General features: G+C 35.9%; 40 protein-coding genes and 4 pseudogenes (1 of these 44 running past the window's edge). 22 read left to right on the forward strand and 22 right to left on the reverse strand.

Annotated elements, in window-relative coordinates; genetic code table 11:
- Positions 1-285 precede the first annotated feature (285 nt).
- The 4 genes from D5R40_RS00005 (at position 286) to D5R40_RS00015 (ending at position 2,464) form a co-directional block, all read left to right on the forward strand.
- A complete protein-coding gene (locus D5R40_RS00005; protein ID WP_161564890.1) occupies positions 286-876 on the forward strand; it encodes a class I SAM-dependent methyltransferase in 591 nt (196 codons plus the stop codon).
- Positions 877-882: 6 nt separating this feature from the next.
- The gene (locus D5R40_RS34240) at positions 883-1,041 is read left to right on the forward strand and encodes a hypothetical protein (protein WP_161564891.1); all 159 of its coding nucleotides are present in this window, start codon (positions 883-885) and stop codon (positions 1,039-1,041) included.
- 61 nt (positions 1,042-1,102) lie between these two features.
- The gene (locus D5R40_RS00010) at positions 1,103-1,864 is read left to right on the forward strand and encodes a phenylacetate--CoA ligase family protein (protein WP_124154097.1); all 762 of its coding nucleotides are present in this window, start codon (positions 1,103-1,105) and stop codon (positions 1,862-1,864) included.
- A gap of 114 nt (positions 1,865-1,978) precedes the next feature.
- Positions 1,979-2,464 (forward strand): phenylacetate--CoA ligase family protein, encoded by a 486-nt coding sequence (locus D5R40_RS00015; protein WP_124154098.1) that lies wholly within the window; start codon positions 1,979-1,981, stop codon positions 2,462-2,464.
- Positions 2,465-3,358: 894 nt separating this feature from the next.
- Here the strand turns inward: D5R40_RS00015 and D5R40_RS00020 are convergent.
- On the reverse strand, positions 3,359-5,368 hold the full coding sequence (locus tag D5R40_RS00020; protein ID WP_124154099.1) for an FAD-dependent oxidoreductase: 2,010 nt from the start codon (positions 5,366-5,368) through the stop codon (positions 3,359-3,361).
- A gap of 553 nt (positions 5,369-5,921) precedes the next feature.
- On the opposite strand from D5R40_RS00020, the gene D5R40_RS00025 reads away from it, so the two are divergent.
- On the forward strand, positions 5,922-7,724 hold the full coding sequence (locus D5R40_RS00025; protein WP_124154100.1) for an ammonium transporter: 1,803 nt from the start codon (positions 5,922-5,924) through the stop codon (positions 7,722-7,724).
- Between the two features lie 10 nt (positions 7,725-7,734).
- Entirely contained in the window at positions 7,735-8,622 is an 888-nt protein-coding gene (locus D5R40_RS00030) for a GTPase family protein (RefSeq protein ID WP_124143233.1), read from the forward strand.
- A gap of 181 nt (positions 8,623-8,803) precedes the next feature.
- Here D5R40_RS00030 and D5R40_RS41780 read toward each other — a convergent pair whose 3' ends face one another.
- From D5R40_RS41780 to D5R40_RS00055, 5 genes and pseudogenes are all read right to left on the reverse strand, one after another.
- Positions 8,804-9,907, reverse strand: coding sequence for a DM13 domain-containing protein (locus D5R40_RS41780; RefSeq protein WP_124143234.1), 1,104 nt, complete (start codon positions 9,905-9,907; stop codon positions 8,804-8,806).
- A gap of 920 nt (positions 9,908-10,827) precedes the next feature.
- The gene (locus tag D5R40_RS00040; protein WP_124143235.1) at positions 10,828-11,358 is read right to left on the reverse strand and encodes a hypothetical protein; all 531 of its coding nucleotides are present in this window, start codon (positions 11,356-11,358) and stop codon (positions 10,828-10,830) included.
- 387 nt (positions 11,359-11,745) lie between these two features.
- Positions 11,746-11,964 (reverse strand): PEP-CTERM sorting domain-containing protein, encoded by a 219-nt coding sequence (locus tag D5R40_RS00045; RefSeq protein ID WP_205127578.1) that lies wholly within the window; start codon positions 11,962-11,964, stop codon positions 11,746-11,748.
- 336 nt (positions 11,965-12,300) lie between these two features.
- A pseudogene (locus tag D5R40_RS00050) lies at positions 12,301-13,280 on the reverse strand (IS5 family transposase).
- 146 nt (positions 13,281-13,426) lie between these two features.
- On the reverse strand, positions 13,427-16,105 hold the full coding sequence (locus D5R40_RS00055) for a bifunctional serine/threonine-protein kinase/ABC transporter substrate-binding protein (protein ID WP_124154101.1): 2,679 nt from the start codon (positions 16,103-16,105) through the stop codon (positions 13,427-13,429).
- A gap of 117 nt (positions 16,106-16,222) precedes the next feature.
- On the opposite strand from D5R40_RS00055, the pseudogene D5R40_RS00060 reads away from it, so the two are divergent.
- A pseudogene (locus tag D5R40_RS00060) lies at positions 16,223-16,357 on the forward strand (IS1/IS1595 family N-terminal zinc-binding domain-containing protein); the annotation flags it as partial.
- 265 nt (positions 16,358-16,622) lie between these two features.
- Here D5R40_RS00060 and D5R40_RS00065 read toward each other — a convergent pair.
- The 10 genes from D5R40_RS00065 to D5R40_RS00105 form a co-directional block, all read right to left on the reverse strand.
- Positions 16,623-17,765: a DegT/DnrJ/EryC1/StrS family aminotransferase gene (locus D5R40_RS00065; RefSeq protein ID WP_124143238.1), complete on the reverse strand. Its 1,143-nt coding sequence runs from the start codon at positions 17,763-17,765 to the stop codon at positions 16,623-16,625.
- 685 nt (positions 17,766-18,450) lie between these two features.
- Positions 18,451-18,558: a hypothetical protein gene (locus tag D5R40_RS42290; RefSeq protein ID WP_353735127.1), complete on the reverse strand. Its 108-nt coding sequence runs from the start codon at positions 18,556-18,558 to the stop codon at positions 18,451-18,453.
- Positions 18,559-18,568: 10 nt separating this feature from the next.
- Positions 18,569-19,048 carry an L-histidine N(alpha)-methyltransferase gene (locus D5R40_RS00070; RefSeq protein WP_124143239.1) on the reverse strand — a complete coding sequence of 160 codons (480 nt, stop codon included), beginning with the start codon at positions 19,046-19,048 and terminating at the stop codon, positions 18,569-18,571.
- Positions 19,049-19,275: 227 nt separating this feature from the next.
- Entirely contained in the window at positions 19,276-20,442 is a 1,167-nt protein-coding gene (locus D5R40_RS00075) for a glycosyltransferase (protein WP_124143240.1), read from the reverse strand.
- A 260-nt stretch (positions 20,443-20,702) separates the two neighbouring features.
- Positions 20,703-21,233, reverse strand: a complete 531-nt coding sequence (locus D5R40_RS40590; protein ID WP_124143298.1) for a class I SAM-dependent methyltransferase — start codon at positions 21,231-21,233, stop codon at positions 20,703-20,705.
- A gap of 83 nt (positions 21,234-21,316) precedes the next feature.
- Positions 21,317-21,982, reverse strand: coding sequence for a glycosyltransferase family 61 protein (locus tag D5R40_RS00085; protein WP_124143241.1), 666 nt, complete (start codon positions 21,980-21,982; stop codon positions 21,317-21,319).
- Between the two features lie 40 nt (positions 21,983-22,022).
- Positions 22,023-22,883 (reverse strand): coiled-coil domain-containing protein, encoded by an 861-nt coding sequence (locus D5R40_RS00090; RefSeq protein WP_124143242.1) that lies wholly within the window; start codon positions 22,881-22,883, stop codon positions 22,023-22,025.
- A gap of 215 nt (positions 22,884-23,098) precedes the next feature.
- On the reverse strand, positions 23,099-25,669 hold the full coding sequence (locus D5R40_RS00095; protein ID WP_124154102.1) for a chromosome partitioning protein ParA: 2,571 nt from the start codon (positions 25,667-25,669) through the stop codon (positions 23,099-23,101).
- Between the two features lie 18 nt (positions 25,670-25,687).
- Positions 25,688-25,933 (reverse strand): transposase, encoded by a 246-nt coding sequence (locus D5R40_RS42295; RefSeq protein WP_124143299.1) that lies wholly within the window; start codon positions 25,931-25,933, stop codon positions 25,688-25,690.
- Between the two features lie 9 nt (positions 25,934-25,942).
- Complete coding sequence (locus D5R40_RS00105; RefSeq protein ID WP_124143244.1) at positions 25,943-26,296, reverse strand: hypothetical protein; 354 nt, start codon at positions 26,294-26,296, stop codon at positions 25,943-25,945.
- Between the two features lie 1,124 nt (positions 26,297-27,420).
- Here D5R40_RS00105 and D5R40_RS00110 point away from each other — a divergent pair.
- Positions 27,421-28,902 carry a tetratricopeptide repeat protein gene (locus D5R40_RS00110; protein WP_124154103.1) on the forward strand — a complete coding sequence of 494 codons (1,482 nt, stop codon included), beginning with the start codon at positions 27,421-27,423 and terminating at the stop codon, positions 28,900-28,902.
- 1,083 nt (positions 28,903-29,985) lie between these two features.
- Here D5R40_RS00110 and D5R40_RS00115 read toward each other — a convergent pair.
- Together D5R40_RS00115 and D5R40_RS00120 are read right to left on the reverse strand one after the other, a co-directional pair.
- Entirely contained in the window at positions 29,986-31,365 is a 1,380-nt protein-coding gene (locus tag D5R40_RS00115) for an aldehyde dehydrogenase (RefSeq protein WP_124154104.1), read from the reverse strand.
- Between the two features lie 1,030 nt (positions 31,366-32,395).
- Positions 32,396-34,663 (reverse strand): RelA/SpoT family protein, encoded by a 2,268-nt coding sequence (locus D5R40_RS00120; protein WP_124143247.1) that lies wholly within the window; start codon positions 34,661-34,663, stop codon positions 32,396-32,398.
- Positions 34,664-35,435: 772 nt separating this feature from the next.
- Here D5R40_RS00120 and patD point away from each other — a divergent pair.
- From patD to D5R40_RS00135, 3 genes are all read left to right on the forward strand, one after another.
- On the forward strand, positions 35,436-35,813 hold the full coding sequence (gene patD / locus D5R40_RS00125; protein WP_124143248.1) for a heterocyst frequency control protein PatD: 378 nt from the start codon (positions 35,436-35,438) through the stop codon (positions 35,811-35,813).
- Between the two features lie 8 nt (positions 35,814-35,821).
- Positions 35,822-36,430, forward strand: a complete 609-nt coding sequence (locus tag D5R40_RS00130) for a TFIIB-type zinc ribbon-containing protein (RefSeq protein ID WP_240038768.1) — start codon at positions 35,822-35,824, stop codon at positions 36,428-36,430.
- A gap of 942 nt (positions 36,431-37,372) precedes the next feature.
- Entirely contained in the window at positions 37,373-39,031 is a 1,659-nt protein-coding gene (locus D5R40_RS00135; protein ID WP_124143249.1) for a dipeptide ABC transporter ATP-binding protein, read from the forward strand.
- Positions 39,032-39,178: 147 nt separating this feature from the next.
- On the opposite strand, the gene D5R40_RS00140 is transcribed toward D5R40_RS00135, so the two are convergent.
- Positions 39,179-40,417: an RNA-guided endonuclease InsQ/TnpB family protein gene (locus tag D5R40_RS00140; RefSeq protein ID WP_240038769.1), complete on the reverse strand. Its 1,239-nt coding sequence runs from the start codon at positions 40,415-40,417 to the stop codon at positions 39,179-39,181.
- Positions 40,418-40,574: 157 nt separating this feature from the next.
- Here D5R40_RS00140 and D5R40_RS00145 point away from each other — a divergent pair, with 157 nt between their 5' ends.
- The 8 genes from D5R40_RS00145 (at position 40,575) to D5R40_RS00175 (ending at position 51,116) form a co-directional block, all read left to right on the forward strand.
- Positions 40,575-40,772 (forward strand): nitroreductase family protein, encoded by a 198-nt coding sequence (locus D5R40_RS00145; RefSeq protein WP_240038770.1) that lies wholly within the window; start codon positions 40,575-40,577, stop codon positions 40,770-40,772.
- 113 nt (positions 40,773-40,885) lie between these two features.
- Entirely contained in the window at positions 40,886-42,163 is a 1,278-nt protein-coding gene (glyA, locus tag D5R40_RS00150; RefSeq protein ID WP_124143250.1) for a serine hydroxymethyltransferase, read from the forward strand.
- Positions 42,164-42,977: 814 nt separating this feature from the next.
- On the forward strand, positions 42,978-44,036 hold the full coding sequence (locus tag D5R40_RS00155; RefSeq protein ID WP_124143302.1) for a glycosyltransferase family 4 protein: 1,059 nt from the start codon (positions 42,978-42,980) through the stop codon (positions 44,034-44,036).
- Positions 44,037-44,374: 338 nt separating this feature from the next.
- The gene (locus tag D5R40_RS00160; protein ID WP_124143303.1) at positions 44,375-45,640 is read left to right on the forward strand and encodes a competence/damage-inducible protein A; all 1,266 of its coding nucleotides are present in this window, start codon (positions 44,375-44,377) and stop codon (positions 45,638-45,640) included.
- A 289-nt stretch (positions 45,641-45,929) separates the two neighbouring features.
- Positions 45,930-46,067 carry a hypothetical protein gene (locus D5R40_RS37235; RefSeq protein ID WP_205127581.1) on the forward strand — a complete coding sequence of 46 codons (138 nt, stop codon included), beginning with the start codon at positions 45,930-45,932 and terminating at the stop codon, positions 46,065-46,067.
- Positions 46,068-46,095: 28 nt separating this feature from the next.
- The gene (aroQ, locus tag D5R40_RS00165; protein WP_124143251.1) at positions 46,096-46,542 is read left to right on the forward strand and encodes a type II 3-dehydroquinate dehydratase; all 447 of its coding nucleotides are present in this window, start codon (positions 46,096-46,098) and stop codon (positions 46,540-46,542) included.
- Positions 46,543-47,426: 884 nt separating this feature from the next.
- Positions 47,427-48,566: an ADP-ribosylglycohydrolase family protein gene (locus D5R40_RS00170; RefSeq protein WP_124154105.1), complete on the forward strand. Its 1,140-nt coding sequence runs from the start codon at positions 47,427-47,429 to the stop codon at positions 48,564-48,566.
- A gap of 30 nt (positions 48,567-48,596) precedes the next feature.
- Positions 48,597-51,116, forward strand: a complete 2,520-nt coding sequence (locus tag D5R40_RS00175; protein ID WP_124143253.1) for an HD family phosphohydrolase — start codon at positions 48,597-48,599, stop codon at positions 51,114-51,116.
- Between the two features lie 659 nt (positions 51,117-51,775).
- Here D5R40_RS00175 and radC read toward each other — a convergent pair.
- From radC to D5R40_RS38885, 3 genes and pseudogenes are all read right to left on the reverse strand, one after another.
- On the reverse strand, positions 51,776-52,507 hold the full coding sequence (gene radC, locus D5R40_RS00180; RefSeq protein WP_124143254.1) for a RadC family protein: 732 nt from the start codon (positions 52,505-52,507) through the stop codon (positions 51,776-51,778).
- 849 nt (positions 52,508-53,356) lie between these two features.
- The gene (locus D5R40_RS40595) at positions 53,357-53,488 is read right to left on the reverse strand and encodes a DUF6653 family protein (protein WP_275670274.1); all 132 of its coding nucleotides are present in this window, start codon (positions 53,486-53,488) and stop codon (positions 53,357-53,359) included.
- 333 nt (positions 53,489-53,821) lie between these two features.
- A pseudogene (locus D5R40_RS38885) lies at positions 53,822-55,329 on the reverse strand (IS701 family transposase); the annotation flags it as partial.
- A 521-nt stretch (positions 55,330-55,850) separates the two neighbouring features.
- On the opposite strand from D5R40_RS38885, the gene D5R40_RS38890 reads away from it, so the two are divergent.
- The 3 genes and pseudogenes from D5R40_RS38890 to D5R40_RS41790 all read left to right on the forward strand — a co-directional run.
- On the forward strand, positions 55,851-56,072 hold the full coding sequence (locus D5R40_RS38890) for a leucine-rich repeat domain-containing protein (RefSeq protein WP_124143255.1): 222 nt from the start codon (positions 55,851-55,853) through the stop codon (positions 56,070-56,072).
- 93 nt (positions 56,073-56,165) lie between these two features.
- Positions 56,166-56,663, forward strand: a pseudogene (locus tag D5R40_RS41785) (leucine-rich repeat domain-containing protein); the annotation flags it as partial.
- Positions 56,646-57,671 carry the 5' portion of a COR domain-containing protein gene (locus tag D5R40_RS41790; protein WP_339379393.1) on the forward strand. 66 nt of this gene lie beyond the right edge of the window, so the window shows 1,026 of its 1,092 coding nt (coding positions 1-1,026); it begins with the start codon at positions 56,646-56,648; the stop codon falls past the right edge of the window. The pseudogene D5R40_RS41785 and the gene D5R40_RS41790, both read left to right, overlap by 18 nt.

Consider the following 57,671-nt stretch of genomic DNA (forward strand, 5'->3'; position numbering starts at 1 on the left):
AATTTTGAACACCGTGTAGACGGTGGGGTATTAAACCCACAAAGAAAATGATAAAGATATAAAAATGAGGCCAAAATAAAGTTTTATATCTTATTTTTAACTTATTAAATTTTCATCACTATTTTACGGATAATAAAACCAACTTATCTATATAGCATAATAATTAGTAATGCATAGGTTGTACTTAAGAATGCTTTTATTATAAAAAATCACTAAAATAAGTGGGGTATAATCAGGATTTAATATTAGTAAATACTAGAGCATAATTCTTGGAGTTTGCTAACGATGTTTGATAGTTATAAAGATATTTTCAATCAAAGAGGACTTTCGTATCATCAAGCCATGATGACCTATCCTTTGGCTAGAGCTGAAGAATTTAATCAAGTGTTAAAGCTAGCTAAAATTAAAGATGACAACGTAATTTGTGATGTGCCTTCAGGGGGTTGCTATCTGAGTAATTTTATACCTCGATGTGCCAAGTTAATTTCAATAGAAACTTCAGAAAAATTTATTGAATGTTCTCAAAAGAAAGACCACAACATTGCTCTAGTTTGTGAAAATATTAGTCACATTCCTTTGCTTTCAGAAAGTATCGATCGGGTGATTAGTTTAGCTGCTTTACATCATGTAGATGATAAGTTTGGTTTTTATCAAGAGGCTTACCGTTTACTTGCTCAAGGAGGAATTTGTTGTCTGGCAGATGTCAGGAAAGGATCGAAAGTAGCTGACTTTTTAAATATCTTTGTTGATCGATACAACTCTATGGGGCATCAGGGTGCATTTTGGGACAAAAATACTGCCAATCAGTTAGAAACAGTAGGTTTTCAAGTGCTTGTTCATCAAGCAATTTCCTTTGATTGGCAGTTTGATAGCTGAGAAGATATGGTGAACTTCTGTAAGTTACTGTTTGGTATTGACAAAACTGACAACTCCAAAATTTTAGAGGGAATTGAACAATATCTGAGCTATCGCATTGAAGAGAATCACTATTATCTGTGTTGGGAATTAGAATTTTTCCAAGCTCTCAAATCAGGAATTTAATGCTCTCCCTGCTAGATTAATAAAAACTAATAAAACAAAACCAACAATTCTTTAATTAAATATGCCAATTCCTATTTCTGCGATCAAAGGAGTTATTTGGCCAGCCTTACCAAACCCTAACAATTCCTTGCTTTTGGCCTTGCAATATCAGTTAGAACAAACTCAATGGTGGTCTCCTGAAGAAATCCAAAAGTGGCAGATGTTCCAACTCACAGCACTCCTTGCCCATGCTGATCACACTGTTCCCTTCTATCGTCAACGACTGGGTGTTTTACTCGAAGTACGCGATCGCTTCCTCAACTATAGTGACCTACAGCAGATTCCGATTCTGACTCGTCAGGATATTCAACAGCAAAGCAAGGAGATGATTAGCACTGCCTTACCCAAAGAACATTTGCCTACTTCAGAAAGTCAAACTTCTGGCTCTACAGGGCGACCAATTACTTTTCAAACAACCAAAACAAAAGGAATTTTTTACCGAGCATTAAATCTTCGCAGTCATCTATGGCATCAGCGTAACTTTTCGGCAAAAGTGGCAGCTATTCGAGTGCCTCGCTCTAAATTACGACAGTCCAAGCAAAAACAAGAGGGTAAGAAAATTTGGGCTGATGCTTTTCCCAGTGGTGCGCTCGTAGAATTGGATAGTGGTAAAACAATTGCAGAACAGTTAGCTTGGTTAGAAAAGGAAAATCCCGAGCATATACTAACTTACCCTTCTAATATTCTCGCTTTAGCAAAACAAGCCAAGAAGAAAGGAATAAAAATACCAAATCTTCAAGCTCTCAGCACATTTGGAGAAGTTGTGACCCCGGAAATACGTTAGGTTTGTCAAGCTGTCTGGAACATCTGCGTTGTTGATATCTATAGCTGTCAGGAAATTGGTCTGATTGCTCTGCAGTGTCCCAAACACGAACACTATCATATTCAGTCTGAAAGCGTGATCGTAGAAATTTTAGACGAAAATGACCAACCTTGTGCTCCTGGTCAAATTGGGCGGGTAGTACTAACAGATCTTCATAACTATGCCATGCCCTTTATTCGCTACGAAATTGGAGATTATGCAGAAGTGGGTGAATATTGTTCCTGTGGCCGAAAACTACCAGTGTTGCGACGAATATTAGGACGAAGCCGTAATCTACTGGTTTTGCCATCGGGGGATCTTATTTGGCCTTCATATATACTCAGTAATTGGGCTAAATTAGGTCCTATTCTCCAGATTCAGGTTATACAGAGAAGTGTGGAAGTTATTGAAGTTCGGATGGTGCTTTCCAGAGCAATAACTGAGAATGAGGAAGCAATTCTCCATCAACACATTTGCGCAGATTTAAAAAATCAATTCCAAGTCAAGCTTTTGTATGTTGATGAAATTCCTAGAGCTGCTAACGGTAAATATGAAGATTTTATTTCAGAAGTAGTGGTTTGATTTTAGGTGATGATCGAGGCTTTGTTGCATACAGGATGATTAGACATCAGGCAACAGCTCATCTGGCAACAGGCAACAGAGAATTAATAAGCTGTACTTCACGCTTCCTAAAAAGTGCTGTAACCATTCTATAACTGTTTAACCGGACTTAATATCATGGGTAAGTCCTAAAATTGCCAAAGAAAAACTACCTGCACTTTATTCATCTGGCGTTGGTGATTTGAGGTATGATATCATGTCCTGATGAAAGTTCTATAGAACTCCGTGACCTTTACGCGACCAAAAAACTTTCTCCTTCTACATCCTGTTTCTGATTCTTTATTCCCTCCTGAGGAGGTCCTCCTGACTTCCCCTCCTGGGAGGGGAAGTCAGGAGTCAGGAGGAGAAAGAATTACAAAGATGAGGGTAGTTATGACGATTGAAGATTTTTTTTATGCCCAATTAAACGGATTTGATATAATTAAAATTATAGCAATGTGCGCTGGCATATTTACAAATTACAGTAACTGTCCAATAGCTAAAAGCCTGATATTATCGGTTTTTTATTCCCCCAGATGAGCTGTTGCCAGATGAGCTGTTGCCTGCGCACAGCGCTTTGAAGAAGGAGACAGGAGACAGGAGACAGGAGACAGGAGGAAAATTACTTATGGATTCGCTCCCCCAAGTAATTTTGAACACCCTGTAGACGGTGGGGTATTAAACCCACAAAGAAAATGATAATGGTAGTCCTGTATGGGTTTTGGTGAAGATATATATTTTTTAATTTCTCCCATACTCCCCATCTCCCCATCCCCCCATCTCCCCACACTCTCTCTACCATTACTATGCACCACCACCAAATTAATATCATACACGCGCTTCACCAACGCCATTCATCTCAACTAAGCAACAATACTATTTCCATTCATCCCAAGTATTATTAAAAATAGAAGTTTCAGGAAAAGCTGTGGGATTACCATTTTCTTGTAAGCGACCTTGTAAAACCTCCAATTCCCATTCCTTAGAAGGCATATCATCAATCAATTCATCAGGAAAAATACCTCGCTCCAAAGCAAAATCAATTGTTGTACCAGCAGCAGCACCAGCAGACCATTCAAAAGAATGAACCCGATAAGCAGCAGCAGCAATATAACTTGTAGCAATAGTCTTCCCCGCTACCAACAAATTATCAATTTGCTGAGGGATCATTGCCCGTAAAGGAATTTGAAAAGGATAAGCAGAACCTTGACCCCTCCTAATACCTGCTCGTTCAGAATTACCAGGTGCTTCTGCCGGACTTTTTGTCATGCAGGGATGAAAATCTATGGCATAATGACCAATTCCTACACTATCAGGAAAAACAGTTGCTCTTGCTCGTTGAGGCATTTCTTTCATTGAATTAATTTGTGAATTTTCAGGTACAAAAGCAGCAACACTTCCCCACAAATAATGCAACATATCTGACGGTAAATTTTGTAGATAAAAATTATCCCGAAAATTCTTTTTAGCAATATCAACCTCTGCTACTGTAAAACCCCTGGGGCGAGTTTTCCCAACACGACCAATAATGCGTCGCCCCTCCCGCATATAAGGATATTTTGACAACCCATGAGCTGTTCCCATCGGCGCGTCAAATCCAGTCAATAAACGATGGTTTGGATATTTTTGCTTCACCCCTTCCCCTAACTGAGAGTCAGTAGTACCCTCAACTAACCAATAAAAATAACCGAGAGCATTTTCCTCACCTCGACGGAGGGTTTCGGCACGCAAACCACCCATCCAACCCCCCGGTTGCAGTTGACCTGTAGCTTGTAGTTGCCCTCGACTGTAAATCAAATTGTCGTCGCGGTTGCCAGGACGGTAGTCATTACCCCAAGTCCAATTTTGCATGGAAATATCGCCGGGAAAAATTGTTCGTTTTTTGTAATCTCCTGGTTGCGGTGCGTCTGGTTTCACTGACCAAATTTGACGATAGGTGAAAACTAGGGGGAAACTAGCTAATCTTGATAATTCATAACTATAGTAGGGTGCATACTGAGAATAAAAGGGTGGTTCCACATGGGTTTGAGGTGTTTCGGTTGCTTCCATGGCGAAGGTGTAGGTAAAACCTTGGGTGCAGTAGGAGTCTCTAGTGTCAACGGGGGATGAGGGGTCAAGATAGGTTTGTGGATCAATACCGAGACGATAGGGAACATCTGCTAGAGCAATAATTTCTCCGGTTTCCGTAGCTTCGACAACGTACCAGTCTGCACCGCCTGTTTTTTCTGGGGAAGGTTGGGGTATAAATTGAATTATGGTTTTGTCGAAACGCACTGAGTTTTCGTAACGGTAAGCATCTTCGATAACTTGAGACAGGGGTTCGGTGTTGATGGGTGGGGTGCCTGCTGCTGGTTGATGTTGGATAGCGATCGCTCTATTGATTTGATTATTGGAAATGTCTAACTCTTTCACAACAGTATTGGGAAACCATTTGAATGTTCCTCCACCTTTTTTGGCAGCATCTTGCAACATCTGAAATAGAATACCGTGACCATCGTAGGGCATAAAACAGGAGACGCTGACCCAACAACGACCGGGATTTAATCTACCGTATTTTTCCTCAATGCGTTCCCGTAATTCTAAGTAACCACGGGGATAAAATAGGAGACTGCGTTGAGTACCGCGTTCGTCGAGAGCGGATGTACCTTGGGAGGAAATTTGACCACCTACCCAGTCGGTAATTTCGGTGACACAAACGGTGCGTCCTGCTAATAATGATTCGTAGGCAGTTGCTGCTCCTGACAAACCGCCACCGATGATGAGTATTTCGCAGGTTTCTTCTTGGTCTGGGGTGCGGGGTGGCGCTGCTAACGCGGGGGCAATAGTTGGAGTTAGGGAAAATAAGCTGAGAATTAGACTAATTATTGGTTTGGTTTTTTTGAGCATAATTTAGGTGAACTGTTAGTAATCAAATACTCAAATTTTAGATTAATTTGAACAAACTTGATTTCGAGTCCAATAGATTTATATGACCACCAGTTGAGTAATTAGTCTATGGTTGACGATTTTTATTTTTGGAGGCTATCATAAATACTATACATTTAAAAAATAAAAAATAATAGAGTAAGAGACTGTTTGTCAAAAAAAGGTAAATATGGCCATAAATAAAGTATCTAACGTAGGGAATTGAAGAAGGAGACAGGAGACAGGAGACAGGAGACAGGAGGAAAATTACATGGGGATTCTAACCCCAAGTAATTTTGAACACCGTGTAGACGGTGGGGTATTAAACCCACAAAGAAAATGATAAAAAAATCAATGTCCCGAAAATCTTATGCTAGGGGTCTAAGCAATTCCCTATAGGATGCTACGCGATCGCGAGTGGGAACTACTCAAATCTTTCCTACTAGATTCAATATAACAGTGGTGCATTAACTCACTACCAAATAAGTAAAAATAGTGATTTTTCGTCTATATCTACATAATCACACAGAATTTTATGCAAACTGCTCCAATAGATATTGTCTTTACTATATTTTGTGCAATCCTAGTCATTTTAATGCAGCTAGGTTTTGCTCTTTTAGAAGCAGGGTTGCTTCCTTCCAAGCACACAGTCTCAATCATATTCAAAAATTTTGCTGACTTTGGCGTTAGCTTTATCGCTTTTTTCTTTTTTGGTTACTGGATATTGAAGGGTTTTGATAATTCCTTACATCCCTTCAATATTATAGTATCAGAACCAGGAAATATTGAGAATGCAAAGCACTTAGTAGATTTTATTTACCAGGGAGCTTTTGCTGCAACCGCTGCAACTATATGTTCAGGAGCGATCGCTGGTAGGATGAAGTTGTCTGATTACTTAATAATGAGTAGCTTCATTTCTGGCATTATATATCCCCTCTCAGGTTTCCTATTGTGGGAAGTTTTCGATGAAGTATTTAAAGATTACGCTGGTTCAGTCGTAGTACATGCAACTGGTGGAGCTACAGCCTTAGCAGCTACTTTACTTATAGGGTCTCGACCTGTAAGAGAAAGACGACTACCAGCTCATAATATTCCTCTAGCGACAACAGGTGTATTTTTACTGCTCATCGGATGGTATGGGTTTAATATGGGCAGTGTAGAATCTGTTGGGACGCCAGAAGGTTTAAATGAAATTGCTCTGGTTGCCATTAATACAACCTTGGCAGCGACTGTCAGTATGATGGTGACGATCTTTCTGAGTTGGTTCAACAATATTCCGAGGCTAACGATCGCAATAAATGGCTTACTGGGTGGATTAGTCGGAATTACAGCTGCACCAGATGTAGCAATGATTTGGTATCCATTTTTTGTGGGCGGTGTTTGTGGTTGGCTAGTTTTCTTATATTCAAAATTTATTATTGAGGATGAATTTTCATGGGAGGTAATGGATGATCCGGTTGGTGCCGTGATTGTTCACTTGGTTTGTGGTGTAGTAGGAGGTTCCGCGGTAGGAATAATTAGGCTTTTTGAGAATGAGCCACATGGAAGAACTCAAATTGGAATTTCTGTGCTAGCTCCCATCTTGGTTTTCCTTTGTTTCATAATGTTTTTGTTGGCTTTGCACGGGATGGTTGCATCTAATCGGAAATCAAGATTACCAAAAAATCAAGATGAAGGTCTTTTCGCAATGCTTGGTATTCTTAATCGTCTTCGCAGTGAAAACTCTGAAATAGATAGGGGTTTAGATTTAGCAAATCATCAGGAGACAGCTTATGATATTCCTGGTCCTCTAGAAACTCCTCGGCTATTTCAAGAAAGGATTGATGCCTTATTCATTCAGTATATTCAGAAAGAGAAAGAGAATGAATTTATTGAAGGGGAAATCTATCCTTCCAGAGAATATGGGAGGAGCCATTTTACATATAAAAATGCTGCTAAGGCAAGAAATCTTCCAGACGAAGCGAGTACCAGAATAAGAGCTAATCGTCAACCTTTTGATGTAGCTTTAGAGTCATGGCTTGGGGAAGCTTCATCACTTGTTGAAAGGTATTTTAAGCTTTATGGTGATGTTATCAAGATTAATGATGAAAATTTAGTTGAAAACTTTAAGAATGCAATTCAAGAGGTTGAGCAATATCGTTTCCAACTTAGAAGAAATAGAGAAAATTTCTTTAATCAAAAAATGAACGAAGTTATTAAGCAGTTATGGCATATTAGAACGATAGCTAATACACATAATGAGCTTACTCAAGAATCAGTAGAAAAGTTGACATATATGTCAAATGAAATATCTAAATTAAAACAAGAAATTAGGGCTTTGAAGGGTAGAAATAGATAGGAGTTTAGACATGAACAACGAAATAGATCGAGAACTGAAGAAAATAGAAGAAAGACTCAAACCACCAAGTATTGCTCTAATTGGTAGAACTGGTGCAGGAAAGAGTAGTCTAATTAAAGCTATTTTTGGGCTAGATGATAATGAAATCAGAGTAGATGTTGGGTTGCCAGTAACAAAACGTTATAACAAATATCCAAACCCATATAATCCAGATATTCCAATCATACTCTATGATTCTGCTGGTTATGAAGTTAGCAAAACAGATGATTTTTTACAAGAGACTTTAGGATTCCTTGGGGAAAAATCTCTTTCCAATACCCAATCTGTAGATGACAGTATTCACCTTGTTTGGTACCTCATTCATGCAGGATTAACTAGGATTGAACATTTCGATCTAAAAGTGATTGAAACAGCACTTAGCTTAAAAATTCCTGTAATCATAGTGTTAAGTCAGTGTGATATTGCTAAACCAAAAGAGCTTTCTGAACTAAAAAAAAGGCTGAGTGACTCCTTAGCTGAAATTGAACAGAGAGCAAATACTCAACTCAAAATTATGGAAGTTTCTGCCGATCCTATTGCAGGCAAGACAGTTTCAGGTCTAAAAGAATTAACAGAAGCGTCTATAAAAGCCATTCCTGAATCATATTCGCAAGCATTTATAACAGCTCAGGCAGTTAATGTCAAACTAAAAAGGACAGTAGCATACTCTCTTGTTGCTACAGCAGCTGGGGTATGTTTTGGTTCAGCTTTTATTCCTATTCCAGGTTCTACTCCACTGAGTATTATTGCAACTCAGCCAACTTTACTAGCATCTATTGCCAAAGTTTATAATCTCGATCGTTTTCTTAATAGTTGTCGCATAAGTGCAACGGTAAATAGTAACTCATATTCAGTATAACAGTTATAATTGCTCGTAGTTTTGCTCTATAGTCCTAAAGGGTTTAGCATCCTTTTATGGTTGTTAATGATAGTTGTGCGCCAGCAAACGGCCGTTTCCTCCGCGACATATTTGCGTAGCATTCCGCAGGAAAATACCCCTACTACTAAATTGAAGTGAGGTTGTTCAACCAGATTTAATATCACTTAAGTTTTGCTGATCCAAAAGTGACATCAAATTTTTCACACCAGACCACAACATTTGGATAATCTTGCCAATTTATTCCTTCTGGAATGTCATAAACTTGTTCTCCTGTAAAACTTTTTAAATCTCCCAAACGCACATAATTTTCTGTGGTATAACTTTCCGGACGATTTTCTTTATGTAATAACAATTTTACTGCCGGACCTTCAATGGCAGAAAAGTTTTCCGCTAACCGAACTTGAGTTTTATTACCTGCTTGAATAATTTCTGCTGTACCTTCGGTATCTTCCCCCGGAGTAATAGTTACAAATTCTCCAGAAGCTAAAACAGTATTTGTCTGAGCTAAAGTTGGATAATTAGAAATAGAAGCAACAATTATTTCTGGTGATAAAATTTGTGATTGTGCATCTGGACAAACTTGTTTTTCCCAATCACATTTATATAAATATTTTTCTTGCCAACTTAGAGAAATTTCTAACAAATCCCGACTTCCTGTTATTCCTTGCCCTAAAAATACTAGAATCGCCAAACAGTTTAAAGCAGTATGAATTTTGCGCCATTTGTGAGTCCTATCTTTATATATTTCCGGCACAATAGTCAAAGAAAAAATCATCAATATTGAAGCTATTATACCATAATAAAAATGAGAAACTGCCCACTCATAGTCGCGTCGGAAAACACCATCTTGAAAACCTAAAATTACGATACCTGCTCCGGTTAAGGTCGCAAATACTCCTCGCCATAATTTAGTTTTAGCTTGATAAAGAAATATTAGAGAAGCAACCGTAGTCATAAAGATGGTTACTATTAATATTGCTAGGGTCATATTTTCACTTTTAAAATCTTTAAAAATACCCTTAAAATATATTGAGTAAGCAATAGCGACTAAAGTTATTCCCACAACGGAACCCGTCAACAAATTACCTATTTTTCTATGTTCCGGTCCTACCACTGGAGGAATTTTACTTTTACTTTTATCCGCAGTTTGTAGCCTTCGTTGACGAGTCTGCCAAGCCAAGTTGAGAACTATACCAATGATTGGGAAAACCACCACAACTGCCAATGCTGGATGTATCAATCCCGCAATATCCTTTGCATTCATAATTTACCTCTCAGATATAACTTTACATATTATATTTAAGCAGGTTGAGTGTCGGTTAAATTATTTTTTGCTGAAAATTTTCTAAAAATTAGGTGTTAGGGGAATTTGGCAAGATTGAGAATAGTTGAAAGGTCTTAAAATCTATATCCTGGTATTAAAACTCTATTGTTACTGAAGCATTCTCATAACTGATAATTAGAGATGATCATTTCTATAAAAAGAGTAAATTATGTGGTCAATAAAAATGCAAAATATTGCTTTAATTTCAGCAAGAATGAAACAAATAATTCTCTGAATAGAGCTTTTCAATTTACTGTAATAGATCGAGTTCTTTAGATTAATCTATTAAAAAAGATAGTTGGTGTAATTCATTAGCTCACTATTGCAAAATGAGGGTAATGAAAGTGCTATTCAGTTTGAGAAAGCCATCAACCAGGAGATAATTAAAACTGTAGACTTTGAGATCAAATACGCCCGGGTTCGGTATAAAAAAATGTTTCATTGTCAGCCAGATCGCAAATATTTCTACATTTTATTCCCTCCTGACTCCTAATTAACTAATCTAGTTATACCAATGCTACCGGATTTGATATAAACGGACGATATTCACCTCCAAAAAGTCATTCTCTGAAAAGTTGGTGGGAAAATACTTCTGAGGACTCACTCATATCATGTCCGTTGGTATCGTTTGTGTAAAAGTTAGCGTGGATATCTACAGGAAATTTAAGTTTTTTTCTTGCTCAATTGCCTTCCTGTCTGTTGCCTGTTGCCTTCCGGAGCTGTTGCCTACCTTTGCTATACAATGCCGATGCTACCGGACATAATATCACGCATAACAACCAAATATAGTAGGGGTTAACGGCCGTTAACCCCCTACAAATAGTGTATAATTCGTATGCGTGCGTAAGTCCTGATAAAAATCAACTAAACCAAACTAACCCACTAACAGTCAGAATTATTAGTACTAACGCCACCCAAACAAATTGATTATCTTTTGTGTTAACTTGACTAGGATCGACAACTTCTAACTTCAGAGTTTTTGGCTTCGGTGGCCGTGATTTCACTTGGGAAACCATAGTGCTACCTCGACGATCTTTAGCATCACTTTCACATATTGCCCCCAAGTCAGGAATTTTAGTCATCCATTCTTGCCTGGTTCTCAGTACAGGTGCTTCGAGAATGGCTAATATACGTTTTGCTTGTTGGCGGGTTTCTAAACGAGGATGACGAGTTAGTTGTTTACAAAGGGCAGTTGCTTCTTGAATTTGGCCAGCCGCTTGATATGCTGTCACTAACCAGATTTGTACCTCTCCCCCAAATCTTGAATTAAGCTCAATATTGTCTTTAGCAGTTTCTAAATGTTGCACTGAATTACGGTATTGACCTCGCTCAAAGGCATATTTGCCAGCTTTATATTCAGTTTCAAATAATGTTAGGTTTTCTGAAGTCACAATCCCTGTTAATTAGTTTTTGATATATTTAAAATTAATCTTGGTTATTATATCAATTTTTTGATCGAAGAATTTTCAACCCACTGTGATTGTAGCAATTTACAAAAGTAATGCTAAACTTATCCTCCTGATATTTTAGCCTGATGGGGAAATAGAAAACTAAGTATAGCAAAGTTTTTGCTCATTGGTACTATAGGAAATAGTGCTGCAATTCCGCATTGGTCAGATGCAAGTGGCCTTTGTTCCCTATTCCCTACTATATATCTTGATAACAAAAAAAATCTGAGATTCTCCTGTTTCGTTTTTAGGAGAAACCCAGTTATAGAATTTTTATTTATTTGTATCCAATATTAAAATTTATAGTAGATGCAATTATAATTTAATTTCTTAGCGAGACTGGCGACGACGGGAAAGGAACATTCCACCACCAATGAATGCTAAAGCTGCAATGCTATTAGGATCTGGTACACGCACTTTTGGATCTGAAAGGAAATCACTGTACATTTTTTTGTATGTTAGTTCAGAGATGGCACCATTTATACCAATTCTTTGTAAAGCTGCGCTTAATAATTGTCGATCGGACCTTATTGCACTGACTATTCTCATCTTTAATATTACAGCGGTTTTCATTTGGGTAGACCACAGTAGGAACTTTCCATGGAATGTCCCTACAAAGTTTTGTTTGTGAAGATGTGGTTCATCAATTTGAAAAGCGCTGTAAGTGCAACTTCATGGAGAAATGGTATTATACCGTTAAAGTTAACTTCTAAACTCCTAACTTGTCCTAGTTCTTCTCCGAAGTAAAAATCCCAGACAGAGTTTTCGTATTTTTCACCAGCATGCAAACCGTTATCAGCTTTCAAGGAGAGGTAATAATTAATTATTAATGGCTTTGTTGCATGAAAGTTGCATTCGCGACGGCTCCCCCGAAAATTCCATCAACTAAATTTCTACTTTGTAGCTTTCAGGTAACCCAAGTTGAATCATGTGGTTAAGGATAGCGCACTGTATAAATAACTCCACTGCTTGAGTCTCAAATTTTCGTCGTCGCAACTTGCCTCCGAATATCACTTTGAGCCTCAACATTGTTGTTTTCCTACGGAATGCTACGCAAACGGATCAGGAGCGCCGATGGTATCCACTCTCTCGTTTCCATTTTTGACGTCCCACTCTACGAGTCTCTCTGAGATTTGAGTTCCTGGGATCAGCCGGAGCTTTACATTTGCCATGCTGCCAGATGACTGCATTTTGACGCGGTGGTATGGTTGGTTTAGCTCCCCTTTTACTGGCTGCCTCGTAGCACTTGCGTTGATCATAGGCTCCATCACCAGATACTTGCCCAATCTCACCCTCTACTCCCTCCAATCAGTAGCAAAACACTTGATCGTCACTAACATTGTTAGTTGTTACCACAGCACTAACAATTTCCCCAGTTGCTTCATTGACACCTAGATGTAACTTACGCAATTGTACAGGTTTACTTACACCATGAACTCTTGTTTTCCATTCCCCTTCTCCATACACTTTCACCCCTGTAGAGTCTACGACTAGATGCATGGCCTCTTGGGCGACGGGCTGGGACTACTGGTATCTCAATATTCAATTTACTCAGGCGACGGGACAAGGTACTGTGATCTGGTACTGGTAGCTCTAACCCCATTCAGGTAAATATAGATTCCAAAAATCCCTCGGTTTGTCGTCCTACCAAGCTCAACAGAGTAGCAAGAGTTGCCATTAATTCCATAGCAACCTGACTATAGGTATGAGATGCCCCCCGACGTCCAGTTTTCTCTGTTGTCAGCCACTGCTCTATCATTTGATTACTCAGCCAAAATGTTAGACTCCCCCTTTGTTTCAAGGAAGCATCGTATTGCTGACCAGTTACTTACTCTGTATTGGGATTTGGACTTGGACTTACTCATATCTAGTCGGTGCAGATTTTTTGTACCATAACCATAACCATATCTATACTCTATGTTCATCTTTTGTGCAACAAAGCCATTATTAATTATTAATTATTAATTGTTGAATAGTCACTACCTAACCCTTATCTCCTCTAAATAACGAATCAATCACATTCCAAAATACTAAACTTGCTGACAGGATAATCTAGGGGCAGAAATGTATAGCCTAATGGCGAACAACTAGATTTCACGACTCTAGTAAAAATAATTCTTGATTCCTGGCGATCGCCACTTGGTAAAAAAGTTATTTCTCCTGTAGCACCCTCAGAACTAAAATTTTCACTTGCTAAAATTTGTTGCAGGGCGATGCGATTTAACTCTTGACGTTCTGGAAGTGATTCTAATGCTGTAATCAAGGCTCTAGCTGCATCATAAGCAAAAGCCGTACGCCAACTAACAGTTCCTCCCCAAATGTTTTTTGCTTGCAGTGGAAAATCTGGATCGGGGCTATTCAAGCTGTGCCACGGTGTAGCTACTACAACATTTTTCTCTGCTTCTTGAGCACCAAACTTGAGAGTATAGTTACTATAGAGGTTTTCTCCAGTAATTATCGGTAAATTGAGCTGCCAATTTGCTTTGATTACCTCTATTGCCTTCGCTAAAGTGGAAATATCTGGCAGTAATACAATTGCAGTAGCTTTTTGTTTTTCTACTCTATTGTTCGCAGCACTGGCATTAAAAGAAGTCCTTGATAAATCAAAACTGTCATTCATATCTTTAACTATTTTGCCACCACCAGCACTCAAACTAACCATAAATTTATTTTTGAGAGATTCACTGTAAATATCATTAGGATTATCAAACAGAGCTACTATTTGCTGTTGATCAGTAGATTTATTAATTAAGTAACTTGCCATTGCTTGAGCCATTGTGGCATCAGATGGTATCATCCTAAAGAAAAAATCATTGCGATTTGATAATTTAGAAGCACTAGCAGTGGGAGAAATTAAAACCAGTTTATTCTTTTCATAAATTGGAGCTACTTCCATCGTGATTTCACTAAAAGTATGACCAATTACTGCCAAAACTTGACCTGTTAAAACCAGATTATTTGCTATTTTTACTGCTTGCTCTGGAGAGTTGCCATCATCAACAATAATTACAGTTAAACCCTTGCCTCCAATCAAATTATCGCTCAGGTTTATGGCATTCTGAGCTTGAGCAACTCCCCGTAATTTTTCTAAACTATAGTTGAGAGCTTGTGACTCACCTGTCATTGGTGCTACTATGGCTATAGTATAAGCGTCAGTATTGCTAGCAGCTAGTCTGGCATTATTCAGATAAATCAGGATTTCTAGATCGTTAAAGTATTTTTTTCTAGCTGTTTCTAAAAGTTTGACTGCTTGCAAATAATCACCATCAGCAAAAGCTTTAACTCCCTCTTCTTTTTCTTTGGGTGCGGAACCTGGAATCAGAATTTCTTCCCCACAACTCAAATTATCATCCAGTTTTAAAGGACAAGTTGTTGGTGCTTCTGGTAAAATAGCAATTAAGACAGCGATCGCTCCTAGTGTGAAAAGGGAAATATTGCCTAACCATTTATTGACTTTGGGTGTGGTTTCTTGATATTTACTCTTGAAGTTCTGTATTTTTTGCTGCAATGGAAAGTCAGATAAATAGTTTTTCTTTGCGGGAGCGGGTTGTTTGCTCTGGGTAGGTTCAATTTCTGCTTGTACTTGCTGGTTGTAGTTAGCAAGACGTTCCAAAATGTCTTCGGTTGTTTGGGGGCGACACTGAGGTAAATTTGCCATCATCTCATCAATTAAGTCTGCTAATGTTTTTGAGATTTGAGTAGCATGGTGTCGCCACATTAATCTACCACTCTGAGGATCGGTAGGCAAATTAGTAGGATCTTGTGCTGTGACTAAATAAACTATAGTTCGAGCAATGGCAAATACATCCGACTGTCGTGTGATTTTCCCTTCATACTGTTCTGGGGATGTGTAACCTTGAGAAATCATCCCAGTCACATCTTTGCCTTCAAATTGCCTTAAATATGTTTCTGTAACTTGCCTAGTCGCACCAAAGTCAATTAATGCTAGTTGACCCCATTTCTGCTTTTGGGAATCTTGTTGATGGTCAGTGTGATTTTTTTCATTTTCAACCTCCTGTTTGTGGTCTAATGTTTCTCTGGTTTGTTCTGGATCATTTCCTAGCTGTGCAACATTTTCTTCGGTAAGTGAAATGGAAGATAAATTATTTGCTCTGCTAGCTTTTCCATCTGTTTGTTGACTAGCTTCTTGTTTAGGCAAATTTTCATAAGATCCAGAGGGTTGTTTGGCTCCATTATGATTGGAGTTTTGTGCTGGGAAGCTACGCAACATGATATTTGTTGGTTTAAGATCCCGATGGATGCAATGATGCTGATGAAGTTTAGCAATGATTTCTACTAATTGTGTGACCCAGGCGATCGCTTGCTCTTCTTCTATGGGTTGATTATGATGAATTTGTTGTAACCAGTCAGATAAATTTATACCCTCAATTTTTTCCATTACCAGACAGTGTAATGGTTCATCTCCCGCTTCTGACCAGATAAAGTATCCTTCTGGTTCAACTTTTGGTAATCCAGGTTCATGTAAATATGTTAAAACTTTTGCTTCTTGCTCAAACAAAGAAATTACTTGTTCTATTTCTTCGTCTTCTATTTCCCTTGGCACTTGCAATATTTTCATAATTTTTATCGTACCACCATCATCAACTTCCCAAGTTTGACCAAAACCACAGTCTCCAATAAGTTGAATCGCTCGATAGTGCTGTTGTAATATTTGTCCAGGATTAATCATCTTCCTACAAGTCAAAAATCAAAAGTCAAAGGCATATTAAAATATACAGTCACCTAGTCATCATATTAAATCTGGTGTTGCACAATAGAGAATGATATTCTAGAATTTGATTGAGAGATGGATTTTCTTGATTGTCAAAGCCATAAAAGCTTGAAAAATAGTCATTGTCACGGAAAACAGAGTTATCTGTGCCGTGACTGTGGCCGTCAATTTCCAGAAAGCCCCTGTCCTGCGGGTTATAGTTCTGAGGTGATATGTTGTACAGATCCATTCCCTTGCTGCTCTATGATTTGAAACATCGGCAAATTCCTCAATTCTCGTAATCATTCGTCACTGTGCAACGCCGGAAAATGCTATTGCTGCATATCATCTAGCATTGGAAGTTCGCACCAAAAAAGATTTTCCTATCGATTGGGCAGGGACTCAAAAAAATCTAGGTAACGCCTACAATAACAGAAATCGTTCTACCCAATCTACAAATTACTATCTATATTTTCTGAGACCAGTTCCCAAAACCTTATTGCAAATGCCTAACTAAAGCTTCCCCCACTCGTTGAGCATCGGCCTCCGTCATGCCAGAAGTCAGAGGTGGACAGATATGATTCGGACACCAACGTTCGGCACCAGGAAAACTCTCACCTTCACAAATACCTGCAAAAACTGGTTGTTTGTGACAGGGTATTTCATATACTGTTCCTCCTAAAAATATCTCTTCTTCTGCTAATGCTGTTTTGATTTCTTTGGCATTTTTTCCCTCTGGCAAATGAACAATCAATTTGTAATTACTAGCGATATCCATTTTTTCTGTAGATACAAACGATAGACCAGCTTCTTTGAGAGGTGCAGTAATTAATTCATAAGCTCGCTCACGTTTTTTCAACATCTCTGGCAATTTTGCTAAATGTATCCGACCAAGCAGAGCATTCATTTCCGTGATTCGCATACTATTACCAAAGTCCGTGTGTAAGCCACCAAAGTCCATGCCTCGCTTCCCTTGGTTTCTCAAAGAACGTGCGATATAGTCTTCCTCTTCATTATTCAGAGTTATCATTCCTCCCTCACAAGTTGTCATTACTTTAGTCGGGAAAAATGAAAAAGCAGCACCATCTCCCAAATTTCCAGCACTTACATCATTGATTTTACTACCGTGAGCATGGGCAGTATCTTCGAGGACAAATAACCCTCGTTGGTGACAATATTCCACCACTTGCGGAAACTCTGGAGAAATGACGCCCCCAACATGAACCCACATTACTCCAGAAATCTTCTGTGGGAGATTATTACCCTTTTCTACTGCCTCTTGCACCATCTGTAGAGAAGGAGCAAATGTTTGTTTGTCCATATCCAGATATTGAACTTTTCCTCCGGCACGAATTACTGTAGCAACAGTAGCAAAGTTGGTATTAGTAGGAACTAAAACAGTTGTTGCCTCAACTTTTTTCAAGCGTAATAGAATTTCTAGTCCAGAGGAGCCACTATTAACAGCGATCGCGTATTTTGTACCAACATATTCAGCGAATGCTTGTTCAAATGCTTTGGTATGTTCCCCTAAAATTAATTTTCCAGACCGTAAAATTTTCTCTGATTCTGATAAGAAATATTGAATTTCATCATCTGTAATATCGAAATAAAATGGTTTAATTGTTTGATTTACTGTCATGTTACTCTCTCTTGAAAATTCGTGTTCTTACATTAAATAAATTTACATATTTATCGAACTAAAATACGATAATCAATCTAGTTTTTTCCTCTTCCATAAAGTAGGAATTATACCATTTTTTCCAAGTAATACTAGAACCTATCTATAGTTTCATCAAAGGCTGATTTAGTAAAAATTTATTAATTGCTGCCTTTTATGGCAAATAACACAGCAAAGGCAGCAAGCAAATTAGAGTGATTAAAAGAGCGTTAAACGACTAAATTGTGTGATACACATTATAGCTAATTTGTACAGTGTGTAACTCAATAGTTATGCTGCCGAAATGAGCTAGGGATTCATTGCTTCAATTACTTAGCTACTAAAACATGAATGACCATAGGTTCATTTTGATGTGCAAAATAATCTAGGGGTTTGAACCCTGCTTTTATCGCCAGATCTTGAAAATAGTCCACTGGATATTTATCATAACTTAAAAAGTGAAATTTTGTGCCACTCTTTATATTTATTGGTCTTTAGTTGCTCTCAAATTATGCTTTCCACAATGAGTTTAAGCCACCCAATTAAATTCATAATTAAATGCAGTAGGGTCGAATCCAGAAACTGGCAAATCACGATTGATAAAATATAAAATACTGAGCGTCAAATTCCCCATTTTTCCATGATCATCAGCTCCTTTTAATGACGACTAATTTTGATTTGAATCAACACCAACAATGAGAATACCATCTGGTTGTAGTGGTTGTAAAATTATTTCAAAAAATTTCAGGCAATTATTTGTAGAAAGATTGGTAATTGTACTTCCTTTAAAAAACTACGGGTTTAGTAAAGTTTTTAATCAGATCGATTTTCTTAATAAAGTCTGTATTGATTTTCTCAACTGATATTTCTGGTAACTCTCGGCTTAAAATTTCCTCACTCTGATCCAGATAAGTTTGACACAAATCTATAGGAACATAGCTTTTCAATTGTTTAATTTCTTTAAGGAAGGGCAGACTTTTATTTTTGAAAGCTATATCTGTACCCAGACCAAATTCTATAACATTAGATCCTGGTGGAACATAAGCAGCTATTTGGCTAGCCTTATTATTAATTAATTTGATTTCTTCCTTGTAAAGATAATAATTTAAATTTTGAGATATTAGTTCTTGGTAACATCCTTCACCATTGGCAGAATCGTCCTCAATATTAGGAGTACTGTACAAATAAGGAGCTAGATTTTCTTCCTGTTGCTGTAAAAATAGAGATTTTACATCACAAAGAAATGAGGTTTGAAAGTCTGTCATAATGATTTTTCTTTGTAAGTAAAATATAATAATACTATAGAAATTCTCATTTGAATAAAAAAAACAGTGGATATGATACTTTTAGATTTTTTGCCTAATTTTAACTAGCTATCAGCTATTAGCTATCCTCCTACGGAGGAACTACGTTAACAGCTATCAGCTTAAAAACTTGTGCATAGATAATTGTATCTGTTTGCGGAGCATTCCGTCAGGAAACGCTTTTAAAATTACTTCTTGCTGACAGGAACCATTTTCCCATTATTAATTAATTTATACTTAATGCCACGCCATACTACTGTACGCTTAGTCAACGCTAGAGCAAAAAATATTAAACCAAAAAGATCACGCAAAGGCAATAAGTAAAGACTTTTTAAACCTTCAGAATCTTTCAACTCTTTTAAAATTATCCCACTGGTCAGAAGTCGTAAACCAATTGTAATCCCTAATACTCCTAGTCCCAATAAGTCTCCCATTCGTGCCACAGCGAAGAAAATAGCAAAAGGTACTGCTCGGATTAATATAGTTGCAATAAATGGCCCAGAACGTGCTAAATATGTATTCTGATCCCAATAAATTTGATGAGTCCACCATTGTCGCCAATTCTTCAAGTCTACAACTACATCAATAATATAAGGTAAAAGCACCATTTTTTTCCCAGAAGTCCAAACCCTCCGTCCAAGTTCGTAGTCTTCTACAAGATAATTTGCTAGACTCTCTAAACCACCAAGTTCTTGTAGTGTGGTTTGATTTATGGCTATGGAAGGTCCCAAACAAGCATTGGATGCTCCCGTAACTGCTGCAAATATCACGCTAGGAATAAAGTCTGCATTCATAGTTAATAGTTCCATCTTCTCAAACCATCGGTAGGCACTTTTGGCTTTAAAGAGAGTACAGACACATCCCACGTCGGGATTGGATAGAGGAGCTATGATATTTTTGATATAGTCAGGTTTGAGATTTGTGTCACTATCGCTGATAATAATGATATCGTGGTGTGCCTCAGCTATGGCACCAAGTAAATTATTGACTTTACCATTAGCTCCTCCTTGAACATTGCTAATGACAACGAAAATCTTCTGAGTGTCTACTTCTGCTTGAATATCCTCAAGAATAGGGAGGGCTAAATCTTCAGGGTCTTGAACTGAATAAATTACCTGATACTCAGGCCAATCTTGAATAGAAATGCTACGCAGGTTTGACTTGAGGTCTTTTTCAATACCTCGTACTGGTTTCAGTACAGTGACAGGTGGGTGAAATTTTTCTGTGGCATTTATGTCTGGGGTGGTTTTCCTCAAAAATTGTCTAGTAGTCCATACACTGAGGATTGAATATACAGACCCACCGACTATCGGTATCAGGCAAATTATTTGAAGCACCTCTACAGGGGTTAACATTAATTAATTCTTGTTTTCAATTTTTCAATTCAAGTATAGTTATGTGATTATAATTTAGCAACAATAGCGATCGCTCGCCAATTTGCTCTAGCCTCGAAAAAACAAAATAAATAATAATACCATGAGATTTTCCCATAATATCATGTGCCTCTTTCAGGGGAACTACGCTATCGGTTGAACAGTTATAAATAATTTTTAGAAGTGAGATGGGGAGAGGAGGGAGAAAATATATGAGGGTGTTTTTCTCATATTATTAATCACTATAATTGTACTGTTTGTCCATGATCTGGGAAAGTGGCGAAACTATACTGAGGAAAAAAATCATGTATGGCAGCAACTATTTTAAATACATCACCCATCCAAGCAGCACTTTTTTCCCCAGAAAAATTCTGTATTTGTCGGCAACGCTGTAGTGATGATTGTGCTTGAGCATAACTTCTCGGACAAGTATCATCAATTAACCATATAGTTTTTGAGTGTGCCACAGCAAGGGAAGCACAAAAGTCTCGAAAAGTTTGTTCAAAAGTATGCAGGCCATCTAAGTAAATTAAATCGAATGATTCAAACTTCTGGGCATAACTTTTGAAAAATTCATCACTGGAAACTTCGAGACAAACTACTTTTTCAGTGGCATATTTATCCTTATTTAATCTGAACTGAGGATCGACGGCAACTTTATTGGTAATATTTACTGCATTAAAAGTTATACCTTTTGATACTCTTATTTCTAGATATCTGGATGATTGATTAATACTAGCAAGCTTGTTGAGGCGATCGCTGCGACTTTTAATGAAACATAACCCTCATCAGTGAACAGAGTCTCAAAATACTTTTCTCCTGCTATAACTCCACTAAAAGGGATATGATTTCTTCCTCAAAAAAGCCGTTGTGGTTGATCTTTTCTCAGGTTATTTGTTAACTCAAAAATCCTGTGCTGTAGTTTTTCTAAATAAGAGAAATACCATTTCTTTTGTCCAAGTGTTAGCTCACTACCCGGTTCTGGAATGATAAGATTTTCAAAAATACAGTCGTTATTTGTAACTAAAACACATTTAGCTAGCGGTATGCCTATAATTTCTAGTATTTGAGTAAACCATAAAGGAAAAGTATATTCAGCTAGGGAGGTATTGGGGGGTTGTGAAATAGTAAAAACAATGCCATTATGAATACTGATATCAAATGCCCAAAGACGATGAATACTTTCAGTCAAAGCGTGCCCAAAGTGTGGATGAAAAGGACCTCCGTAGATATATGTACCATGGTAAGTTTTTGAACTATCAATCTGATGAGTATCACTGTTGTCGCTGCCAAGATTATTTTTTTTATTCACTTCTATGAACTGATCTAAGTAGACTATTTCTTGCTCTAGACTACCACCGCGTTGATCACGGAATATTTTTTCTTGATCTAAATTGATATTGCTTCGTCGATGACGGAATATTTCTGGCATATTATTGGGAAAAACTACACCCCCTGACCACTTATTATGTTGTTCCTGAATCTGAATGGGTTTGACTATGGCATTATGTATTTTGAACAATCGATTTTGCTCATCTGAATGCTCTAACAGTTTCTCACTCTTAATCTACCTTGAACTTAGTTTGGTCAGACTTAGTTTCCTCCAACTCCTTCTTTAATTGAGACTTTGACTCTGACTGCTCTTTCTCTTTCAACTGAGTTTCCTGAAGTTGAGAATAATACTTCTCCAACACATCCATTGTTTCACTTAACTGGGACTGCGACTGCTCCAATAACTGCTCGGTTTCCCGCAACTGAGATTTAGTTTCCTCCAACTCTTTGTGCAACTCCGAGTCCGATCGTGGCTGTTGTTGTTCCTGTTTCTCTCTCAACTGAGCTTGCTGCAATTGTGATTGAGATTGCTCCAATACTTCCATTGTCTCACTTAATTGCAACTGATACTCATCTAACAACTGCTCAGTTTCCCGCAACTGAGACTTAGTTTCCTCCAACTGTTTGTGCAACTCAGACTCTGACCCCGACTGCTTCTGTGCTAACTCTGCCTTAACCTGCTCCAACTCTTCCTGCTTCTCCTGCAACTTTCCTTGCAACTCTTCCAATGTCGCCATCGTTTGCTCCATTTGAGACTGATACTCTTCCAACACTCCCATCGCCTCACCTAACTGCGACTGGGACTCCTCCCATAACTGTTTGCTCTCCTGCAACTTGGACTTGGTTACTGCCAATTCCTGCTTAACTTCTCCATCTGATTCTGACTGCTGTTGCTCTCCTTTCTCCTTAAGCTGATATAACTCAAAGTGGGTTTGCTCCAACTCTCCTAATACCTCATCTAATTGAGATTGCGATCGCTCCAACTCTTCTCTCACATCGTGCAACTCGGACTTAGTTTTGTCCAACTCTTGCTGAGTTTGTTGCCATTTAGTCTTAGCTTCTTCTAGTTCTTTTTCTGTTGTTGCTGCCATTAATTTATATTCCCCTTAATTTCTTCAAATATTACCAATATCTTGATAAAATCAAATTCTAAAAATAAGTTAACTATACTGAGTAAGTGACTTTATCCTACCTCCATTTGTTCCCAATATTCCTGATTTAATTTCTTCTGTTGAATATTTATGTAGTATTTTTGCTCATGTTTTATTTGTCTAATTTTATTTAATTAAATCTGTCTTCTACTCACTTATTTTTCACTACTTACCAAAACTTTATGCTGAATTTTCATAGTGCGCTTCATCAATTTTTGCCATTCTTCAGAATTTGTCAGCTTTTGACTATCTAACTCTAGACCTTTTTGCTGAGAGAAATTAGCAAAACTATCTAACCATTCCATTACTATTTCTGCCCGAGAGTTTTCAGTATATTTCAAAGATTTCTGAAGGCGCTCTTGCATTTCAAGCAAATTACCTTTTTGATAAGCATACCAAGCTTCCCAAACTAATAGTTGATATTCTGTTTGACTCTCGGATTTAGAATTTATCAGAATGGCTTGTTGATACTGCAATTTTTCCAATTCAGACTGAGTTTGTGTTAGTTGAGACTTTGTTTTAACTAATTCTTTTTGTGCATTTTGTTGTTGAGATTGAGATTGTTGCAATAATATTTCTGTCTGCCTCCATTGAGTCTTAATTTGTTGCAATACTGTCTGATTTTCCTGTAATTGTAGTTGCTGTTTTTTGCGTTCTTCATCAGTTTGATATAGCTGATTTTGAAACTCTTTTAATAATGTTTTTGTCTGTTTCATTTGAGATTGAGATTGTTGCAATAGTGTTTCTGTCTGTTGCAGTTGTGAATTAGATTCTACTAATTCTGTTTGAACTTCTTGCATTTGTAGGTTAGTTCGCTTCAATTCTTGCTTTGCTTTATGTGATTGAGATTTAGATTTTTCCCATTCCTGCTGATTTTTTTTAATTTCTTTGAGTTGTTTTTCTGACTGTTGCAATATTGTTTCATTTTGTTTGAGTTGAGAGTTAGATTCTGTTAACTCGGCTTGAGTTTGATTTAGCTGAGATTGAGTTTCTTGTAATTCTTGGCTAGTTTTTTGTAGTTCAGATTCAGACTTTTCTAACTTTTGTTCATGCTTTTGTAGTTGAGAATTAGATTCTGTTAACTGAGACTGGTAATATTCCCACTCTTCTTGAGTTTGGTGTAACTGATGTTTATAAACTACTAATTCGTCTCTAGTTTCACATAAATTATGTTTTGTTAATCCTAATTCTGCCTGAGTTTGTTTCAGTTGTGAGTGGGAGTTTTCTAATTCTGTCTCTACATTGTTTAACTGTTCTTGATATTGTTGTAAACTCTTCTCATTTGCCATTAACTTAACCTGAGAATCTTCCCAGTCTTCTTGAGTTTGGTGTAGCTGATTTTGGCAAACCTTTAATTTAGCTTGAGTCTCATACAAATTATGTTTTACTTTCCCTAATTCTGCTTGAGTTTGTTTATTTTGTGATTCGGACTTTTCTAACAATACTTCTGTTTTTTCTACCTGAGATTGAGATTTTTGCCATACTGATTCTGTTTGCTGAAGTCTATAAGTAAATTGTTCTAGTTCTTCTTGTGTTTGATGTAGTTGTGACTGATTTTGTACTAGCTCTCCTTGAGTTTGGTGTAGTTCAGATTTTGTTTGTATAAGTTCTTTTTCTATTTGATCAAATCTGGTTTGAATATGTTCAACTTTTTTCAGTTGAGACTGAGTTTCTTCTAATACTGTTTCTGTGTGGTGGAGTTGTTTTTGAGATTCTAATAATGTTGTTTCGGTGGTATCGAGTTGAGAAGCATATTTTTCTAACTCATCTCGTGTTTGTGTTAATTGAGACTTAGTTTGTGTTAGTTCTAATTGACTTTGTTGGTATTGATTTTTATATTTTTCTACCTCTGCTAATAAGTTTTTATTCTGATTTTCTACACTACACAAATTCATCCAGTCTTGAAAAGCCCAAATTCTATAGGGAGATGATTTGATTTTTTCTTGCCAGGAAAAGTCTGGTATTTCATCGGCTGGTTTCCAGGATCTTGCTTCTAATTCCTGGTACATTTCTATAGCTTCAGGAAAGTAATAATCTATGAGAGTGGATCTATGGTCGTCTGCTGATAATTGATTATTAAATAATGATGGTTCGTAGATATTGGCAGCGGGATAATTAAAGTTTGTCTTAAATTTTTGATTAATTGCTTCAATAAATACTTGTTGGTTATTTATGATTGTTTGAATATTTGTCAATAAACAATAATTACCAGCATGATTATAAAAATCAATAATTTTTTGATTGTAGTGTAACCATAATTTTACTGCTAATTCCGGTTGACTTTGAAATATTTTATCTTGCCGACTATACAGATAATTAACTACTTCCCAAGGAGAACGATAAACTAATAAAAATTTGGCATTTGGCAGTAGATTTGCCCAAAAATCTAGAAATAAAGTTGTACGGGTTTCTTTCCATCCCCAATTTCCACTTATAGAATTTTTGGCGATAATTTCTTTTGCTATTTCTACAAAATTTTCTTCTATATCTATTCTTTCTTGGAGAGTCCAACCATCTGCATCTATTCCTTGAGATTCTAATACTTGTTTATGAAATTCATAGAAGTCTAAATTTTCAAAATATCCTTGAGGATTAGCTTCTGTTTCCTCTGTTAATTTCCGACCAATATGTAAACCAGAACCTTGGAGGATGGAAGCTGTTAAAGAACTTCCTGAACGGTGCATACTGGTAATAATTAGAGTTGATTTTTCTGTTTTTTGCATCATATAGATTTTGATTATGTATTAGTTATTAATATTACTATATAATTTTTTTGATCGTCTTGTTAACTTTTTGGCATATTGATTAACTGCTTTAAGTCCTCTACAATTATAGATTTTAGGCTGGTGGTTCGGTAAGTTTGTGCTTAAAGTTGCCAGATTGTTTAATCCTAAATCGATAGCTGCTATCCTAGTTTGAGTTAAAGGTTCTGTTTCTATTTCCTGTTTGTAAACTAACTCAATTATCTCAGCATTTTTTTTAGGAATAATTCTAACTTTTTATGATTTTTTAACTCTTATTTTCAAATAAATATTAGTTTTACTAGGGCGAATTAATCCTTTTTTTAAAGCTTTTTGACTAAGAGCTTGATGATGATAAATTACCACATATCTACCATTACTTCTATCTCCAGCACTACTTTGATAATTAAGATTTTTTGGCCTCACTTTAAATTTACTTGGGAAAGCTTTATCTTCTCGGTAAGCACTATAATAACTTTGCCATACTTTCAGAACCATTCTGAGAACTTCTTGACTAACTTTACGAGGTAAAACTCTTAGTATATGACTATTTTTGATCTGATAATAAACAGTAGTAGCATCCGTTTTTGACCGGTAAAAAAGTTTTGACAATCTAAATAATTCGCAGCATTGTAGAGATTTTTCGTCAAAAAAGATAAACCATCGCCCTCGGCGAAAAGTGAATGATTTTTTTTGATCAAATAATATTCTACTAAGAGCATAATTGTTTATATACTTGAGTCGGTCATAAAAAAAAATTAACTAAAACTAAATATTTTGTCAACTACCAAAATAAAAAGCTATGTTTAAGTATATCTGACTATATTTTTATTTCAACTTTACTATACAAAATTTGCGAACTTAAACAGGTCTAATATTAATTAGGATCAGTTAGCACCGCTATATAATTTTCACTTCCAATACCATTATTCATATAGATTTGTCAATGATTTATATTAATTTTTTGGTTGTTAGCATTTATCCATTTTTGTCTGAATTTTCAGTTAGGACAGACTCAAATAAATTTAGTCTTATTTTGATTTACCTAATTTTATCATCTTCTCGATCCACTAAGAAAATCTGATTAAGTTCCGACTTTTGACTTAAGCTAAGACACATTTAGATTTTATGTTCTCTGTTAAACCTTAAGGGTTTACTTTTACAAATAACTTACAGCAGTTTCCCACTTTCCGTAGGTACAAAATTTTGGGTAGTAGGCAACAGCTCATCTAGCGAAACAAAAGAGGGAATAGAAATTAATCTAAAACTGTACCTCACCATCCATCAAAAGTGCTGTATATATAGCAATATAATTTAAGTTGTGAGTATTGGAAACTTTTAGGGAACAGGGGACAGGAAACAGAGAAAGAAGAAAAAAACGTATCATCTGAATATGATAACTGCTATATTCTATACTTTTAAGGAACAGTCAAATTATCACAAATGATTTATAATTGCTATAGTTTAAATGCTTAAGGGCTTACAATCAAACTGTTTCTTGATAAAAATTCAGCCTATAATAAAATTTTTAATTTACTCTGGTAAATTTAGTAATATTGCCTCAAGTAAGTGACATAGGAAAACATTTACTATATGATGTTAACTACATTAGGTTAATTTTATTCTATCGAAATTGATAGGAATAATCAACCTACTAAAAAACTGTAGAATATCAACAGTTAATCAGCAATATTACCCAATCCATAACTATCAAATAAAGGATTTTTTCAATAATAATGTCAACCTCAACAATAGCAACAGAAACAGAAAGCAGTGTTCACTATCTTCATACTGCGAATAAACTACTCAGAGAAGGTGATTTAGCAGAAGCTGTTGATGCTTACCAACAAGTAATTAAACTTAATCCTAAATCAGTAGTAGCTTATCAAAACTTGGGAGAAGCTCTTAGTTTACAGGGAAATTTAGAAGCAGCAGCAAATATATATCACCAAGGAATTCAACTGCAACCAAACTATCCTTGGTCTTACTATAATTTAGGAGAAATTTTAATTAAACTAGATAGATTTGATGAGGCAGTTATTTATCTAAATCAAGCGATTGAAATTAATTCAGAATTTCCCAAATTTTATAGTAGTTTGGGATTTGCTTTGGCAAAACAAGGATTATTTGATGAGGCAATAGTTGCTTATCGTCATGCTATTGAAATTGATCCAAACTTTGCTTTAGTTTATCAATATTTAGGGGAAACTCTAGCAAATAAAAAAGAGTGGAATGAATCCATAGATGCTATTAATCAAGCTATTGAAATTAATCCTTATTTGCCAGAATATCATTTTAGTTTAGGTAAGGTTCTAGAAGACTCTGGTCAACTCGAACAAGCGGTTATTTCTTACCGTCATGCTCTTGATTTAAACCCAAATTTACCAGAAGCTTGCTATTATATTGGTCTAGGTTTAACTAAGTTACAAAAATGGGAAGAAGCCATTGATGCTTGTATGCAAGCTATTTCCCTAAATCTCAAAAATGCCGAAATTTATCATCATTTAGGAGCAGCTTTAGTCCAACTCAAAAAATGGGAAGAAGCTATTGCTGCCTATCAAAATGCAATTGAATTTAATCCTAATTCAGCAATAATTCATCATCAGTTAGCTTATGCTTTTGCTCAACTCAAAAAATGGGAAGAAGCTATAACTGAATATCGTGAAGTTCTCAAAATTAATCCTAATTCAGCAGTTGTATATGACCAGTTGGGAGAAGCATTAACAGAAATGGAAAAGTGGGAAGAAGCAATAAATTGTCATCAAAAAGCTGTCGAAATTAAACCAGATAATCAAAAGTTTAATCAGCATCTACAAGAGGCATTAGCGAGAAGACAACAACAGAATAAAACAGTAATAGACTCTCATTTGAAATTAGCAGAAATGATGGAACAACAAGGGTTTATTGAGGAGGCTATTTCTGCTTATCGTCGAGTGATAAATCTTAATCCCACTGCTGCCGATATTCACCATAAATTAGGATATGCTTTGGCAAGTTTGGAAAAGTGGAATGAAGCGATCGCTTCTTATAATAAGGCAATTGAACTTCATCCAAGTTCGGGTATTGTACATTATCATTTGGGCGAAGCTTTGACTAATTTAGGCTTAGATGAACAAGCAATATCTTCTTTAGAAAAAGCTATTGAACTTGCACCAAATTTATCTAGTGCTCATCAAGCTTTAGAAAATTTACAGGCAAAATCAAAGAATAGGGAGTAGGGAGTAGGGGAGTGGGGGAGTAGGGGAGTGGGGGAGAAGTAAACATAAGAATAATTAACATTAATTTGGGTAAAATTAGCAAAAAAATTCCATGGGCATAAGTTAATTACTTAATAACTGAAGTGTTGCTGAATAATTAAGGTAAAGATTCTCTCCTTTAAAGGAGAAACAAGCGGTCGGGGGATGGCGAGGTCTCCTCGCCATATCCAATCGACCAAGAGAGAAAAAATTTTCCTTTTATTAAATCCTCTTGCTTTTAGGGAGAGGTAATTATTAATTATTAATTATTAATTGTTCAACATCTCGCCACTCCCTACCTTCCCATTTCCCTATCTACTCAGTTACAAAGATATATGGCTATATGGCAAACTTTTTGGGATTTGATATTATCCGATGTCTACAAGTCAGGAAGTTCAACCAAAGCTGAAAGCTATTAGTTAACTGCTAGTTAAGTAGATAGGGAAAATTATTTGCATATCTACTACTAAGATATATTTTATGATGTCTGAATCTTCTCTTTTCCCTATCTCCAACAAATGTTAAATTACAGCATTTTTTAAAATAGTGAAATACAGTTGAATTGCAATTTATGTTCCCTATTCCCTATTCCCTATTTCCTGTTCCCTAAAACATAGAATTTTTTCCTCACACTTTTCAGGCATTACTACAACCTACATTCTGCACTTCAAAATCTAGTATAAAAAAGGAGTCAGAATTTCCTAGGTCATGGTCCGCAAACAGCAATTCTGCAATTCAGGAGGAAATAATAGAGGTAATTATCAATTATCAATTATTGAAATAGTATAAATACCTAGCAAGCTACCGATTTTTATACTACTTTTAATGTTATACCATTTTGAAAAAAGAATGTTACGAATAGTAAGAGCGATAAAAAGACAAGTGCAGGAGATGTCCCTGTGAGAAAGTGGTGCAACCCCGCGACGACAACAGTCGCACCTGGTAGCACACCAAGAGAAAAAGATAATTTACGCCTTAAAAAATGGTATTAAAGCCATTCCCATACGACTCCTGACTCCTAAGAAATACCCTAGATATTTGTAGCAAACATTTATCAATTTGGTATTACTTAAAAATAACTTTTTTAATCAAACTTATTTTATTTTTGTACGGAGCATATCGCCAACTTAAATCAAACCATAAACCCTTTTTCAACACACTTTTGTAATGAGAAAAAGTGTCAAAACTAGCCTTGCCATGATAACGACCAATACCACTATTGCCTACACCGCCAAATGGTAAAGATACTACTCCAAATTGCATCACAGTATCATTAATACAAACATTTCCAGAAGAAGTTTCTGTTAAAACTTGCTCTTGCTTTTGTTTGTTTCGAGAAAAGAAATAAAGTGATAGAGGTTTAGGACGAGAATTAACCATAGCGATCGCCTCTTCTAAATTACTGTATTCTAAAACAGGTAAAATAGGTCCAAAAATTTCCTCTTGCATAATTAACGAATCCCAAGAAACCCCCTCAATAATTGTTGGAGCAATGTAGCGATCCTCTGAATTAGTTTCACCGCCAATAACTATTTTTCCATTTTGCAGTAAGTTAGTTAATCTACTAAATTGTTTTTCATTAATAATCCGACAATAATCTGGACTATTAGCAGGATTTTTACCATAAAATTCAACAATATATTTTTTTATTTTATCTAATAAATCTGATTTAACTGCTTGATTTACTAATAAATAATCAGGAGCAACACAAGTTTGACCAGCATTAATAAACTTTCCCCAAGCAATACGTTTTGCCGTATATTCTAACTGAACATCAGAATCAACAATACAAGGACTTTTTCCGCCTAATTCTAAAGTAACAGGTGTGAGATTTTTAGCAGCAGCTTCCATCACTATTTTGCCTACCCTTGTGCCTCCAGTAAAGAAAATATGATCAAATTTTTCTGCTAATAACTGTTGAGTTATTTCTACTCCTCCTGTAACTGTAGCAATATAAATAGGGTCAAAAGTATTAGCAATTAAATTAGCCACAACCTCAGATGTATTAGCAGCTACTTCTGAAGGTTTAATAATTGCACAATTTCCTGCTGCAATAGCACCTAATAAGGGAGATATTACTAACTGAAAAGGATAATTCCAAGGACCAATAATTAAAACTACCCCTAAAGGTTCTGGATAAATTTTTGCTCCAGCAGGAAACTGTTCAATTGGGGTAGAAACTTTTCGATGTTTTGTCCAATATTTTAGTTTTTTAATTGCATTATTTATCTCTTTGACAAAACCAAGTTCAAAATAACCTTCAAAAGTTGGTCGATTCAAATCTGCTTTAATAGCAGCTATTATTTGTTCTCTATCGTCTGAAACAACCTGTTTTAAAAGTTTAAGTTGTTCTATTCTAAATTCAACATTTCTAGTTTTTCCTGTGGCAAAAAATTGACGTTGTTTATTTAATATCTTACTGATTAATGATTGGTTGAAATTCATAGTTTTTCTCTTAAATCAATCTGATATAGCGCTGTGCGCAGGCAACAGGCAACAGGCAACAGAACAGCTCATCTGGGGGAATAAAAAACTTATAATATAACCCACATTCCGCATCACAAAATGTAGTATCGAAGAAGGAGTCAGGAGTCAGGAGACAGGAGACAGAATTTTAGAAGAAAATCATAGCTGCAGTGATTGAGTAATCAATCAAGCAAGCAAGTATTTATGCTTAATTATTTACTCGGAATTTGATCAACGAAAAAAGTAATTGAGATGATTTGCATAGTATAAATACCTACCAAGCTACGGATTTATATACTACTTTTAATGCTACAAATTGACGTACGGAATGTGGGATATAAGACTTTTAGCTATTGGACAGTTCTTGTAATTTGTAAATATGCCAGCGCACATTGCTATATAGCAATTCCCAAAAAGCGTGAGGTACAAAATTTTAGGCTTGAGGGAACACCGGATCTGGGAACAGGGAACAGGGAATAAAAAGACAAAAAGATAACTGTACCTCACGACCTTGGGAAACGCTATACCAATTTTATGTGAAGCTGTGTTAGGTGGTAAGTAGTAGGTGCTAGGTGTTATACCAATTTGAAAAAAGAATGCTTAACTTAAGTAGCACTTCAGTTATTAAGTAATTAATACTCTTATTCAATAACTTTTTTGATAATTACCACGCCAATTATTGTTAATTATTCTTATGTTTATTTATCCCCTACTCCTCCACTCAATAAAATGTAGCAAACATTTATCAAAATAATTAGGCCGAAAACCCCGCCTTTTAAGGCGAAATATTTTTGGAGGGCGACTCAAATCCCCTACTTCCCCTCCTGGGAGGGGGAGGGGCCAGGGGTGGGTTAACTTCTAACTTCTAACTTCTGACTTCTGACTTCGTTAAGTCAGGTGCCATAGAATTATTTTTTCCTTCTTCCTTCTCTCCTAGATAACTAAAGCCTTCTTCCTTCTTCCTTCTCTCCTAGATAACTAAAGCCTTCTTCCTTCTTCCTTAAAAAAACTATTCAACTTGACTAAGACGACGTAAATTCAAAATATCGCTCATATTTTTAATCTGAGTACAAGTCTTTTCAAATTGTTGACGACCGCTCACTTCAATACATAGATTAATAATTGCTGGGTGACCGGGATTTGTTTTAACTTGAGCATTTTGGACATTAACATTATTATCCATCAAACGAGACAAAATATCTTTCAAAACTCCCACTCTATCCATCACTTCTATACAAATATTAACTGGATAAGTTTGAGGTCTTCCTTGATTTTCATTAGTAGAATTCCAACTAACAGGAACTAACCTTTCTCCGGGTACATTTTCCACATTAGAACAACCTTGACGATGAATAGAAATACCATGAATGCGAGTTACACTACCAATAATAGGTTCACCTGGAATAGGATTACAACAACCAGCCAAATGATACATTAAACCTTCAACTCCAGCAATGGGATGAGATTTATCTGAAGATGAAGTTTGAGTTGGACGAGGTAGCATTAAAGTAGATTTATGCTCAGAAAATTCTTTACAAATATCTGAATTTTTCTCAACTTGTGTGACTTCTTTAGTTGCATCTCGTAACCGATTAACTACTAAATTTAAAGTTACTTCACCGTAACCTAAAGCTGCTAGTAAATCTTCCACATTATGGTAATTAAATCTCTCAGCAATAAGTCGCATTTGCTCAGACTTGAGTAAAGATTCAAAACCTTTTTTACCCAATTCTTTTTCTAATAATTCTTTTCCTCTAGATATATTTCCTTCCCGATGAGAGCGTTTATACCACTGACGAATCCGGTTTCGCGCCCCACCAGTTACAACAAAATTTAGCCAATCTAGACTAGGATGCCCATTTTTTTGAGTTAATATTTCAACAATATCACCATTTTTTAATTGAGTATCTAAAGTGACAATCCGATCGTTCACTTTAGCCCCTGTACAATGGTTTCCTACTTCTGTATGAATACGATAAGCAAAGTCTACTGACGTCGAGCCTTGTTTAAGAGAAATTACATCACCTTTTGGTGTAAATACATAAACATCTTCATAGAATAAATCACCTTTTATAGTTTCCAAATATTCTTGATCGTCTATCAAGTCGCTTTGCCATTCTAATAACTGTCTTAACCAGGTAAATTTTTCATCTTCAGCATTAATTTTAGTATTACTCGATCCGGTTTCTTTATACTTCCAGTGAGCGGCAATTCCATACTCAGCAATATGGTGCATTTCTACAGTTCTAATTTGTACTTCTACAGGGCGACCTGCATTACCTATTACCCCTGTATGTAATGATTGATAACGATTAGGTTTTGGCAGACCAATATAGTCTTTAAATCTTCCAGGAATGGGGCGGTAAGAGTCATGAACAATAGCTAAAGTTCGATAACAATCTTCTCTTTTATTCACAATAATTCTTAGTCCGGCAATATCATAAACTTCGTGAAATGCTTTTTGTTTTAAATGCATTTTCCGATAAATTCCATACAGATGTTTAGGACGACCACTAATGTCGTAGCATTCTATTCCTGCTTGGTCTAATTTTTGTCGTAAATTTTCTGTCATTTCTAACAGTTTAGCCTCTCGGTCAGCTCTTTTATCTGCTACCAATTCTTGAACTTCTCGATAAGCTTCTGGTTCTATATATTTAAAAGATAAATCTTCTAATTCCCATTTGATTCGACCAATTCCCAAACGGTTTGCTAAAGGTGCAAATATTTCCCGTGTTTCTAATGCTTTACTTAACTGTTTATGACGTGGCAAATGTTGCAGAGTTCTCATATTATGTAACCTGTCTGCCAGCTTAACAACGATTACTCTAATATCCTTTGCCATTGCCAAAAACATCCGACGAAAATTCTCAGCTTGTAGCTCTGTTTTACTAGAAAAATTAAACTTAGAAAGCTTTGTTACACCTTCTACTAATAAAGCTATTTCCGAGCCAAATTTTTGTTCTATTTCTTCAATAGTTACATCAGTATCTTCAACAATATCATGTAGAAAACCTGCAGCAATCATCGCACTATCACCACCGAGATATTTCAACAATCCCGCAACAGCTATAGGATGACATATATAAGGTTCTCCTGATTTACGATATTGTCCTTCATGCAACTTATAAGCCAATTCAAATGCTTGACAGATTAATGCTGTATCTAGGGAACAGCTAGTTAAATTATCAGTGTTATTTTTGCTATTGATACATTCTTGTAGCCAGTCAGGAATTACACATGAAAGTACAGGTTTAGGTGCTAGAGTTTTTGTCTTCATAGGAGTTAGTTTATAAATCAGATTAATTGGTTGTTTCTTTAGCTAATTTAGACTAGAGATGCCAGAGTTATATTTTGGTTTTTTCTTAACCTAAATTATCAATTTATAGTTGATGAGAAAGCGGTCTTAATTTTAATTAGCTTTGTACTTTATAGTTACAGATTTTTTGAGATTATCTGTTATTTTTTATACTTTAATTCTGATAAAAAAATATGGAAAACTATGTATAATCATTGGGATAAGATTATATTATCAAATCGGGATTGATGTCTACGGATATCTACAATATAACTTAATAATTGAAGACATAATTACTCTTGAGTATAAATAGATTATGACTCTAAAAAAACTATCAAAAATACTCATCAAATCAGTAATCGTAGAGTGAAATTAATTTACAGAACAATTAAAACTAATTCTGCAACTTTACTGAGATTATGAATATCCTATATTATTACCTTGTAGATTAATAATATAGTCTTTCTCAAGTGACTGAGGTACAGTTGTTTTTCTTCTTTTCTCTCTTGGTGCGCGTTCCCTCTCTTGGTCGGCATTCCCTTGCGACTGGCGTCGTCGCGGGGTCCGACCGCTTGCGCCTGACGGCGACGCTGGGTCTGACCGCTTGCGTCTGTCGCACCCCGCGGGGTCGCACCGCTATTCCTTGTTTCCCAAGTTTCCCGAATTACTGCTCCCCACTCCCTAAAAATTACGAATGCGCATACCTCACGCTTCTTGGGAATTGCTATATATACAAATTTAATTGATTTATATTATGTTACCAAAGGAGCATAATCAACGATATCAAAAATTCACTCAACTGCTGAATCAGTTACAAGAACTTATGGCCCAAGAAAATCTAGAGCTAGAAAAAATTTCGGCCATGAGGAAAGAAATCCAACAGTTTTTCGAGATTAAGATTATGAGTCTAGATAACTTAGAACTAGATCTATCTATTGTATTCCAGATCAAGTCTTACCTAACAGAGATCCACAAGGAACTTCGACTCTTATATGTAGATTTAATTTTTTTGCAAGCATCTCGAAATCCTCAAACAACACAAAAACGATTGGCCACTATCAAAGACCGCCTAAAAACCCTCATAGGCTATTGCGGAAATATACTTAGTCAAACAAAATTAACACAGGATTAGGAATATATATGATGAAAAGTCCCAAGTACGATGTAGATTTAGAAGATGCCGTTTTGAACGATATTATCCCGGTAAAATATTGCCCAGAATCTAAAGGTTTTTGGATGTCGGGAAAAAATTATGAAGCTTGGTTAGACAGTTTACCCTCATGGTATGCCCCAGAAGAAATCTTACCCTATAATCAATTTGAAGATTTTGTCCCCTCCCCTTTTGATGGTAAGGCAGGGTTATGTCCAGAATGTGGTACTTATTTATCACGCATCAAAATAAATATTAAACAACCTTTTTATATAGAACGTTGTTTACATGATGGTGGTATTTGGTTTGATAATGCTGAAGAGTGGAAAATTTTAGAATCCCTTGGACTGCATACAAAAATACATGAGATGTTTTCTCGTCGATGGCAAACTAAGGTGCGTCAGCATCAACAAGAAATGATTAATCGTCAGACTATTATTGATAAATTGGGAGAAGAAATAGCTGAGTATGTTTTTCAATTAGCAGATATATTAGAGGATAATCCTCATGGAGATTGTGCTGCTACTTATATGTTACGCAGATTTGAAAATAAAAGAAAGGAGCTAAATGGGAAATTTAGTGTAGGAAGTCAAAGTTAATATTTTATGAAAGGAAGAAGGAAGAAGGAAGAAGGAAGAAGGAAGAGGGAATAAGGAATAAGGAAAAAATAATTCTGCGCCACCTCACATAAAGAAGTCAAAAGTCAAAAGTCAAAATTTAAAAGTAATATTTTGAGGAATTAACACTTTGAAACTACAGTAATTTAACCGAAATTATTTCATATTTAAAGGAGCGAAACTAGAAGTTAAAAGTCAAAAGTCAAAAGTCAAAATTTAAAAGTAATATTTTGAGGAATTAACACTTTGAAATTACAGTAATTTAACTGAAATTATTTCACATATATATAAGAAGCGAAACTAGAAGTAAAAATTTAAAAGTTAAAAGTTAAAAGTAATATTTTGAATACTCAAAACTTTGAGGATACAGTAATTTAACTGCAATTATTTCATATCTATAAGAAGTGAAACTAGAAGTCAAAAGTCAAAATTTAAAATTTAAAAGTAATATTTTGAATACTCAAAACTTTGAGAATACAGTAATTTAACTGCAATTATTTCATATCTAAAGGAGCGAAACTAGAAGTTAAAAGTCAAAAGTCAAAATTTAAAATTTAAAAGTAATATTTTGAATACTCAAAACTTTGAGAATACAGTAATTTAACTGCAATTATTTCATATCTAAAGGAGCGAAACTAGAAGTTAAAAGTCAAAAGTCAAAAGTCAAAATTTAAAAGTAATATTTTGAATACTCAAAACTTTGAGAATACAGTAATTTAACTGCAATTATTTCATATCTAAAGGAGAGAAACTATTAGTAACATTCTTTTTTTAGCTGGTATAACACCTAAGTGCTTAGGCAAAATGAATTGCCTAATTTTATTCTCTATAATTTTTACAACATCAGCTTTTTAGCTTGAGAGTATGTGTAATTAATTTTGCATGACTACTTAAAACCTATGAACTACCACCTACCACCTAGTAATGAATTCCTTACTTGATATAAAAAATCTACGAGTAGCTTATCCAGAAAAACGTGGAAAATCTCATTGGGCAGTAAATGATGTCTCCCTCACACTTCAACCAGGTGAAAAATTAGGATTAGTGGGAGAATCTGGATGTGGTAAATCTACTCTTGGACGTGCTGCTATGAGATTATTACCCAAATCAGTACAAGTTGAGGGGTCTATAACATTTGGGGGAGAATACATATTTGAGATGAACCCCTCTCAACTGAGAAAATTTCGTGGAGAAGCAGTAGCATTAGTTTTCCAAGACCCCATGACTCGCCTCGATCCATTAATGACTATTGGGGATCATTGTGTAGAAACAATTCAAGCTCATCAACCCAATATATCTAAATCTCAGGCACAACAAAAATCTACAGAAACTCTTGAAGCAGTAAATATTCCTGCCAGTCGTTGGTCTCAATATCCCCATGAATTTAGTGGAGGAATGCGACAAAGGGTGGCGATCGCTCTAGCTTTATTACTGGATCCTAAATTAATTGTTGCGGATGAACCTACTACTAGCTTAGATGTAACTATAGCGTCTCAGATTTTAGGGGAACTTACCAGACTTTGCCAAGAACGTCAGACTTCCTTATTATTAATTTCCCACGATTTAGCAATGGTAGGAGAATATTGTGACCGTATTGCTGTAATGTATGGAGGTGAAATAGTAGAAACAGGTTCAATTAAACAAGTTCTCTACAATCCCCAACATGAATATACCAAATCTCTGTTTCAAGCTGCTTTACATATTCAAGTAGTTGAATCTACTCCTGCTCAAATTCAACTAGAAAAATCTGAATCAACGGAACTTCCCAAAATCCTCAAACCAATTTTGCAGATCAAAAATTTACAGAAGCACTACACCTTAGAAAGTAATTTTATAGAGCAGTTATTATTTTCTGGAAAAAGTAAACTTATCAAAGCAGTAGATGGAGTTAACCTAGACCTCTATCCAGGGGAAATAGTCGGATTAGTAGGAGAATCTGGGTGTGGTAAAAGTACCTTATCTCGGACTATTTTACAATTAATCAAATCTACTTCTGGCTCAGTCGAATTTCAAGGCAAAGACTTAACGAGTCTCTCTTTATCCGCATTGCAACCCTACCGTCGCGAAATGCAAATGATATTTCAAGACCCCCTTGCTTGTCTTAACCCGATGATGACTGTTGACCAGATAATAGCTGACCCTCTATTTATTCATAATTTGGCTAGTGTAGAGAAAGCTAAAATTCAAGTGGAGCAAATGTTAGAAAAGGTAGGTTTGACTCCAGTAGCAGAATATGGCAAAAGATACCCCTCAGAATTATCTGGAGGACAACAACAAAGGGTAGCTATTGCTAGAGCTTTGATTACTAATCCAAAACTGATTATTTGTGATGAACCTGTGAGTATGTTAGACGCTACTATTCAAACTCAAGTTTTGGAATTGATGTTGGAATTGAAGAAACAATTAAATTTAACTTATTTATTTATTACTCATGATCTATGGGTAGCTAGATTTATTTGTGACAGAATTGCTGTTATGAATAGTGGAAAAATTGTTGAGGAAGGGAAAACAGAAGAAATATTTAATTATCCTCAACATCCTTACACTCAGACATTGTTAAATGCAGCGCCGTTACTATCGTAAGCATTCAGCTTTCAGCTATTAGCTATCAGCTAGCTCGGTAATTTTTTGTGGAGAAGGAGTTAGTGCTAGCTACTACGAGATGAAGCTCAACGTTCAATAGGTATGGCAATGCAGAGTTTGTAAGTTTATAGACAAATATTCATCTATCTACCAACTCACTTTTCCAGGTGTTACCCTGAATGGAACTACTCCTAATCCCTCTATTCCATCAGCATAAGCATTTGGAACTGCTTTTCGTAGTATGTTGTAACTACCGTTGAGGTCAGGATTAATCAACAAGCCATTTTTCGATTTATATAATCCTCTTTTTATTCTTTGACCACTAAATTTATGTTTTACTCCCTTTTGATAATTGGGGATATTATCAAGATCAAGAAAGCTAGCTTTTGATGTATAACTTTCTTCGTTGATAATTACTTTTATGCCTACTAATTCAGCTTTATACGTCAATTGTTCTATAAATTTATGATGAGGAATTTGAACAAAATTTTGGTTATTTCTTTTCCCTATATTAATCTCTTGTTTCCATTTTTGATTATTCCCTATTACTAATGTCCCAATCTTGTTTTCTCGAAGATTATTAATTATTTTTCTACTTGCTTGATGTAAATATGTCTCTACTTTTAAATTACGTTTTCTTGTTAATTTATTGATTTTATTTGAATTGAAACATTCGACCCCTTGTTTTTGTAATTTACTCTGTAATTCTCCTCTCTTTTTATTATAATATTGATTAATTGATTTTAAAGGTTTACCATTGATTATAAATGGTTGAAATTCCTTCACATTTGAGGAAACTGTTGCTAAATTTGATAACCCTAAATCAATTGCTGCCACTCGATTATTATCTATTGGTATTCCTGATTCTACTTCATAAACTGCCTCGAATATATAATAACCATTACGAGGTACTAATCTAATTTCATTGACTTTTCCTTGAATTTTTGTTGGGATTGATATATTTGTTCCTGAAGGTTCTAAGAATCCCTTCTTTAAACCTCTTTTACTAATCGCTTGAGCTGGATAAATCGTCACACACCGACCTTTTAGCTTATCTTTATATCTTGGTAAATTTGGTTTGCCTAGATATTTATGAGGGTTTTCTGAGTAGTCTTTGAGGGAGGCAAAAAACGAACTCCAGCACCTATCTACTAATCTAATTATTTGACAACTTACTTTTCTAGGTATTGCTTTATAGTCAACAGACTCTTTAATTAAATGATAAGTTTGAGCTGAGTTTAAATACTTCTGGTTGAAGATAAATTCTTGTCTAACAATATAATTAACTGCATTAAATAAATTCTTTGATAAAAAGCATAACTTATCGATTTCTTTATAGTTACAATGGTTAGGCTTAATTATATGTTTTTCAATCAGTTTCAGCATGGCAACTCCTGAGTCCTGTTTCTGTGCTTTTATTTGTCGCCCTAGATCGTCTATACATTCTCACACTAAGAGAAATAGAATGTATCCTCAAGTATGAATGCAGTAACATAATTGTCCGTAAATGTCTAGATCTTGATTGAAATTAAATAATACCTTAATGTTAGCAGCAAAAACCATGGGTTATGATTCCTGCCCAATGATTAGTTTTGATATTCAAAAAGTAGCAGAATTAATTAATTTACCTGAAGATTATGTAATGGGTCCTATGGTAGCCATTGGCAAAAAAGTTAAAGGTCCTTGGCCAAAACCAGGACAATTACCATTGAGTGAGTTAGTGATTGAAAATAAATTCTAAAAGAAAATTAATTATCACTCTGCTAGTTTAAACTAAATTCCTCCGCCCCATACTGAAAACCTAAGTTCCGGTATGGGGCATATACTTTTAATGTAGCCCAAAAAATATACAACATGATTAACGCTAACTTTCTAGCTGATACTGACCCCCTAGTCGCCGAACTAATTCAAAAAGAATATGGACGGCAACAAGACCACCTAGAACTAATTGCCAGTGAAAACTTTACCTCAGCAGCAGTAATGGCCGCCCAAGGTTCCGTACTCACCAACAAATATGCCGAAGGTCTCCCAGGTAAACGTTACTACGGTGGCTGTGAATTTATAGATGAAATTGAGCAAATAGCTATAGACCGTGCCAAACAATTATTTGGTGCTGCCCATGCCAATGTACAACCCCATGCAGGTGCCCAAGCTAACTTTGCCGTATTCCTTACCTTGTTAAAACCAGGGGACACAATTATGGGAATGGACTTATCCCACGGCGGACATTTGACCCACGGTTCCCCAGTTAATGTTTCTGGTAAATGGTTCAATGTTCATCATTATGGTGTCAGTCAGGAAACAGAAACCATAGATTATGACCAAGTTCTCGAACTGGCAAAGCAACATAAACCTAAACTACTAATTTGTGGTTACTCCGCCTATTCTCAAATAATTGATTTTGAGAAATTTCGGGCGATCGCTGATGAAGTTGGAGCTTATTTATTAGCAGACATTGCTCATATTGCAGGTTTAGTAGCAACGGGTCATCATCCTAACCCAGTCCCCCACTGTGATGTAGTCACAACTACTACCCACAAAACCTTAAGGGGACCACGAGGCGGTTTAATCCTGACCCGCGACCCAGAATTAGGAAAAAAACTGGACAAGTCAGTATTTCCCGGAACTCAAGGGGGTCCGTTAGAACACGTTATTGCAGCTAAAGCAGTAGCATTTGGAGAAGCTCTCAAGACAGAATTTAAAGCTTATTCCGGCCAAGTGATTGAAAATGCTAGTGCCTTAGCAACTCAACTGCAAGAACGCGGATTAAAAATAGTTTCTGGTGGTACGGAAAATCACGTTATGTTGGTGGATCTAAGGTCAGTAAGTATGACAGGGAAAAAGGCAGATAAATTGATGAGTGGAGTTAATATTACTACGAATAAAAATACTGTACCTTTTGACCCACAGTCTCCTTTTGTCACCAGCGGCCTCCGACTAGGTTCTCCAGCAATGACCACAAGAGGTATGAAAGCTCCTGAATTTACTGAAATAGGCAATATTATTGCGGAACGGTTACTCAATCCAGAAGATGAAGGGGTAGCTCAAATGTGTCGAGATAGGGTAGCATCATTGTGCGATCGCTTTCCTCTCTATCCTCATCTCATGGCTAAGGTTCCCAGTCTAGTCTAAATAATTTTGGATGGACAATTGAGGATTTTTCCGAAGTTGAGGTTTTATGTATAGCACTATAGTTTTAGTGACTATACATAGGGTTTGCTTATGGAAAGTCTTTTTGCTGGGGTAGGAGACAGGAGACAGGAGACAGGAGACAGGAGAAATGGGAATGAGTCAGGAGGTAGGAGCTAAGTTTTGTCCCAAGATTGTTCTGCCCAACTATGCGCCTAAAATACTAGCTTTTTGAGCGTTTTAGACTGAAATAGGTGCACTGCAATTCGACCCCAAAAAGGCACTTGTCTTTATATGTCAATGCTTTTAGATTTAATCAGCAAGCCCTACATAAGTATCGTAAATCGGTAACTTCCAATTTGGGATTGATTTCTAGTCTTGAGCTACTAGCAAATTAAAATACTAGATTTAATCCCCAACCTGTATATTGCAATATTCATTAGTAGAGGCGTTCAATACAATGTCTCTACCATTATAGATAAAGACTAATTTATCGGCATAAAATACTATAGCGCTGTGCGCAGGCAACAGGCAACAGCTCATCTGGGGGAATAAATTGCTGATAATATAAGACTTTTAGCTATTTGGCCTTTCCTGCAATTTGTAAATATACCAGCGCTCATTGCTATATATTTACAGTAGCACTATAGTTTAAGCCCACTATATATGGAATTTAGACTCAGGTTTTACGAGCAAAAATTCAAGTATTTTTATAACTATATCCAATTATTTATATTTTATATAGTAGCAAAATATCCTAATAATGCTAGACAAAATTAATAATTTCTTATTAACTTTTAACCCCCCATTACTTCAGATACCTCATTATCTGTACCATTTGATTACCTTAATAATTTCAACTTTTGTTGTACTTTTAATTACACCAATTATCCGCAAAATTGGTTTAAAAATTGGACTTGTAGATAGTCCAGGTGGTCGAAAAATTCATAAACAGCCAATGGTACGTTTGGGAGGAGTTTCTATTTTTATTGGTAGCCTAATTGCCCTTTTAGTTGTTTGGTGGTTAGGAGGATTTATAGATACTAATGGCAATATTTTACCTCCAGAAAAAGAGTTTGAAATCTGGGGTGTAACAATTGGTAGTTTAGCTTTTTTTCTAATTGGTTTAGCAGATGATTTGTTTGGTTTATCTCCCTTATTTCGGTTATTCATGCAAACTATTGCTGCTAGTATGGCTTGGATAGTAGGAGTACAAATTGAATTTCTGACAATTCCTTTTTATGGGTTAGTACATATTAATATTCTGAGCTGGCCTGTAACTGTTATCTGGTTAGTGGGGATGGCAAATGCGATTAATTGGATTGATGGTGTAGATGGGTTAGCTGCTGGTGTTTCTGGTATTGCAGCTTTTGTGATGTTAATTGTAAGTATATTTATGGATCAACCAGCAGCAGCTTTAATTGCCGCAGCTTTAGCTGGTGGAACATTAGGTTTTCTTCGTTATAATTTTAATCCAGCTCAAATATTTATGGGGGATGGAGGAGCTTATTATGTAGGATTTACTTTAGCAGGAGTAGGAGTAATAGGGTTAGTGAAAACTACTGTGGTTACTTCTGTTATTTTGCCATATCTAATACTAGCAGTGCCAATTATTGATATGTCTGCTGTAATTCTAGACCGTTTACGAAATGGTAAATCTCCTTTTATTGCAGATAAACGCCATCTTCATCATCGTTTATTAGATGCTGGTTTATCTCAAAGATTAACAGTTTTTTTTATCTATTCATTAACACTTTGGGTAGGAAGTTTAGCTATGGCTTTTTCTGGTATTCCTAGTGGCGCAATTTATGCTTTTAGTGCTACAGGTTTACTGGTTTATACGAGTTGGAAAGTGTGGAAACACAAACAAGCTTAAATGTTTTATTGACCAGGGGAATTGGGGAGTGAGAGAGTGGGGGTAATGAGGGAGAAGTAAACATAATAATAATTAATGTGCTCTTAGGGTGTTATACCAATTTGAAAAAAGTAAGTTTGAATTTTCCTTGGAGACTAATTCCTCCTGAGCTTGTGATAATCAGTTAATAACTCATAGCTGTTAAAAAGCGTTTCCCGAATGCTCCCCTTGCCAGATACCATTATCGTCCGCACTGCCTTTTTAGGCTGATAGCTGATAGCTGACTGCCGAATGCTTACTAATTAATTAATTTGAGAAATGCGATAAAATTAAACATCAAATTAGGACTACCATTTGATATGATTGCAGAAATTATATGTGTTGGAACAGAACTACTATTAGGAGATATCCTAAATAGTAACGCTCAATATTTAGCCCAAGAATTAGCAACATTAGGAATAGCTCATTACTATCAAACTGTAGTAGGAGATAATCCAGAAAGAATAAAACAAGTATTAGCGATCGCTACCCAACGCTCCCAAATATTAATTTTCACAGGAGGTTTAGGCCCGACTCCAGACGATCTAACTGTGGCCACCATCGCAGACTATTTTAATACTCCACTGATGGAAAGACCAGAAATAATAGAAGATATTACCAAAAAATTTGCCCATCGGGGTCGCACCATGACCGCCAGTAACCGGAAACAAGCCTTAATTCCGCAGGGAGCAAGTATTTTGCCTAATCCTATTGGTAGTGCTCCAGGAATTATTTGGCAACCAGTGCCGAATGTAACAATAATGACCTTTCCCGGAGTTCCCACTGAAATGAAATTAATGTGGCAAGAAACTGCTGTACCTTATATGCAGAATCAGGGTTGGTGTGGTGAAACTATCTATAGTCGGACATTAAAATTTTGGGGCATTGCAGAGTCAGCTTTGGCAGAAAAAGTTGCCCCATTGTTGGAAATGAAAAATCCTACTGTTGCTCCCTATGCTAATTTTGGAGAGGTAAAATTACGAATTTCTGCTCGTGCTAAGTCTCAGGAATTAGCAGATAAATTAATTTTGCCTGTAGAACAAAAAATACGAGATATTGCAGGAATTGACTGTTATGGCATTAATGATGACTCTATAGCTTCAGTAGTAGGAAAATTATTGTTAGATGCAGGGGAAACTTTAACTGTGGCCGAATCTTGTACTGCTGGAGGTTTAGGTAGTATGTTGACTTCTACTCCAGGTAGTTCGCAATATTTTTATGGTGGAGTTATAGCTTATGAAAATATTGTAAAAATTTCTTTGTTAGATGTTAGTCAGGAAGATTTAGCGACAGAAGGTGCTGTGAGTCATGCAGTGGCAAAACAAATGGCAAGTGCGGTGGTGAAGAAGTTAAGAAGTAACTGGGGAATCAGTATTACAGGTATTGCCGGACCTGGAGGTGGAACAGAATTTAAGCCAGTGGGTTTAGTTTATATTGGTATAGCAAAAATAACTGGTGAGGTAGAAAGTTTTGAATACCGCTTTGGTGCTTTACGCAGTAGAGATTGGATTAGAAGAGTGAGTGCCTGTACAGCTCTCGATCTGTTGAGAAGAAAATTATATTTATCTGCTGGAAGACTACAATAATAAAATACTTGATTATAATAAAACGATAATAAATAAAATTGTGGATTTTTATCCATGTTTTTTAAGACAACTTAACCGAATCGTTGCTGAATGGCCATATACCCCGACAGCAAAGATAGTGTTAATATAAGAGTAAAGATAAACAAACGAAAGGCCACAATGACTATTGATCATTTTGTGGCTGAGTTGTTAAAATCTTTCAAAACTTTTGTATGAAAAGGGAAGCGGCAGAACCCGCCCCGCTTACCCCTCACTATAAAAGGTGAGAGTATTCAGCGGGAATAAAATATTGATGGATTTCATTGACAAGGTAATAGAAAAATTAAAGGAATGGACCCGCAAGCTGGTTGATTCTTTATTAGGTCCAGAACCAGAACCAGAACCAGAACTCATTCCCATTCCAGTCAAAGACCGCTCTCGTCGCTGATAATTCTATCATTCAAAGTTTAAATTATTTGTTTAGCATTTTAGTTTTACATGGGCCAAATTTGAATCTCCTGGGTCTGCGAGAACCAGGAATATATGGCTCTGAAACTCTAGATAATATAAATGGACTGTTAGAGCAAGAGGCGGAAGCCCTGGGAATAAAAATCTCTGTATTACAGTCTAATCATGAAGGTGTCTTGGTGGATGTAATTCACTCAGCTAGTGAGCAACACCAAGGCATAGTTATTAATGCCGGGGCATATACTCATACAAGTATTGCCATTAGGGATGCTATTTCTGGGGTTAATATTCCCACGGTAGAAGTACATCTGAGTAATATTTATCGTCGGGAACAATTTCGACATCATTCTTTTGTAGCACCAGTAGCTGTGGGTCAGATCAGTGGCTTTGGTTCAGAAAGTTATATTTTAGGGTTAAAAGCAATAGTTAATTATCTTCAAAAAACTATCAGTTAAATAATTGCCTAAATCTAAATATGGCTGGAAATTTTATATTTGAAAAAAATATATCAATTACAACACTTTTCATTTAAGTAGACTACAAAATTATTTTGGGTTAGGGAGTAGGGAGTAGGGAGTAGGGAGCAGACAGCAGGATTATGCTTTGGCAACTGTAGTCTATCTATTTGAAAACCGCTATAAATTATTCAATAATATTTAATAAATAAAATAGCGTAAACTTTAACGATTCATTCAAGTAATAACTATGTAGCTCAAATCATAGAATACTATAATTACTCAAAGAATGAGAGAAACAAATTTTTTACAACTTTTATATAAAAAATAATACTTATTCAATAATAACTATTATTAATGGCATCAATATTAAGAGAGTGTTTGTTAAATAAATATTAGATAGTTTATGGTACGAAGCTTTTTAGGTAACGCACTCTTCCCACAGCAAGCAGAGCGTGGCAGTAAAACTGACTATTATTCTATAAATGTTAAACGTACCGTCACACACCCTACTTAATCTTTTTTTGACAAACAGTATCTAATGCCAGTCACAAAAATTAAATTATTCATATAAAGAACATTTATTTTGAGAATAAGTAATAGTATAAATCTGTACAGATGACATAATAAAATTCAATATAGATAGCGACCTTAAATAAGTTTTGAATAAATGTTAGTCTGAAAAAGCATATATAAAACTTACAGCACTTTTGAGGAAGCGTGAACTACAATTTAATACTAATCTCTATTCCCTATTCCCTCAACTCGTAAAACTTTTTACCTCGTAAACTCCAAAATTGCTGTAGGTCTAACTTGATTAAATTTACCTATACTACTCATTACCTATATAAGAAAAATAAATTTATAGAAGAAATGAATAAATAATGCAGCATTCTCTATTAACAAAATTCCAAGGTACTTTATTAGGAGCAGTTTTAGGTAATCATTTAGGTTATTACTTTGAGCAACAACAAACAGAGAAAGAACGAAAAAATTATAAAATATCGATAAATAAACATAAATTTAACCTAGATTTAGATAAACAAAAATTGCAAAAATGGGGAGAAATTACAGCTAATTGTGCAAATAGCCTAATTATAAATCAAGAATTTAATCAAAAAGATTGGCAGAAAGTTTATGAAGAATGGCAATATAATTGGACTAATAAAAAAGACCAAAGTGGCAAAACAAGTCAGGTAAAATATTCTCAAAAAAAAGTAGAAAAATTTCCAGAGATATTTGATAATGAATTGGCCGATATTTACTATATAGATAAAGATGATGTATTTTATACTACAGCTAGTAATGCAGTTATAGCAAGCTTGCCAGTAACCTTGCTATATCACGAAGATGAATTGAAACTGGAAAAAAAATTACAGCAATGGGGAAAAGTGTGGCAAAATTACTCAGATATCAATCCAAGTAACTTAGCAATTGGATATCTTATAGCCCAAGCTTTGACAGAAAAACTAGATCCCCGAACTATAATACCCAAAATTATCGACTATATTGGAGAAAAAGAACCATTAGTAGGGCAACTAAGACAAGTAGAACAATTGATTAATCAAAAAGCAAATTTAGATACTGCAATAACTAAATTATCAAAAAATCTTAAATCTTGTTCAAGACAGGATATATTTTCTGAAGAACAAGAAAACTCTATCTCTTGTCCTTTTTTCTTACCTATCTGTTTAGCCTTATACTGCTTCCTCAGTACCCCGGAAGACCTGAGTTTATCAATATTACGAGGTTCAAGAACAAAATGGGCAACCGAAATCTGTACTATAGTAGGTACTTTATCAGGAGCTTATAACAGTACTACTGGAATTCCTGTAGAATGGCGACAAAAAATGGGAGCAGAACTTTTGGGAATAAATGAAGCAGAAATTCTGAAGTTGGCCAAAAAACTTTGGGCAGTTTGGTGTGGAGTTTATGACCCAAATAATATGACACAAAATATAGTGCCAGCAGTTGCTGCCAGGAATATAATTCGTCCTCGCCCACGCAAAGCTAGTGGATATTGAAAACTCTATGATGTTTAGACATCAACAAATATGCATCTGACACATTTAATTGGGAAATTATTGAAGCCCCAGAAAAAACAACAATTATCGAGTTGGTCAACTCTGGCAACTTCACCAATTTTAGTGGTGTTGACAATAGCATCTCTAACAGGTACTATGGGTCAACGTTACTACAGTCAGCCAAAGTTAGATGAGGGAACTGTTGCTCCTCAAACTATCCGTGCTCCGAAAGGTGCTATAGTTCCCGACAATAAAGTAACTGAACAGCAGCGCAAATCAGCTAGACTGGGTGACATCACTGTATTGATGATTAATGAGTCAGTCAATCAAAGAGTTGACAAAGAATTAGCTGAAATACTGGCACTAGGTAATCAAGTCAGAGAGATAGTTGTTAATTTTCCATTTGTGAATACAGGTATATTATCAACAAATACTCAGCTGCACCTACAGCAAGTTTCCCAAGAAAAGTGGGTGGCTATTCAACAAATAGTAGAGGAAGAGTTAAAAGAAAGACCTCCAGGGCCTCAACCAGGAATAAATGCTGATTCTATATTAACTAAAAACTCAATAGAACTTGTCAGTAACAATGATAACGTTATAGACGATCGATTATTGACTAAGGTATCAGTCCTAGCAGACTATCAGGAATATAGTCAAAATTCTATAGTTATTAGTAGTAAGGATCGACAAGCAATTTCAGAATTATTAGCTTATCGCAAAAAAAGTTTTTTTCAAAACTATGAAAGAGTTTTGGAGGAGATTTCACAAGCTCGTGATTTGTACAAAGACGCAACAGAATATCTGGCTAAACAGCAGGAAATCGAAGGTTATGAGGTATACGATTCTACTTTATTAGAACTGTCTGACACTGACTGGCAAAAAACTCAAACAGGTATTGAAATTGTAAAAGAGCGAATGCTGGCTCAAGGAATATCGCCAAATCTACCTAAGCAGGAATGGGTGAAAGCACTGAAGTTACAAGTAAATGATGTAGTTCCTGTGGTGGCGGAAGATTTAGCAATCAATGTTTTGAAGGTAGCTTTGGAAGCTAATTTATCTCTAGATTCAGAAGGCACTAAACAATCAGTTGAACTGGCAGCACAAGAGATTGAAACAGTAACATACAAAGTCCGAAAGAATGAAGTTATTGTCAGGAAGGGGAAAAATATTAGCCGTAAGGCATTTGTGTTACTAGATCATTTTCGCTTAAGTCGCCGTACAGTTAATTGGCATGGTTTGGGGGTTTTGGTAGGTATTGTTAGTGGAGCTGTAGGTATAGTAGTTCTAGTAGAAAGGCAATTTAAATCTGGTCTAAGGCACAGAGATAATATACTTTTGTTGCTTTTGAGTTTGAGCGCACCGTTACTGATCGCCTTGAAAGTACCATGGAGTAGTTTACCAGCAATTGGATTATTGGTAGGAACTTTCTATGGTTCAACTATGGGAGTGACAGTGGTGGGATTAATCTCTGTGATACTACCTATTGGGATGGATGTTGACAAAATAGATTGGTTTGCCAGTGCTGCTGGTGCTATTGTTGGCAGTGTAATAGCTGAAAAAATGCGATCGCGTGAAGAACAAGCATTGTTAGGTTTAGGGGTAGGGTTAACTCAAGGTACTGTTTATTTGTTGATAAATTTGATTGTCCGTGAAACACCAGGATTACTATGGTATGCAATCATAGGTCCGGTAGGTTCGCAAGCAGTAACAGGTGCAGTAACAGGTTTGGTTTGGAGTATTGTTGCTTTGGGTTTGAGTCCATATTTGGAGCATTTGTTTGATTTGATTACTTCGATTCGTTTGTCTGAATTGGCTAATCCTAATCGCCCTCTGTTGAAGCGTTTGGCATCGGAAGCACCTGGTACTTTTCAGCATACTCTGTTTGTGGCAAGTTTGGCAGAAGCGGCAGCACGAGCAATTGGTTGTAATGTAGAATTGGTGAGAACGGGTACTTTGTATCACGATATTGGTAAAATGCACGATCCATTAGGATTTATTGAAAATCAAATGGGTGGACCGAATAAACATGATGAAATTAAAGATCCGTGGGTGAGTGTGGAAATTATCAGAAAGCACGTTACGGAAGGATTGGTAATGGCTCGTAAACACCGATTGCCAAAGGCTATTAGGGCGTTTATTCCTGAACATCAGGGTACAATGTTAATTGCTTATTTTTATTATCAAGCTAAACAAAGATCTGAGAAGGGAGAAAAGGTAGTTAAGGAAGAGATGTTTCGCTATGCAGGACCGATTCCACAATCGCGAGAAACTGCTATTGTGATGTTGGCAGATTCTTGTGAGGCAGCATTGCGATCGCTCAAAGATGTGACTCATAAAGATGCTTTACAGATGGTGAAGAAAATTATGCGGGCACGTTGGCAGGATAATCAATTGGCTGATTCTGGTTTGACAAGGGCAGAAATGTCAACTATTGCCGAAATTTTTGTACAAGTTTGGGAACAGTACAATCACAAACGTATTGCTTATCCTAAAGCGGCAATGAATCCAAACCAAGTAAAAACTGTAAAGTCAGTTGTTAGTTCTAATTAAATGTTTTTCAACAAAGAAGGAAGAAAGAAGAAAGAAGAAGGAAAAAGGCGATTAGTTATAGCAACCGCCAAGTTGGTGTTTGACAATTAGTGCGAGCATCTTGCTCGCGTAATGAATCATCATAATTGCCTGATATCCTAACTATAGTATAATGGCCACTGCTATATATTGGCGATCGCTTTTCTCTAATACAAGGAAGAAGTAAAAAGCAAGAAGGAAGGAGGCGTTTAGTTATCTAGGAGGGAAGGAAATATCTTGCGTTGTCTGAGTTTTAAGCTTTTAATATGTCCGTGCCCTTTCCTTCGACTGCTATAAAAATTAATAATATCAAATCCTAACTATAGTGGCCACTGCTATATATTGGCGATCGCTTTTCTCTAATACTTTGAAAATATGCTTATGATAAGCACTACACAAATAAGTTAGGAAATTCTTCTATTTCCTGTTCTGTGCTACCTACTCCCTTTTCACTCAAATTTATTGTCAAATGCCAAAGAACCTACTGCTATAGCAGTCGAAGCAAAGCTTAGGACATTCCTAAATGCTCAAACGAGGGTCAGAGATCGCTTCTGTAGGGGCGAATGGCCATTTGCTAACGCAGAGCTGCCGCTAACGCCCCTACTTACTTCTGACTTCTGACTTGCGCGTAGCGCTATATATCAATCTCCTTGAGGATATTCTTCCCATAAATTAGTCGCTTGGCGCAGACTGGAATGTTCTCCATTACCCATAATGATATGGTCGAGTAGAGGAATAGCTAAAAATTGCGCTCCTGCTAACAATTGGCGTGTTAAGTTGATATCTTCGGGACTAGGTTCCACATTTCCCGAAGGATGATTGTGGGAAATAATAACTCTGGTTGCACCCTGGCGAATCACTTCTCGAAAAATTTCACGGGGATGAGCTAATGTTTCTGTTGCGGTACCGATGGTAATTACTTGAGTTCCGAGTAAGCGGTTATTTACATCTAAGAGTAAAACTGCAAATTTTTCTTGGGTTTGCCACATTAAATCTTGACTTAAAGCATCTGCAGCAGCTTGTGGACTTTCAACAAGAGCTAATTCTGGAGGGCGAGATTGAAATACTCTTTTTCCTAATTCAATGGCAGCCAAAATAGTTGTTGCTTTTGCTGTACCAATACCATGAATTTGAGTTAATTCTTGAACTGTAATATTACGGAGAATTGAGAGGGGGTCGCGCTGATGTTGACTTAATTGATTGAGTATATATTGTCCGAGACCTACAGCAGAAAGTTTCCCTTTTCCCTGACCTGTACCTAAGAGAATAGCAATTAATTCTGCAGTGGAAAGACTTTTCGGACCAGAGGCAATTAATCTTTCCCGTGGTCGTTCATTGCTCGGTAAGTCTGCAATTCTAAGACTGTAGGTCATTTCAGTTATCAGTTATCAGTTATCAGTTATCAGTACTTCCGGCTTAAGTGGGAGGCTTGAAATACTGAAGTTTCTTTTTTCATCCCCTTTAAAGGGGAGGCTTGAGACCTGATATTTTGGTCATTGATGCACTATGAAAAAACTAAGGTCAATAATTTCTAAACATAACATAAGTTATTCCAAGAAACTAGACACAAAACAAAAACTTCATACAACTCCGTATTATTTTGGATACCTAGAATTTTTACTGCCAGATTATGTCTAAGTTATCTCAGGAGGTGAGAAGAAAACTATAAGTACATGTGCAAAATTAATTTAATATTTGTCAGTAGGGAGTAGGGAGTAGGGCATAAAAAATATACTTTTGTGTACAATAAATCAATCTAAAAATACAGCAGATTCCACCAAGTGTGAGGTACACCCATAGCGGGCATCTTGCCTGCACTGAGAACATTTAATTGTTAATATCTGTACTTTATATACAACCGAATATGCTGTATTTTTTCCTACCTATTTAAGCTAACCATCAAATATACAATAGACATCTCCAATAATAAAAAATAAAATTAATATCGTACAAAAATCATTAATTATTTACTGTATACTTCCTACTGACCTTCCATGGAAGGTCCCTAATGCATACTCCCTACTCCCTCTTTTCTGGAGATGTCTAATTAATATTGCTTGACTATTTAAAGGATAAATAGAAAAAAAGTTTTGATAAATAATAGTTTAAGACCAATATCAAGCTGATTAAAAATTATTAGGAGTTGGTAATTGCCAAGGGTTAAATCAGCAATATCGTCAATTTTCCTCTAGATTTTTCTGCATATAATTTTCAGGTTATTACTAATACAACCAACTCTGATATTCTGAATTAGCATCTTTCATTTCTTCATATAACCAAACCATGCGATCGAGAAACCACATCTTACTTAAAAGTACTAGAACAACTCCTAATAAAATCGGCCAGATATTCAACTTAATTAATCCCTAAATACAAAAGATTAAACCAACTGTTGAAATGAGATTAAGAATATTAATTACGGGTTGATGATGTTTGGGAGTTTCAATACTGAGACTTACACAACTTAACTGGTAAAATTAGACTATAATGCTTGTAAATCAATAATTTTACGTCGAAGCGCTCGCTACGGGACTTACACAAAATTTTAGAGCTGCCGAAATCAAGTAAATATTAAGGGGCTAAATTACTTACTATACTTCGATTCCAGTAGTTTGATGAATTTAATCTTTAATTGCGAAAAGCGATATTATATAAGACTTTTGGCGAAGTTTACACTTCTCATCTTCAGCCCAAATATAGCCCAAACTCTCTCTGTGAGAGGTAAATACGTCACGGTTATTAGTCAACCAATCAAAAAAACGGAAAGACATAGCTGTACGAAAAGCGTACCATTGCATCAGTAAATGTCTTTAAAGGTTGATTGGCCCATTGTCTTTGTAATCCTCCAGTTAGTTGATGCCAAATGATCAAAGTATCAGCACAAAATACCAAAATAAAATGGCGTTCTAGACTCCATTTATCTCTTATATCATGTCCGGTAGCATCGGTCTTGTATAGCAAAGGTAAGGAAGAAGGAAGAAGGAAGAAGGAAGAAGAAAGAGGGAAGAGGGAAGAAGGCTACCCTCGCAAGAAAAAACCATCATTTCCTGTAGATATTCACCCTTGGGTTTATACAAACGATATAAACGGACATGATATTACTTGATATTCTGTTAATCCTCACCATCATCATTGCTTCTCGGTAAAAAACTTCTATCCAATTTCTGTTTGAGTAGCTATTTACTATCCACTCAGATGTTACTTTTGATGGCTCGACATTGGTCATAAAATTATCAATTTCTGTGGCCTCTTCTATAGAACTAGCATTGATAACGATAGCAAATGTTCTTTCTCCAAAAAGGCGTGAAGTTGATGCTCTAAATGTCATCACCCAAAGTTTTTTGGTTGTGTCTACAGTTAATATAACTCCCTCAAATTCCTCTATTCGGATGCTTTTTGCCCATTCATCTCTTCTAATTTCTGTTTCTGATTGGGATTTTTGTCTAACTACTATTTTTTCCTACGGAATGCTACGCAAACGGTTTTTGGCGATTCCTCCTAGATATTTTCATTCCTTTTCTTCAAGTTGGTTCATAAATCTTGTGTTATTGCCATAACCAGCATCAATTAAAACTTTTTCCTGACTATGGCCTCTACTGAGACTGCGGTCTATTAGCTCTATTCCTATATCTGGCTTTTTCTGAAATAGTTTGTCATTTTTTCCTTCTGGTAAAGAGCTGGAATGTTGATATAATTCAATATCTAAAGGGAAACTTTTTTTACCATCGTATCGGATGAGTTGTTACAGTTACTATTTCATTGTCTGTTTTACCAATTTCTCCTATGTATTGTCGTCCTACTCCAGATGTAAAATTACCGCTTCTTGCTCCGTCTTGACGCCGAGGAAACCTCGGCGCAGGCGGTGCGCTGTTTCGGTGTCCAGAATCGTCTAAAATCAACCCTTACCCTTTCTTGAATTTGGTTTGAGAACGTTTGTTAATTATTTCTAGACGACGTTTGCTAACGCAAAGCTTCGCTAACATTGATTTTACTAGGCTCGATTATGAGAATCTGCTATGAAATGATGTCGGCGATTATAAACTACTCCAATGGAGTTATTGGCCATTTGAGATATGTTTTTCCTTTCACTTTCCCCTAGTAATCCACCCAAATAGTGGCGGAATCCTGTTTTTTGGGGTGGGTTTTTCCCACAATCATCAAACTGTTGACACCACCTTTCAAAGCAAGGGGGCATTGCAGTAGGGGTTGTTTCTTTCGTTCCTTGCGATCGCTTCGACGTAAAATTATTGATTTACAAGCATTATAGTCTAATTTGGCCAGTTAAGTTGTGTAAGTCCCAATATAACGTCTTAGTTTTTCTGCTGTTGTAGATTTTGCGGTGGTGAAAAATCAGGCACTGAAAACTATAACGTCTTAGTTTTTCTGCTGTTGTAGATTTTGTGATGGTGATCAATCAGGCACTGAAAACTGCAACGTCTTAGTTTTTCTGCTGTTGTAGGTTTTGAGGTGTGTGAAAATCAGGCACTGAAAACTACAACGTCTTAGTTTTTTAATCTACTTAATATTATATGATTTTTACTAAAATGTCTAGCACACTACTGAAATACTGAGAAAATTTCTAGCTAAAGGATAGGGTGGTTATCTATCAGAATTTTTTGTAGGTTGGGTTGAAGTAAGAAAGTTTTGATGGTTACGGAGAATCAATGTTTGTATTTGTAGGTATTACAATGATTGTAAAAATTATTTTATTGAGCTATGATTTTTCGTAAAACAAATCAGCAGAATCAGATACCACGACGTTTTCAAGAAAGAATACAAGTAGCTAAAGATAAAAAACTTAAGAAGTTAGACTTAAGTCATGATTATTGGAGAAGAGATGATGAAAAATTAACTGAAATTCCTACTGAGGTTTGCGAGTTAGAGCAGCTAGAAGTATTAAATTTAAGAGATAATCAATTAACAAGCATCCCGGAATAAATCTCTCAATTAACTAATTTAACTAGGCTGGATTTAAGAAGTAATCAATTAAAAAGTATCCCAGAATCAATCTCTTAACTCACCAATTTAACTGGGCTGGATTTAAGAAATAATCAATTAACAAGCATCCCAGAATCAATCTCTCAACTCACCAATTTAACTGGGCTGGATTTAAGAAATAATCAATTAACAAGCATCCCGGAATCAATTACTCAACTTACCAATTTGACTAGACTTTATTTAAATGATAATCAATTAACAAGCATCACGAAATCAATTACTAAACTCACCAATTTAACTCGACTTTATTTAAGTGATAATCAATTAACAAGCATCACGAAATCAATTACTAAACTCACCAATTTAACTCGACTTTATTTAAGTGATAATCAATTAACAAGCATCACGAAATCAATTACTAAACTCACCAATTTAACTCGACTTTATTTAAGTGATAATCAATTAAAAATTCTCCCAGAATCAATCTCTCAATTAACTAACTTAACTGAGCTTGATTTAAGTTATAATCAATTAACAACTATTCCGGAATCTATCACTAAACTCACGAATTTAATTGGGCTTGGTTTAAGAGGTAATTCCCTGGAAACTCCACCAATAGAAATTGCTCAAAAAGGGATAGAAGCAATTAGAGAGTATCTCCAACAAATAAAAGAAGAAGGAACAGATTATCTCTATGAAGCCAAATTACTAATTATTGGAGAAGGTAGCGCTGGTAAAACTACTCTAGCTAACAAAATTCAAAACCCAGACTATAAACTGCAAGAAGAAGATTCAACTAAAGGAATTGAAGTTTCTCAGTGGAATTTTCCCACAAAAAATCAACATGACTTTCAGATGAATATTTGGGATTTTGGCGGACAAGAAATTTATCATGCGACTCACCAATTTTTTCTCATTAAACGCTCCCTATATATTCTTGTGGCTGATACTCGTAATGAAGATACAGACTTTTATTATTGGCTGAATATAGCAGAATTGTTGAGCGATAATAGTCCTTTATTAATTATCAAAAATGAGAGACAAGAACGTAAACGGGAAATTAATCAAATAGCATTACAAGGTCAATTTTCTAATATCAAAGAAATATTAGACACCAATCTTGCTACTAATCGAGGTTTAGAAGAAATTCAAACAGATATCCAACATTACATCAGTAATTTACCTCATATTGGCAGTGCCCTTCCTAAGACTTGGAAAAAAGTCCGTGAAGTATTAGAAACAGATGGTCGTAACTATATTAGTTTGACAGAATATTTATCTATTTGTGAAGAGAATGGCTTTAAGAAGCGAGAGGATAAATTACAATTAAGTGGTTACTTACATGACTTAGGAGTCTGTCTGCATTTTCAAGATGACCCACTGTTAAAGAAAACAGTTATTCTTAAACCAGAATGGGGAACAGCAGCAGTTTATAAAGCTTTAGATAATCCGCAAGTTTATGATAATTTTGGCAAATTTACCAAAGATGATTTAACAAATATCTGGCATGAAGATAAATATGCCAATATGCACGACGAGTTACTGCAATTAATGATTAAATTTAAACTCTGCTATCGGGACTTTAGTGAAAAAATAGCA

Source organism: Okeania hirsuta, assembly GCF_003838195.1.
Taxonomy (GTDB): domain Bacteria; phylum Cyanobacteriota; class Cyanobacteriia; order Cyanobacteriales; family Microcoleaceae; genus Okeania; species Okeania hirsuta.

Coding starts and splice junctions, on each gene's coding strand:
- D5R40_RS00005 (WP_161564890.1), top strand. CDS start 286: ATGTTTGATAGTTATAAAGATATTTTCAATCAAAGAGGACTTTCGTAT.
- D5R40_RS34240 (WP_161564891.1), top strand. CDS start 883: ATGGTGAACTTCTGTAAGTTACTGTTTGGTATTGACAAAACTGACAAC.
- D5R40_RS00010 (WP_124154097.1), top strand. CDS start 1,103: ATGCCAATTCCTATTTCTGCGATCAAAGGAGTTATTTGGCCAGCCTTA.
- D5R40_RS00020 (WP_124154099.1), bottom strand. CDS start 5,368: ATGCTCAAAAAAACCAAACCAATAATTAGTCTAATTCTCAGCTTATTT.
- D5R40_RS00025 (WP_124154100.1), top strand. CDS start 5,922: ATGCAAACTGCTCCAATAGATATTGTCTTTACTATATTTTGTGCAATC.
- D5R40_RS00030 (WP_124143233.1), top strand. CDS start 7,735: ATGAACAACGAAATAGATCGAGAACTGAAGAAAATAGAAGAAAGACTC.
- D5R40_RS41780 (WP_124143234.1), bottom strand. CDS start 9,907: ATGAATGCAAAGGATATTGCGGGATTGATACATCCAGCATTGGCAGTT.
- D5R40_RS00045 (WP_205127578.1), bottom strand. CDS start 11,964: ATGAGAATAGTCAGTGCAATAAGGTCCGATCGACAATTATTAAGCGCA.
- D5R40_RS00055 (WP_124154101.1), bottom strand. CDS start 16,105: ATGATTAATCCTGGACAAATATTACAACAGCACTATCGAGCGATTCAA.
- D5R40_RS00065 (WP_124143238.1), bottom strand. CDS start 17,765: ATGACAGTAAATCAAACAATTAAACCATTTTATTTCGATATTACAGAT.
- D5R40_RS00070 (WP_124143239.1), bottom strand. CDS start 19,048: ATGACAGACTTTCAAACCTCATTTCTTTGTGATGTAAAATCTCTATTT.
- D5R40_RS00075 (WP_124143240.1), bottom strand. CDS start 20,442: ATGTTAACCCCTGTAGAGGTGCTTCAAATAATTTGCCTGATACCGATA.
- D5R40_RS00090 (WP_124143242.1), bottom strand. CDS start 22,883: ATGGCAGCAACAACAGAAAAAGAACTAGAAGAAGCTAAGACTAAATGG.
- D5R40_RS00095 (WP_124154102.1), bottom strand. CDS start 25,669: ATGATGCAAAAAACAGAAAAATCAACTCTAATTATTACCAGTATGCAC.
- D5R40_RS00110 (WP_124154103.1), top strand. CDS start 27,421: ATGTCAACCTCAACAATAGCAACAGAAACAGAAAGCAGTGTTCACTAT.
- D5R40_RS00115 (WP_124154104.1), bottom strand. CDS start 31,365: ATGAATTTCAACCAATCATTAATCAGTAAGATATTAAATAAACAACGT.
- D5R40_RS00120 (WP_124143247.1), bottom strand. CDS start 34,663: ATGAAGACAAAAACTCTAGCACCTAAACCTGTACTTTCATGTGTAATT.
- patD (WP_124143248.1), top strand. CDS start 35,436: ATGTTACCAAAGGAGCATAATCAACGATATCAAAAATTCACTCAACTG.
- D5R40_RS00130 (WP_240038768.1), top strand. CDS start 35,822: ATGATGAAAAGTCCCAAGTACGATGTAGATTTAGAAGATGCCGTTTTG.
- D5R40_RS00135 (WP_124143249.1), top strand. CDS start 37,373: ATGAATTCCTTACTTGATATAAAAAATCTACGAGTAGCTTATCCAGAA.
- D5R40_RS00140 (WP_240038769.1), bottom strand. CDS start 40,417: ATGCTGAAACTGATTGAAAAACATATAATTAAGCCTAACCATTGTAAC.
- D5R40_RS00145 (WP_240038770.1), top strand. CDS start 40,575: ATGTTAGCAGCAAAAACCATGGGTTATGATTCCTGCCCAATGATTAGT.
- glyA (WP_124143250.1), top strand. CDS start 40,886: ATGATTAACGCTAACTTTCTAGCTGATACTGACCCCCTAGTCGCCGAA.
- D5R40_RS00160 (WP_124143303.1), top strand. CDS start 44,375: ATGATTGCAGAAATTATATGTGTTGGAACAGAACTACTATTAGGAGAT.
- D5R40_RS00170 (WP_124154105.1), top strand. CDS start 47,427: ATGCAGCATTCTCTATTAACAAAATTCCAAGGTACTTTATTAGGAGCA.
- D5R40_RS00175 (WP_124143253.1), top strand. CDS start 48,597: ATGCATCTGACACATTTAATTGGGAAATTATTGAAGCCCCAGAAAAAA.
- radC (WP_124143254.1), bottom strand. CDS start 52,507: ATGACCTACAGTCTTAGAATTGCAGACTTACCGAGCAATGAACGACCA.
- D5R40_RS38890 (WP_124143255.1), top strand. CDS start 55,851: ATGATTTTTCGTAAAACAAATCAGCAGAATCAGATACCACGACGTTTT.